55 protein-coding genes and 1 tRNA gene (1 of these 56 running past the window's edge) are annotated in these 56,033 nt (G+C 59.0%); 31 read left to right on the top strand and 25 right to left on the bottom strand.

Annotation, left to right across the window (positions count from 1 at the left end; all coding sequences use genetic code 11):
• Positions 1 to 1,054: 1,054 nt before the first annotated feature.
• The 5 genes from urtA to urtE all read left to right on the top strand — a co-directional run bounded on the left by urtA (position 1,055) and on the right by urtE (position 7,174).
• The gene (gene urtA, locus TM5383_RS13085) at positions 1,055 to 2,335 is read left to right on the top strand and encodes an urea ABC transporter substrate-binding protein (RefSeq protein WP_058319501.1); all 1,281 of its coding nucleotides are present in this window, start codon (positions 1,055 to 1,057) and stop codon (positions 2,333 to 2,335) included.
• Positions 2,336 to 2,407: 72 nt separating this feature from the next.
• Complete coding sequence (gene urtB, locus TM5383_RS13090; protein WP_058319502.1) at positions 2,408 to 4,372, top strand: urea ABC transporter permease subunit UrtB; 1,965 nt, start codon at positions 2,408 to 2,410, stop codon at positions 4,370 to 4,372.
• A 193-nt stretch (positions 4,373 to 4,565) separates the two neighbouring features.
• Positions 4,566 to 5,738, top strand: coding sequence for an urea ABC transporter permease subunit UrtC (gene urtC, locus TM5383_RS13095; protein WP_058319503.1), 1,173 nt, complete (start codon positions 4,566 to 4,568; stop codon positions 5,736 to 5,738).
• Positions 5,735 to 6,475, top strand: a complete 741-nt coding sequence (gene urtD / locus TM5383_RS13100) for an urea ABC transporter ATP-binding protein UrtD (protein ID WP_058319504.1) — start codon at positions 5,735 to 5,737, stop codon at positions 6,473 to 6,475. The genes urtC and urtD overlap by 4 nt, the downstream gene beginning before the upstream one ends.
• A gap of 3 nt (positions 6,476 to 6,478) precedes the next feature.
• Positions 6,479 to 7,174 (top strand): urea ABC transporter ATP-binding subunit UrtE, encoded by a 696-nt coding sequence (gene urtE, locus TM5383_RS13105; RefSeq protein WP_058319505.1) that lies wholly within the window; start codon positions 6,479 to 6,481, stop codon positions 7,172 to 7,174.
• Between the two features lie 6 nt (positions 7,175 to 7,180).
• Here urtE and TM5383_RS13110 read toward each other — a convergent pair whose 3' ends face one another.
• The 4 genes from TM5383_RS13110 to TM5383_RS13125 form a co-directional block, all read right to left on the bottom strand.
• Complete coding sequence (locus TM5383_RS13110; RefSeq protein ID WP_058319506.1) at positions 7,181 to 7,792, bottom strand: glutathione S-transferase family protein; 612 nt, start codon at positions 7,790 to 7,792, stop codon at positions 7,181 to 7,183.
• Between the two features lie 111 nt (positions 7,793 to 7,903).
• On the bottom strand, positions 7,904 to 8,692 hold the full coding sequence (locus tag TM5383_RS13115; protein ID WP_058319507.1) for an enoyl-CoA hydratase: 789 nt from the start codon (positions 8,690 to 8,692) through the stop codon (positions 7,904 to 7,906).
• A 204-nt stretch (positions 8,693 to 8,896) separates the two neighbouring features.
• Positions 8,897 to 9,517, bottom strand: coding sequence for a 2-hydroxychromene-2-carboxylate isomerase (locus TM5383_RS13120; protein WP_058319508.1), 621 nt, complete (start codon positions 9,515 to 9,517; stop codon positions 8,897 to 8,899).
• Positions 9,518 to 9,527: 10 nt separating this feature from the next.
• On the bottom strand, positions 9,528 to 10,265 hold the full coding sequence (locus TM5383_RS13125) for an SDR family oxidoreductase (protein WP_058319509.1): 738 nt from the start codon (positions 10,263 to 10,265) through the stop codon (positions 9,528 to 9,530).
• 169 nt (positions 10,266 to 10,434) lie between these two features.
• Here TM5383_RS13125 and TM5383_RS13130 point away from each other — a divergent pair, with 169 nt between their 5' ends.
• Positions 10,435 to 10,908 (top strand): winged helix-turn-helix transcriptional regulator, encoded by a 474-nt coding sequence (locus TM5383_RS13130; RefSeq protein WP_076400121.1) that lies wholly within the window; start codon positions 10,435 to 10,437, stop codon positions 10,906 to 10,908.
• A gap of 44 nt (positions 10,909 to 10,952) precedes the next feature.
• Here TM5383_RS13130 and TM5383_RS13135 read toward each other — a convergent pair.
• The 4 genes from TM5383_RS13135 to TM5383_RS13150 all read right to left on the bottom strand — a co-directional run bounded on the left by TM5383_RS13135 (position 10,953) and on the right by TM5383_RS13150 (position 14,686).
• Positions 10,953 to 11,028, bottom strand: a tRNA-Thr gene (locus TM5383_RS13135).
• Positions 11,029 to 11,074: 46 nt separating this feature from the next.
• Positions 11,075 to 12,613, bottom strand: coding sequence for a heme biosynthesis protein HemY (locus TM5383_RS13140; protein ID WP_058319511.1), 1,539 nt, complete (start codon positions 12,611 to 12,613; stop codon positions 11,075 to 11,077).
• 10 nt (positions 12,614 to 12,623) lie between these two features.
• On the bottom strand, positions 12,624 to 13,901 hold the full coding sequence (locus TM5383_RS13145; RefSeq protein ID WP_058319512.1) for a COG4223 family protein: 1,278 nt from the start codon (positions 13,899 to 13,901) through the stop codon (positions 12,624 to 12,626).
• 59 nt (positions 13,902 to 13,960) lie between these two features.
• Complete coding sequence (locus TM5383_RS13150) at positions 13,961 to 14,686, bottom strand: uroporphyrinogen-III synthase (RefSeq protein ID WP_058319513.1); 726 nt, start codon at positions 14,684 to 14,686, stop codon at positions 13,961 to 13,963.
• An 80-nt stretch (positions 14,687 to 14,766) separates the two neighbouring features.
• Between TM5383_RS13150 and tsaD the strand changes: the two genes are divergently transcribed.
• The 5 genes from tsaD (at position 14,767) to TM5383_RS13175 (ending at position 18,021) form a co-directional block, all read left to right on the top strand.
• Positions 14,767 to 15,864, top strand: a complete 1,098-nt coding sequence (tsaD, locus tag TM5383_RS13155) for a tRNA (adenosine(37)-N6)-threonylcarbamoyltransferase complex transferase subunit TsaD (RefSeq protein ID WP_058319514.1) — start codon at positions 14,767 to 14,769, stop codon at positions 15,862 to 15,864.
• Positions 15,861 to 16,823 (top strand): NAD(P)H-dependent glycerol-3-phosphate dehydrogenase, encoded by a 963-nt coding sequence (locus TM5383_RS13160; protein ID WP_058319515.1) that lies wholly within the window; start codon positions 15,861 to 15,863, stop codon positions 16,821 to 16,823. Before tsaD ends, TM5383_RS13160 begins: the two co-directional genes overlap by 4 nt.
• A gap of 2 nt (positions 16,824 to 16,825) precedes the next feature.
• A complete protein-coding gene (locus tag TM5383_RS13165; protein WP_058319516.1) occupies positions 16,826 to 17,098 on the top strand; it encodes a YciI family protein in 273 nt (90 codons plus the stop codon).
• Positions 17,098 to 17,526: an EVE domain-containing protein gene (locus TM5383_RS13170; RefSeq protein ID WP_058319575.1), complete on the top strand. Its 429-nt coding sequence runs from the start codon at positions 17,098 to 17,100 to the stop codon at positions 17,524 to 17,526. Before TM5383_RS13165 ends, TM5383_RS13170 begins: the two co-directional genes overlap by 1 nt.
• Positions 17,527 to 17,625: 99 nt before the next feature.
• Entirely contained in the window at positions 17,626 to 18,021 is a 396-nt protein-coding gene (locus TM5383_RS13175) for a DUF1761 domain-containing protein (protein WP_058319517.1), read from the top strand.
• Here TM5383_RS13175 and glmM read toward each other — a convergent pair.
• The 6 genes from glmM to TM5383_RS13205 form a co-directional block, all read right to left on the bottom strand.
• Complete coding sequence (gene glmM / locus TM5383_RS13180) at positions 18,018 to 19,304, bottom strand: phosphoglucosamine mutase (protein WP_058319576.1); 1,287 nt, start codon at positions 19,302 to 19,304, stop codon at positions 18,018 to 18,020. The genes TM5383_RS13175 and glmM overlap by 4 nt on opposite strands.
• Positions 19,305 to 19,535: 231 nt before the next feature.
• Positions 19,536 to 19,877 carry a DUF2853 family protein gene (locus TM5383_RS13185; RefSeq protein ID WP_058319518.1) on the bottom strand — a complete coding sequence of 114 codons (342 nt, stop codon included), beginning with the start codon at positions 19,875 to 19,877 and terminating at the stop codon, positions 19,536 to 19,538.
• 161 nt (positions 19,878 to 20,038) lie between these two features.
• Positions 20,039 to 20,539: a DUF922 domain-containing protein gene (locus tag TM5383_RS13190; protein WP_058319519.1), complete on the bottom strand. Its 501-nt coding sequence runs from the start codon at positions 20,537 to 20,539 to the stop codon at positions 20,039 to 20,041.
• A gap of 24 nt (positions 20,540 to 20,563) precedes the next feature.
• Positions 20,564 to 21,949, bottom strand: coding sequence for an adenosylhomocysteinase (gene ahcY, locus TM5383_RS13195; protein WP_058319520.1), 1,386 nt, complete (start codon positions 21,947 to 21,949; stop codon positions 20,564 to 20,566).
• Positions 21,950 to 22,041: 92 nt separating this feature from the next.
• The gene (locus TM5383_RS13200; protein ID WP_058319521.1) at positions 22,042 to 22,386 is read right to left on the bottom strand and encodes a hypothetical protein; all 345 of its coding nucleotides are present in this window, start codon (positions 22,384 to 22,386) and stop codon (positions 22,042 to 22,044) included.
• Between the two features lie 366 nt (positions 22,387 to 22,752).
• Positions 22,753 to 23,106, bottom strand: coding sequence for a hypothetical protein (locus tag TM5383_RS13205; RefSeq protein ID WP_058319522.1), 354 nt, complete (start codon positions 23,104 to 23,106; stop codon positions 22,753 to 22,755).
• 222 nt (positions 23,107 to 23,328) lie between these two features.
• On the opposite strand from TM5383_RS13205, the gene TM5383_RS13210 reads away from it, so the two are divergent.
• Positions 23,329 to 23,925 carry an HD domain-containing protein gene (locus TM5383_RS13210; protein WP_058319523.1) on the top strand — a complete coding sequence of 199 codons (597 nt, stop codon included), beginning with the start codon at positions 23,329 to 23,331 and terminating at the stop codon, positions 23,923 to 23,925.
• Positions 23,915 to 24,409 carry a GNAT family N-acetyltransferase gene (locus TM5383_RS13215; RefSeq protein WP_058319524.1) on the top strand — a complete coding sequence of 165 codons (495 nt, stop codon included), beginning with the start codon at positions 23,915 to 23,917 and terminating at the stop codon, positions 24,407 to 24,409. Before TM5383_RS13210 ends, TM5383_RS13215 begins: the two co-directional genes overlap by 11 nt.
• Positions 24,410 to 24,556: 147 nt before the next feature.
• Here TM5383_RS13215 and TM5383_RS13220 read toward each other — a convergent pair whose 3' ends face one another.
• Positions 24,557 to 25,240, bottom strand: coding sequence for a type 1 glutamine amidotransferase domain-containing protein (locus tag TM5383_RS13220; protein ID WP_058319525.1), 684 nt, complete (start codon positions 25,238 to 25,240; stop codon positions 24,557 to 24,559).
• 131 nt (positions 25,241 to 25,371) lie between these two features.
• Between TM5383_RS13220 and TM5383_RS13225 the strand changes: the two genes are divergently transcribed.
• Positions 25,372 to 26,247 carry a LysR family transcriptional regulator gene (locus TM5383_RS13225; RefSeq protein ID WP_058319526.1) on the top strand — a complete coding sequence of 292 codons (876 nt, stop codon included), beginning with the start codon at positions 25,372 to 25,374 and terminating at the stop codon, positions 26,245 to 26,247.
• Here TM5383_RS13225 and TM5383_RS13230 read toward each other — a convergent pair.
• Together TM5383_RS13230 and TM5383_RS13235 are read right to left on the bottom strand one after the other, a co-directional pair.
• Positions 26,244 to 26,795, bottom strand: a complete 552-nt coding sequence (locus TM5383_RS13230) for an ActR/PrrA/RegA family redox response regulator transcription factor (RefSeq protein ID WP_058319527.1) — start codon at positions 26,793 to 26,795, stop codon at positions 26,244 to 26,246. The genes TM5383_RS13225 and TM5383_RS13230 overlap by 4 nt on opposite strands.
• 84 nt (positions 26,796 to 26,879) lie before the next feature.
• Entirely contained in the window at positions 26,880 to 27,500 is a 621-nt protein-coding gene (locus tag TM5383_RS13235; RefSeq protein ID WP_058319528.1) for an SCO family protein, read from the bottom strand.
• Between the two features lie 97 nt (positions 27,501 to 27,597).
• Between TM5383_RS13235 and regB the strand changes: the two genes are divergently transcribed.
• From regB to trxA, 8 genes are all read left to right on the top strand, one after another.
• Positions 27,598 to 28,998, top strand: a complete 1,401-nt coding sequence (regB, locus tag TM5383_RS13240; protein ID WP_058319529.1) for a sensor histidine kinase RegB — start codon at positions 27,598 to 27,600, stop codon at positions 28,996 to 28,998.
• Positions 28,999 to 29,382: 384 nt separating this feature from the next.
• Entirely contained in the window at positions 29,383 to 30,738 is a 1,356-nt protein-coding gene (locus TM5383_RS13245; RefSeq protein ID WP_058319530.1) for a PAS-domain containing protein, read from the top strand.
• 22 nt (positions 30,739 to 30,760) lie between these two features.
• Positions 30,761 to 31,234, top strand: coding sequence for a tRNA (adenosine(37)-N6)-threonylcarbamoyltransferase complex ATPase subunit type 1 TsaE (gene tsaE / locus TM5383_RS13250; protein WP_058319577.1), 474 nt, complete (start codon positions 30,761 to 30,763; stop codon positions 31,232 to 31,234).
• Entirely contained in the window at positions 31,231 to 32,238 is a 1,008-nt protein-coding gene (locus TM5383_RS13255) for an aminoglycoside phosphotransferase family protein (protein WP_058319531.1), read from the top strand. Before tsaE ends, TM5383_RS13255 begins: the two co-directional genes overlap by 4 nt.
• A complete protein-coding gene (locus TM5383_RS13260) occupies positions 32,238 to 32,930 on the top strand; it encodes a nucleotidyltransferase family protein (RefSeq protein ID WP_231725160.1) in 693 nt (230 codons plus the stop codon). Before TM5383_RS13255 ends, TM5383_RS13260 begins: the two co-directional genes overlap by 1 nt.
• Positions 32,923 to 35,871 carry a double-strand break repair protein AddB gene (gene addB / locus TM5383_RS13265; RefSeq protein WP_058319532.1) on the top strand — a complete coding sequence of 983 codons (2,949 nt, stop codon included), beginning with the start codon at positions 32,923 to 32,925 and terminating at the stop codon, positions 35,869 to 35,871. The genes TM5383_RS13260 and addB overlap by 8 nt, the downstream gene beginning before the upstream one ends.
• Positions 35,868 to 39,263 (top strand): double-strand break repair helicase AddA, encoded by a 3,396-nt coding sequence (addA, locus tag TM5383_RS13270; RefSeq protein WP_058319533.1) that lies wholly within the window; start codon positions 35,868 to 35,870, stop codon positions 39,261 to 39,263. Before addB ends, addA begins: the two co-directional genes overlap by 4 nt.
• Positions 39,264 to 39,328: 65 nt before the next feature.
• Entirely contained in the window at positions 39,329 to 39,649 is a 321-nt protein-coding gene (gene trxA / locus TM5383_RS13275; RefSeq protein WP_058319534.1) for a thioredoxin, read from the top strand.
• A 176-nt stretch (positions 39,650 to 39,825) separates the two neighbouring features.
• Here trxA and TM5383_RS13280 read toward each other — a convergent pair whose 3' ends face one another.
• Positions 39,826 to 40,743: a UDP-N-acetyl glucosamine 2-epimerase gene (locus tag TM5383_RS13280; RefSeq protein WP_058319535.1), complete on the bottom strand. Its 918-nt coding sequence runs from the start codon at positions 40,741 to 40,743 to the stop codon at positions 39,826 to 39,828.
• Positions 40,744 to 40,871: 128 nt separating this feature from the next.
• On the opposite strand from TM5383_RS13280, the gene hslV reads away from it, so the two are divergent.
• The 4 genes from hslV to TM5383_RS13300 all read left to right on the top strand — a co-directional run bounded on the left by hslV (position 40,872) and on the right by TM5383_RS13300 (position 45,166).
• Positions 40,872 to 41,441, top strand: coding sequence for an ATP-dependent protease subunit HslV (hslV, locus tag TM5383_RS13285; protein WP_058319536.1), 570 nt, complete (start codon positions 40,872 to 40,874; stop codon positions 41,439 to 41,441).
• 63 nt (positions 41,442 to 41,504) lie between these two features.
• Positions 41,505 to 42,569 carry a hypothetical protein gene (locus TM5383_RS13290; RefSeq protein WP_058319579.1) on the top strand — a complete coding sequence of 355 codons (1,065 nt, stop codon included), beginning with the start codon at positions 41,505 to 41,507 and terminating at the stop codon, positions 42,567 to 42,569.
• Positions 42,570 to 42,659: 90 nt separating this feature from the next.
• Positions 42,660 to 43,967, top strand: a complete 1,308-nt coding sequence (gene hslU / locus TM5383_RS13295) for an ATP-dependent protease ATPase subunit HslU (protein ID WP_058319537.1) — start codon at positions 42,660 to 42,662, stop codon at positions 43,965 to 43,967.
• A 422-nt stretch (positions 43,968 to 44,389) separates the two neighbouring features.
• Positions 44,390 to 45,166, top strand: coding sequence for an alpha/beta hydrolase (locus TM5383_RS13300; protein WP_159438573.1), 777 nt, complete (start codon positions 44,390 to 44,392; stop codon positions 45,164 to 45,166).
• On the opposite strand, the gene TM5383_RS13305 is transcribed toward TM5383_RS13300, so the two are convergent.
• The 3 genes from TM5383_RS13305 to TM5383_RS13315 are packed head-to-tail and all read right to left on the bottom strand — an operon-like array spanning position 45,163 to position 47,440.
• The gene (locus tag TM5383_RS13305; RefSeq protein ID WP_058319539.1) at positions 45,163 to 45,759 is read right to left on the bottom strand and encodes a Smr/MutS family protein; all 597 of its coding nucleotides are present in this window, start codon (positions 45,757 to 45,759) and stop codon (positions 45,163 to 45,165) included. The genes TM5383_RS13300 and TM5383_RS13305 overlap by 4 nt on opposite strands.
• Complete coding sequence (gene mltA, locus TM5383_RS13310) at positions 45,756 to 46,790, bottom strand: murein transglycosylase A (protein WP_058319540.1); 1,035 nt, start codon at positions 46,788 to 46,790, stop codon at positions 45,756 to 45,758. The genes TM5383_RS13305 and mltA overlap by 4 nt, the downstream gene beginning before the upstream one ends.
• A complete protein-coding gene (locus TM5383_RS13315) occupies positions 46,787 to 47,440 on the bottom strand; it encodes a Tim44/TimA family putative adaptor protein (RefSeq protein WP_058319541.1) in 654 nt (217 codons plus the stop codon). Before TM5383_RS13315 ends, mltA begins: the two co-directional genes overlap by 4 nt.
• 107 nt (positions 47,441 to 47,547) lie before the next feature.
• Here TM5383_RS13315 and TM5383_RS13320 point away from each other — a divergent pair, with 107 nt between their 5' ends.
• Positions 47,548 to 48,048 (top strand): FxsA family protein, encoded by a 501-nt coding sequence (locus TM5383_RS13320; RefSeq protein ID WP_058319542.1) that lies wholly within the window; start codon positions 47,548 to 47,550, stop codon positions 48,046 to 48,048.
• 56 nt (positions 48,049 to 48,104) lie between these two features.
• Positions 48,105 to 48,596, top strand: a complete 492-nt coding sequence (gene secB, locus TM5383_RS13325; RefSeq protein WP_058319543.1) for a protein-export chaperone SecB — start codon at positions 48,105 to 48,107, stop codon at positions 48,594 to 48,596.
• A 51-nt stretch (positions 48,597 to 48,647) separates the two neighbouring features.
• Here secB and dnaQ read toward each other — a convergent pair whose 3' ends face one another.
• Genes dnaQ through TM5383_RS13345 form a run of 4 tightly spaced genes read right to left on the bottom strand, consistent with a single transcriptional unit; the run spans position 48,648 to position 51,432 of the window.
• Entirely contained in the window at positions 48,648 to 49,388 is a 741-nt protein-coding gene (gene dnaQ, locus TM5383_RS13330) for a DNA polymerase III subunit epsilon (protein ID WP_058319544.1), read from the bottom strand.
• Between the two features lie 3 nt (positions 49,389 to 49,391).
• A complete protein-coding gene (gene coaE / locus TM5383_RS13335; RefSeq protein WP_058319545.1) occupies positions 49,392 to 49,991 on the bottom strand; it encodes a dephospho-CoA kinase in 600 nt (199 codons plus the stop codon).
• A gap of 11 nt (positions 49,992 to 50,002) precedes the next feature.
• Positions 50,003 to 50,836: a shikimate dehydrogenase gene (locus TM5383_RS13340; RefSeq protein WP_058319546.1), complete on the bottom strand. Its 834-nt coding sequence runs from the start codon at positions 50,834 to 50,836 to the stop codon at positions 50,003 to 50,005.
• On the bottom strand, positions 50,833 to 51,432 hold the full coding sequence (locus tag TM5383_RS13345) for a Maf family protein (protein WP_058319547.1): 600 nt from the start codon (positions 51,430 to 51,432) through the stop codon (positions 50,833 to 50,835). The genes TM5383_RS13340 and TM5383_RS13345 overlap by 4 nt, the downstream gene beginning before the upstream one ends.
• A 601-nt stretch (positions 51,433 to 52,033) precedes the next feature.
• On the opposite strand from TM5383_RS13345, the gene rho reads away from it, so the two are divergent.
• The 3 genes in view from rho to mnmG are tightly spaced (at most 19 nt apart) and all read left to right on the top strand, a layout consistent with a single transcriptional unit that may run on beyond the window.
• Positions 52,034 to 53,305 (top strand): transcription termination factor Rho, encoded by a 1,272-nt coding sequence (gene rho, locus TM5383_RS13350; RefSeq protein WP_058319548.1) that lies wholly within the window; start codon positions 52,034 to 52,036, stop codon positions 53,303 to 53,305.
• A gap of 19 nt (positions 53,306 to 53,324) precedes the next feature.
• On the top strand, positions 53,325 to 54,611 hold the full coding sequence (mnmE, locus tag TM5383_RS13355; RefSeq protein WP_058319549.1) for a tRNA uridine-5-carboxymethylaminomethyl(34) synthesis GTPase MnmE: 1,287 nt from the start codon (positions 53,325 to 53,327) through the stop codon (positions 54,609 to 54,611).
• A 3-nt stretch (positions 54,612 to 54,614) separates the two neighbouring features.
• A protein-coding gene (mnmG, locus tag TM5383_RS13360) for a tRNA uridine-5-carboxymethylaminomethyl(34) synthesis enzyme MnmG (RefSeq protein ID WP_082645488.1) crosses the window boundary here: on the top strand, positions 54,615 to 56,033 show its 5' portion. It continues 459 nt past the right edge of the window; the window shows 1,419 of its 1,878 coding nt (coding positions 1-1,419); the start codon lies at positions 54,615 to 54,617; its stop codon lies beyond the right edge, outside the window.

Raw genomic sequence — 56,033 nt, forward strand, 5'->3', positions numbered from 1 at the left:
GACTTGGAAATGATCCAACCGGCTGGTTGGATCGTTCTCTGTTTGTGACATCAGTACCAAAAGATACCGAAAGCCGACAAACAGTGAAGCTGACTATCCATCATCGAACCGAAGTTCTAGGTAGTTGATATATGTGCAGTCATTCATTCATCGAATGAACCAAACCGCCCACATATCTCTTCAGATACCATCAATGTCAAAGAGCGTGGCAACAACTTGCGTCATCACCAGAGACAAAAACCAACCGACTGCGCTAAATCTTTCTAGCGCCGCCCGCTCATCACTGCCTCATTTTCTTCACTTCCGAACCCTCCAGAGTGTACCTCCGTAGCGCCGTCCGCTGCCCCGTTGTGCGCCTCAGCGCCGCCGGTGAAGGGGGTTCTAAGGTTATTCCAAACCACCCGCAAGCGCTTTTTACAGAAAAAACCAAAAAACATGAAAGTTTTTTGTAAACTTAATAAAACCAGATGCTTACAGAATTTGTTTTCGCAAACAAAAACAGCACTCAAGGTAAGGAGCCAAGCAAGACTGGTGGAGAACAGGGGAATCCCAGCGAGTCCAGCTATGACTCGGGGGGAGAGTCGCGAAAATGGGGGCAGAATCCGACTCGGACCGGGGTAATGATTCCGCGAATTTGGCCGACTCGATTTCGAAAACCCGGCTCCCCCCCACAATAAGGAGCGATTTTCCCACGCAGCGACGCGCGTTTTCAGGGTAATTGCTGCATTGCAGCGGCAAAAATCATGTCTTTTGTGCCAGTTTATTGGTCAAATTCGACTTCGCCGCCCAAATTTCACCCAACACAACGGTAAATCCACGGCACTCCGCCCAGACAAACTGCCCAAAACCTCAGCAAGAGGGTTGGCTGTGCCTGCCTGCGGGACAGTCAAACGGGACATCAGGGAACGCGGGTGTGTGGCGACCATACGATTTGGAACCTCGGTACAGCCGCCACACGGATCGCAACATAAGTTGCGGGGACAGGTAAGGCGAAAGGTTGACTACACGCAAGTCGAGACGCGCCACCTTTATATGAGCCCCGCAGGAGGACTGCATGAAACTCTTGAAATCCACTCTGGCCGGCTCGCTTGTCTTTGCTTCGCTCACTGGCGCGGCCCTGGCGGCCGAAGACACCATTAAAGTTGGCGTACTGCATTCGCTGTCCGGCACCATGGCCATTTCGGAAACCACCCTGAAGGACACCATGCTGATGCTGATCGACCAGCAGAACGCAAAGGGCGGCCTTTTGGGCAAACAGCTGGAAGCGGTTGTTGTTGACCCCGCATCGGATTGGCCGCTGTTTGCCGAAAAGGCGCGCGAGCTGCTGACCGTGCATGAGGTCGACGTGATCTTTGGCAACTGGACCTCGGTTTCGCGTAAATCCGTGCTGCCGGTGATCGAAGAGCTGAATGGCCTGCTGTTCTATCCGGTACAGTATGAAGGTGAGGAATCGTCGAAGAACGTCTTCTACACCGGTGCTGCCCCGAACCAGCAAGCGATCCCCGCCACCGACTACTTCCTTGAAGAGCTGGGCGTAGAGAAGTTTGCACTCTTGGGCACCGACTATGTGTACCCGCGCACCACCAACAACATTCTGGAAAGCTACCTGAAGGGTAAAGGCATCGCCGACGAAGACATCTTCGTGAACTACACCCCCTTCGGCCATTCCGACTGGTCGAAAATCGTGGCCGACGTTGTCGCCCTGGGTGCGGATGGGAAAAAGGTTGGCGTGATCTCCACCATCAACGGCGACGCCAACATCGGCTTCTATAAGGAACTGGCGGCCGCAGGCATTTCCGCAGATGACATTCCTGTTGTCGCCTTCTCCGTTGGGGAAGAAGAGCTGGCGGGTCTGGATACATCGAACCTCGTCGGCCATCTGGCGGCGTGGAACTACTTCCAGTCCGCCGATAGCGAAGTGAACGCCTCTTTCGTGGACACATGGAAAGCGAGCATGGGCGAAGAGCGCGTCACCAACGACCCGATGGAAGCGCATTACATCGGCTTTAACATGTGGGTGAACGCCGCAACCGAAGCAGGCAGCACAGACGTGGATGCTGTACGCGCGAAAATGTACGGGCAGGAATACCCGAACCTGACCGGCGGCACCGCGGTTATGCTGCCGAACCACCACCTGGCGAAACCGGTTCTGATCGGTGAGATTCAGGAAGACGGTCAGTTCGACATCATCAGCCAGACCACCGAGGTCGCCGGTGACGCATGGACCGACTATCTGCCGGAATCCGCTGTCCTGAAATCGGATTGGAAAGATCTGGGCTGCGGTATGTACAACACCGAGACCAAGACCTGCGTTCAAACCCTGTCGAACTACTAAGACACGGTTTCATCGAACCATGGGGAGGGGGCAACCGCCCCCTTCCACCCCCCAGACGGAAGTTCCCCCGACATGAGACATATATATGTGGCGATCTGGACCCTCGCGGCCCTGTTGCTTTCCTGTGTCAGCCTCAGCGCTCAAACCGCAGATAGCACGGCCATTCAGCCCCTGTTACAGCAGCATCAGGCGGTGATTTCCAAATCCTCGCGCAAGACGATCGGCCCGGCGATTGACGCCATTGCCGCCAGCGGCTTGCCGCAGGCGCAGCAGGTTCTGCAGGTCTGGGCGGCCAAGGATATGTGGATGCGTAAATCCGACGGCCACTTCTTCATCGGGGAGAAGGTCGAGGGCAAAACGTACCGTCTGACCGATTTTGACAGCGGTGATGTGGTGGGGGAGTTTCAGAAGGGGGATCTGAAACAGCTAAAACCCAACAGCGGCATCCGCGCCCTGATCGCCACCGCGCTGGTGCAGTTCCAATTGACCGACCCTGACCCTGCCGCCCGCGCCGATGCGCTGCAATCCATTGCGCGTGATCCGTCCGCCGATCAGCTGGCGCCCCTGCGTGCGTCGATCAATGGCGAAGCGGATGCAGCATTGGCCGCGCAGAAGCTGCGGCTGGAACGCCTGCTGACCATCCGCTTTGGCGCCAGTGACGCCGAACGTATCGGCGCGATTGAGGATATGGCGGGCGATCTGGGCGTTGATCTGCGCGCCACGCTTAATCCCGTTGTCGCCACTGTGCGCGAAGCGGCGCCCGCGCTGCCGGACGCAAACATCGCCAAAACGCTGACAATTGGCGAAGACATCACTTCAACTGATGCCTACGCCCTACTGGTCGCCGCCAAACTGGCCCCTGCGCCGGTCAGCGACGATGCGATCCGCACCGCCCTTGCCGACCATATGGACGGTGGCCGCGTCGGTGACGTGCCGGTTGCGCAATTGTCTGACCCCGCCCAGCGCCTAAAGGCCTACGCGGGTTTAGCCGACGCTGGCAAGGTTGCCCCGCTGGTGAGTGAGGCCGACATCGCACAGGCGCTGGCCAGCCACGTTATATATGACCGCTATCTGGACCCATCCCCTGCCGTCACCGCAGCCGCCGCCAAGTCGCTGAAGGGTATTGAGGTAAAAGTGGCCCTGAACCAAACTCTGGATCTGGGGCTGGATGCGCTATCGCTCGCCTCGATCTATTTCCTTGCCGCGATCGGTCTGGCGATTACGTTTGGTGTGATGGGCGTCATTAATATGGCCCATGGCGAATTTATCATGATGGGCGCCTACACCGGCTATGTGGTGCAACAGATCGTGCCCGATCACACCCTTTCGATCCTGATCGCCATTCCCACCGCCTTTGCCGTTACCTTCGCCGCCGGTGTGGCGATGGAACGACTGGTGATCCGTCATCTCTATGCACGCCCGCTGGAAACGCTGCTGGCAACCTTCGGGATTTCCATCGCGCTGCAACAGCTGGCCAAGAACATCTTTGGCACGCAGGCCCGCCCGCTGACCGCGCCCGGCTGGCTGGATGGCGCGTGGGTGATGAATGATGTGGTATCGATCAGCTATATCCGCATCGCCATCTTTGTGCTGGCGCTGATCTTCCTCGCCGTATTCCTGTTCATCATGAAACGCACGCGCCTTGGCCTCGACACCCGCGCGGTGACGCAGAACCCGGCGATGGCCGCGCAAATGGGGATCAACCCCGGTCGGGTCAACATGCTGACCTTCGGCCTTGGCTCCGGCATTGCTGGCGTCGCAGGCGTGGCCATTGGGCTGTTTGCCAAAGTCACATCGGAACTGGGCAGCGATTATATCGTGCAAAGCTTCATGACCGTGGTAGTCGGCGGTGTCGGCAACATCTGGGGCACACTGGCAGGCGCCGCGCTGATCGGGTTCCTGCAAAAAGGGATCGAATGGCTGAACCCGTCGAACACGCTGGCGGCACAGACCTACATGATCATCTTTATCATCATCTTCATCCAATTCCGGCCACGGGGCATCATCGCCCTCAAAGGCCGCGCGGCGGGGGATTGAGCGATGTACCTGCTAACTAAGGACAGCCCCCGAACCGCACGGGGCGCACATGCCACACAGACCGCCAAGGGTACCCCGCAAAACATCCCCCAAGCGCAACACGAAACGAACGAAGCCCCCGCCCCGTTGGGGGGCGGTTCGGGGACTGGCCGACCTATCGGCCGGCATGACACGACATTCGGAGGAACCGCACATGCAGCGTAGTTTCATTGCACGGAACCCTTCGGTTCTGATCTTCCTCGCCCTATTGGCGCTGTTCACCCTTGTGGTCACGGTGCTGAGCGAAGGGGCTGGTGCCGGCTTTATCTCCACCTCTTTCATCAAGACGCTGGGCAAAACGCTCTGCCTCTGCCTTATCGCTGTGGCGATGGACCTGATCTGGGGCTTTGCTGGCATCCTCAGCCTTGGCCATTTCGCTTTCTTCGGGCTGGGCGGCTATATGATCGGCATGTGGTTGATGTACGAACGCACCCGCCTGATTGTGGTGGAGTCGCTCAGCCAGACCGAGCTCCCCCCGACAGACGCAGAAGTAATCGACGCCATCGGCACGCAGATCTTCGGCGTTGTAGGATCGTCCGACTTCCCGCTGATCTGGGCCTTTGCTGACAGTCTGGTGTTGCAACTGGCGCTGGTGGTGCTGGTGCCCGGCGTACTGGCGCTGATCTTTGGCTGGTTGGCGTTTCGCAGCCGCGTCACCGGCGTGTACCTGTCGATCCTGACACAGGCGATGACGCTGGCCCTTGCGCTCTACCTGTTCCAGAACGACAGCGGCTTGCGCGGCAACAACGGGCTGTCCGGCCTGCAAAACCTGCCGGGCGTCACCGCGTCACAGGACATCGTATCGCTCTGGTTCCTTTGGGCTTCGGCCTTTGCCCTTGGCGCGGGCTACTTCCTCGCCGCTTGGGTGGTGTCGGGCAAGTTTGGATCGGTCATTCGCGGCATTCGCGACAATGAGGCGCGCGTGCGCTTCCTTGGCTATTCGGTTGAGGCGTACAAACTCGCCCTGTTCACCCTGACCGCCTGCCTCGCCGCCATTGCGGGGGCGCTTTACTACCCGCAGGCGGGCATCATCAATCCGGCAGAAATTGCACCGATCGCCTCCATCTACCTGGCAGTCTGGGTCGCCATCGGCGGGCGCGGGCGGCTTTATGGGGCTGTCATTGGCGCGGCCTTCGTCAGCCTGCTGAGCACATGGTTCACCGGCGGGCAGGCACCAGATCTGCCGCTGGGCTCATACACGGTGAAGTGGGTGGATTGGTGGCTGGTCCTGTTGGGCGTGTCCTTCGTCCTTGTGACACTCTTTGCACCCAAAGGCATCGGCGGGCTGTTTGACCTGATCCCAACCAAGAAGGGAGCAGAGGAATGAGCATGCTTCTGGAGGTGTCCGGCGTGTCGGTCAGCTTTGACGGGTTCAAGGCGATCAACAACCTCAGCTTCAACATCGGATCTAGCGAACTGCGGGCAATCATCGGCCCCAACGGTGCGGGCAAAACCACGTTTATGGATATCGTCACCGGCAAAACCCGCCCGGATGAAGGTCGGGTGATCTGGGGCGAAAAATCAGTGTCGCTGCTGAAAATGTCCGAAGCGCAGATCGCGCAATCCGGTGTGGGGCGCAAGTTTCAAAAACCCACCGTGTTTGAGGATCAGACCGTGCAGGAAAACCTGCTGGTGTCACTGAAAAACCCGCGCGGCTGGCTGTCGGTGCTGACCTATCGCCCGACGGCCGAGGATCTGGGCCGCGTCGATGCACTGGCGGAGGAGATCGGCCTAAACGATCAACTGACCCGTCTGGCGGGGGAGCTGAGCCATGGCCAAAAACAGTGGCTGGAAATCGGGATGCTGCTGGCGCAGGAACCGCGTCTGTTGCTGGTGGATGAACCGGCGGCGGGCATGACCGTCACCGAACGCCAGCACACCACCGACATTCTGGTCGAGGCCGCGAAAACCCGCGCCGTTGTGGTGGTGGAACACGATATGGAATTTGTCCGCCGCCTGAACTGCAAGGTCACCGTGCTGCACGAAGGCAGCGTTCTGGCCGAAGGATCACTGGACCACGTAACCGCAAATCAGGACGTGATCGACGTCTATCTGGGGCGCTAAGCGATGCTGACACTTGATAATCTGACGCTGCACTACGGCCATTCACAAATCCTGCACGGCGTGTCGATGCAGGCCGCGCAGGGCGAGGTCACCTGCCTGATGGGCACCAACGGTGTGGGCAAAACCAGCCTGATCAAGGCGATCGCTGGCACCCATGCGCGATCCGGTGGCGATATGACACTGGATGGTGAAGCGCTGCCGGTGCTGCCGCCACACGCGCTGGCCCGCAAAGGCATCGCCACCGTGCCACAGGGCCGCGATGTGTTTCCGCTGCTGACGGTGACGGAAAACCTGCAAACGGGGTTTGCCTGCCTGCCCCGCGATCAGCATTTTATCCCGGATGAGATCTATGAGCTGTTTCCGGTTCTGAAAAAGATGCAGAACCGCCGTGGCGGCGACCTGTCGGGCGGACAGCAGCAGCAGTTGGCCATCGCCCGCGCACTGATCACCAAACCCAAGCTTTTGTTGCTGGATGAACCAACAGAGGGCATTCAGCCCAACATCATCCAGCAAATCGGTGAAGTGATCCGCCACCTGCGCAGCCAAGGCACCATGGCGATTGTGCTGGTCGAACAGTATTTCGATTTCGCCTACGATCTTGCCGACCGTTTCACCGTGCTACGCCGTGGCGAGGTGATCCTGCAGGGTGACAAAAACACCGTCACCCGTGACACGGTGCTGGCAGGCGTGTCGGTCTAAGCAGGATTAATTCCCGCCACCTGCCGCCACAGCCCGCTGATAGGCGGGGCGGGCCATCATCGCATGGGCAAATGCGGTGAGGCGGGGAAACTCCTCCTCCCGGCCCATGCGCAGCACGCTCATCGCGGGGAAGCTCAGCATAATGTCCACCGCCGACAGCTGATCCAGCACGAAGTGGCCAGAGGGGCGCAGGCTGTCCTCCATGAACTGTAGGTGGTTTGTCACCTCTGACTGGATGCGTGGCTGCAACGGCGCGCCCGCATCGCCCAAAGTGCCGACGTAGATCTGCAACAATAGTGGGATCATCGCCGATCCTTCGGCGAAGTGCATCATCTCCAGATGCTCCAAGTAAGCGGCGGTTCCCTGCGCAGGCACCATCTGGGGACCGTGCAGCGCACAAAGATATTCGACAATGGCACCGGATTCCGCCAACCGCTGACCGTCAATTTCTACCACCGGCGATTTACCAAGGGGATGAAACTGCAACAACTCCGGCGGGGCCAGACGGGTCACCGCGTCACGTTCATAGCGCTGCACCTGATAGGGCAGGCCCAACTCTTCCAGCAGCCATAGGATCCGCAGGGAACGAGACTGCGACAGATGGTGAACCTTGATCATGATGGGCCTGCTTTCTGAAAAGACGTCGGATGAAACGACAAAGCGCCCCCAATTTGGGGACGCTTTTCATATGGTTGCCCGCGCTAGGTCGGGCAAGGTTGACGTTGCAGATCACGCAACCGGAATGTTCGAAAAATCCGGTTCGCGTTTTTCCATAAAGGCGCGGGCGGCTTCGGCAAATTCGGGACCTTTCAGACCTTCAAAGAACTGTTTGAATTCCAGTTCGATCCGTTCATCCAGCGCCTCACCGGACACATCCCGCAGCAAGGCCCGCGATTTCATCATCGCGCCCAACGGCTGTTTGACCAGTGCTGCAACTGCCTTTTCCGCTGCGGCGGCAACCTCCGCCTGCGGCATCGAATTGGATACCATGCCCAGCGCCTCTGCCTCGGCGGCGCTGAACAGACGCCCCAGCAGAACCAGCTCTGCCGCTTTGGCCGCGCCCATCAGGCGGGGCAGCAGGTAGGACGATCCCGCCTCTGGCACCACGCCAAGGTTCACGAAAGGCATGCGGAACTTGGTATCATCCGCCGCATAGATGATGTCGCAATGCAGCAGCATGGTGACCCCGATGCCCACGGCCAGACCTTCGACCTGTGCGACGATGGGCTTGGGGAATTTCACCAGCGACCGCACGAATTGCACCGGCGCGGGCAGTTCACCCTTGGGCGCGTTGAAGCCGTTGACATCATTGCCGGACGAAAACACGCCGCCGGTGCCACGCAACAGAACCGCACGAATGCTATGATCCGTGGCAGCCGCATCCAGCGCCTCTTTCATTTGCAGGTACATTTCGCAGGTGATGGCGTTTTTCTTGGTCAGGTTATCCATCGTCAGACGCAGGACACCGTCCTCACGTTCCACAATAACCTGAGCCTGAGGTGCGCTGGCGTTTGTCATATTGAATACTCCAATGTCGATCCAAAGCGCCGCGTTTCCCAAGGCGCAGGTCGGACCGTTTCCTCCGATGATGTGTCGGTGATAACCGGATAACGGCCAGATTGCTTCTGGTTCGTTGCGTCAATCGTCCACGGCACACCAAAACGGGCGCCGGTTCATGCCCCGCGCCCGCCTATTTCATGCATTGAGGGTAACGCCTGCGCGTTAACCGGCTACCGTCAGCTGCGCGACGATCTCTTCCTCGACCTGGGTCAACCGTTCCTTGCCAAAGTACATTTCGTCCCCGACGAAGAAACAGGGCATGCCGAAGGCGCCGCGTTCAACCGCCGCAGTGGTGTTGGCCTTCAGCCCTTCCTTCACCTCTGGCGCCTGGGCCAGTTCCAACAGCTGCGCCCCATCCAAACCAGCGTCATCCATCACCTGAACAAACACCTGCGGGTCGTCCATTTTCAGGCTTTTTTCCCACATCGCCGCCCATCCGGCGTCCATATACTGTTCATGCACCCCCAACTGCTGCGCCGCGACAGCTGCCCGCATCATCAACAGAGTGTTTACAGGGAAGTGCGTGTTGAGTTGATACTCCGTCAGATTGTGACGTTTCACAAAACGCGCGATTTCCAGACGCTCATATTCCATCTTGCCCTTCACTTTGCCAAAGGCAAAGGCAGGTGCCATGTTCCCCGTCGCATTAAAAATCCCGCCCAACAGACAGGGAATATAGTTGATCGACACACCTGTGCGCGCCTCAATATCGGGGATGACCTTATGGCAGAAATAGGAATTCGGGCTGCCGAAGTCATAGAGATAGTCAACAGTTACAGTCATGTGTCAGTCCTCACCATTTCTCTGACCAGGGGCGCAGGTCCAGTTCATGGGTCCAAGCGCTGCGCGGCTGGTGGTACAGCATTACGTAGTTCTGGGCGATGTGATCGGGGTTCAGGATGCCGTCCTGATCGCGCATAGCATCCACGTCAGCGAAATTGTCCCGAATGAACGAACTGTCGATTTTCCCATCAATGATCGTATGCGCCACATGCACATTCTTCGGCCCCATTTCCCGCGCCAATGATTGCGCAAAGGCGCGCAGCCCATGTTTCGCACTGGCAAATGCCGAAAAGCCCGCGCCGCCGCGCACACTGGCAGTCGCACCGGTAAAGATGATGGTGCCGCGGCCACGATCCTGCATCCGCTTGGCTGCTTCGCGTCCCATAAGGAAACCCGCGAAACAGGCCATTTCCCACACCTTGCTGAACACCCGCGACGTGGTGTCGGTCACGTTAAATATGACATTGGCGCCAATGTTGAAGACCGCAACCTCGATCGGGCCAACCTCTGCCTCGATCTGGTCGAACAGATCAATCATCACATCCTCTTTGCGCGCATCCGCTGGATAGGCACGGGCATCATACCCCTCATCACGGATAGACTGCGCCAATGCTTCCAGCGCATCCGCATGACGGTCACGGCGCACCAAACAGGACACCAGACCATCACGCGCAAACGCCCGCGCGATACCGGCCCCGGTGTCGTCCCCTGCCCCAATAATGAGGCAAACGCCCCTCTTTTCTGACATGACGTCCTCCTCCAGTTCGCTGGCCCCCAAAGCTCCCCCTTCAAAGGCCCGCACAAACAAATGCTTGAATACAGCACCTGCAATTTTAGTATCATTTTTAAACCTAAGTGGGTTTGACGCACCGGATCAACGGTCTTACTTATCAATTAGGGTATGACGTTAGGGAAAAATGGCTGGTCGACACACACAAACCTGCGCACTTGCAGGGTTCCTGAATGTCTTCGGGGACGCATGGTCGCTTATGGTCGTGCGCGAGGCCCTATATGGCACAACCCGCTTTTCAGACTTTCAGCGCAACACCGGCGCCGCGCGCAACCTGTTGTCAGAACGCCTAAACACGCTGGTGGAACACGGCATTCTGGAAAAGGTGAACATCGCCAGCAAAGGCGAACGCTACGCCTATCAGCTGACCACCAAAGGCCACAGCCTGAAACCCTTGCTGGCCGCTGTCATCACCTGGAGCAACGAACACCTCTACCCCGAAGGCAGCGCCCCAAACAGGGTGGTCGACAGCGCGACTGGAACAGACTTGCATGGGTTTACCCTGACGCCCACACAAACGCAGCAGTGTGAAACCATCAAGGTCATCGCCGGCCCCGGCGCCAGTGACGCCGCGCGCAAACGTCTGGGCAAGCTGACCTGACAGCAAGTCCAGCCAGCAGAAATTCATCTAAATATCTGGAAAAATGGTGCCTCAAGAGGGACTCGAACCCCCGACCTTGTCCTTACGAAGGACCTGCTCTACCAGCTGAGCTATTGAGGCACTGTGGTGGCGGGGCTATAGCACCCCGCCGGGTCTGGGAAAAGACCTATTTTGATCCCTCATTGGCGGCCATTTTCTGTGGCGCCTCATCGGGGACGGCTTCGTCAGAAACCTCTGCTTCCACCACTTCTGCATCATCGGTGGTCAGGGGGATGATCTCTGCCTCGGGCAGCTCTTCGGACACGTCCGACTGATCCTCAACCGCACCGACGATCAGGGGCAGCATGTCCACACCGGTCACGCTGTCACCGGCCCCCTCAGTACCCGCGGGCGGAACCTGCCAGCTAAGGGTATCAAAGGCCTGACAGTTGCCGCACACCGGCGCCCAGTCGCTGTGGATGTTGTGGCAGTTGCCACAGACCCACTGCGGACCACGCGGGGCAGACAGGGCTTGGGTCAAACGCGCCTTAACCACGGTGTCAGACGCGCCTTCGCCACGTTCAACAGCGGCCATCACGGTCAGCACACGGCTGTCGGGGTCGCTGTCCACCAGATCGCCCAGCGCCTTGCGGGCGGCGGGGAAATCCTCGGCAGCGATGTTCAGTTCCGCCAGCACCAGACGGCTTTCGCGGTGATCGGGCATCAGACGCAGTAGCGGCTGGAACCGTTTCAAGCGTGCTGCCGGATCCTCCTCCGGGGCAATCGCGGCAAAGGCCGCGGCCAAATCAGGATGAGGCTGTGCGGCCCAAGTTTTCTTGATCAGCTTGGCGGCTTTGCGGGCCTGCCCCTTTTCGATCATGTTGCGCGCGGCCAATGCAGCGGCGGGCACCAGATCGGGGGACTGACGGTTTGCCTCCACCGCGGCCTCCAGCGCTGTCGCGTCCTGCCCCTCGGCCAAGATCGCCTTCGCCTCTGACAGGGCCAGAACGGCATCGCGGCGTTTGTGCACATCACGCGGCAGGGTGCCCTGTTTCAGCTTCAGCGTCAGGGTGTTGCGCGCACCGGACCAATCCTGCGCACGGGTTTGCAGATCCAACAGCGTGTCCTGCACACCCACATGTTTCGGGCGTAGCGCAATGGCCTTTTCGGCCAATTGGCGCGCCACCTCTTCCTCACCCGCGGCGAGTTTCTGGTTCATGATACCACGCACACCGACAAAACGGGTGCTGTCATCCTTCAGCAGGCGTTTATAGACCTCTTCGGCCTTTTTACTGTCACCCGCCATCTCTGCCGCCTGCGCAGTCAGAAGGTTGGTCAGCTCAGGACGGCGCAGGAATTTCTCAGCCTTGCTGGCCTGACGCATCGCAGCGCGCGGTTCACCAGAGGCCAGCGCCATCATCCCATCGGTCAGCGCCTGATAGCCTTTGCGTTCGCGGTTGCGATCGAAATAACGGCTCAGCGCGGTTTCATCGCCGTTGATGAACTTCAACACCGCAACCGTCAGCGAAGCGAGTTTCAGCAGAACCCACAGCGCGGTGACCAGAACCACCAGACCAATCGCCGTACCCAGTGGGGTCAGCGTCATTTCGACCCCGGCAAAGGCGATGCGCACACCGCCGTCGATTTGCATCAGGTAATCCGCGCCCAGCGTGACAGCAGCAACGAAGAGGACAAAAACAACAATTTTAGTAAGCGACCACAGCATCGGATCCTCCTCAGTTAGTCTTCAGGGACTGGCGCAATTCAGCCAGTGCCGTTTCAGCGGCCAAGGTCTGGGCAACCGACGCCACCCACGGGCCCATCACAGCCGCCGCTGCCTCTGGCAATGCCTCTGCCTCGGCCAAAGTGGCGGGCAGATCGCCAGATTTCAGCGCCGCCTCAACACGGGACAGAACCGCATCGGCGCTATCCCCCTCTTGTGGTGTCAACGACCGCACGCCCAACTGTTCCTTTAGGAAGTTCACAGCCCCCGCGCCGCCGCCAGACGCACGATCCGCTGCCAGCGCCTGACGCGCCAGATCGGGAAATGCCTCTTGCAGGCCTGCAACACTGGGCACACCCGCGCGCACTGCCTTCAGGGCATCAGGCACCGGCTGGCCAGCCGCCGCCAGCGCATCCAGACCGGGCGCCAGCGCAGTACCTTCGACAAACGCCTGATCCAGCAGGATCAGCGCATCGCGCGATGCTGCCGATTGTGCCTGCGCCGCAGAGACGGCCAGTTTTTCCTCAACCTCAGCACGTTGCAGCGCCATCGCCTCTTGCAGGGCGGTCAGCTCTCGCTGATAAGCGGCAATGGCTTCGGGAGCGAGTGCATTGGCGATCGGGCGTTTTTCCAGATCCCCCACCAACTGGGACAACATTTCAATGCGGGTCTGCTGTGCGGCCTGTTGGGCGGTTTGCTCAGACAGTATATCGTTCAATGCTGCAATCTCAGCGCTTTCTTCAGCATCCGCCAGTTGCGCAGCCAGCTGATCTTGCAAAGCAGCAACCACCTGTTTCTGGGCCGCCAGATCAGCGAGGATCTGATCGCGTACCGGATCTTCACCGTTGCTCAACCCGTTGGGGAACAATGTCAGCGCAGCGCCTGCACCGATCGCGGCCGCAATAACACCGCCCAGAACCATCGGCACAAAGCCACCACGTTTTGCTGGGGCCGGCGAAGGTGCGGCAACAGGTGTAGGTTCCGCCTCAGGTGTTTCGGATACGGGTTCAGCGGTTTCCTCAACCTCAGCGGTATCTTCAACTTCGACCGCCTCAGCATCCGCAGGGTCCGCTTCATCAAGCGCAGCCTCTTCGTCTGTGGCCTGGACTTCTTCGCCTGCAGGCGATGCCTCCGTGTCTTGCGATAGCTCTACGGAGCCATCGTCCTCTTCAGTACCATCCTCGACAGCGTCAGTCACATCTGCCGTATCTTGATCAGATGTTTCTTGATCGTGGGTTGTCTCTTCGGTTTCAACAACTTGGCCGTCGTCGGAGGTCTTGGGATCGGACACCTGGGCCTTCCTTTCGATTCTCAAATATTTAACTGTCTACAGATGTAAGGCTAAACGCCTTAGATTTCACCCTCAAGACCCCGTAGTTCACGCAACTGTCGCCTTATACTATCGATCATTAAGGGTGCCTCAGGACTAGGCACAACGTCGCATTGCGCCAACTTTATCGGCCGCAGCGCATCCGCCACCGCATTGCTAAACACCGAAACATACAACGGTGCACGTAATTGCACCCGCGCACAGGCCTTGGCAAACAATGCCGCACTGCGCGGAGAGAACAGTGCAACCATCAGTTTTTCCGGCATTTCCAAGCGTTTTTCCATCGCAGTATCAAAGTGTTGAGCGACCTGTTCATATGAAACGGTTTCACCCGTAGGCACCCCCGCAGCGGTCAGACGTGCCGCCAGATCACCGCGCGCATGGCGACCACGGATATGATGCAAACCGCCCTGAAACGTGCCCGCAGCATGATCGGCCATAATCCGCCGGAACAACGCCTCTGCATCGCCATCAGCCGCGCGGGTCACATATCCGGCCCGTTGTGCCGCTGCGTCAGTTGCCGCTCCCACCACGTAGGCCAACCGCCCTGCCCCATCCGGCAGCGCCCATACGCCATTGCGGGATGTGAAAATAACCGCCTGATCCTGTGCCAGTACAGGGACCGGTAAAACCTCAATCCGCATCAAGGGCGCGATCAACGGCTCCACCTCCACCCCCGCTGCCTGCAGCTGGGCGGCAAAGCGGACGCTGTCTGCCTCTGGCCGGGTCAACAAGAGCTGTACCATTTTGCCTGCCGGGATTGTTTGAGCCTGCCTGCGGTGTTACCTGCCTATCGGTAGTCTTGCAACGATTGGGACAATGCGCCGTGACGGATACACTGACAGTTCTGGGTCTGGAGAGCAGCTGTGACGACACAGCCGCCGCCGTGGTGCGCCATACTTTGGGTGAGATGCCAGAGGTCCTAGCCTCCACCGTATACGGTCAGACCGATCTGCACGCCGCCTTTGGCGGTGTGGTGCCTGAAATCGCCGCCCGCGCCCATGCAGAGAAGATCGACGTTTGTGTGCGTCAGGCGATGGATCAGGCCAACGTGGGGTTTGACCAGATCGACGCCATCGCCGTCACCGCTGGCCCGGGCCTGATCGGCGGCGTGTTGTCCGGCGTGATGTGCGCCAAGGGGCTGTCTGCCGCGACGGGCAAGCCGCTGGTGGGGGTGAACCATCTGGCCGGTCACGCGCTGACACCTCGACTGACGGATCAGACCGCTTTTCCCTACCTGATGCTGTTGGTATCCGGCGGGCATTGCCAATTCCTGATCGCCCACGGGCCTGAACAGTTCACCCGTCTGGGCGGCACCATTGACGATGCCCCGGGCGAGGCGTTTGATAAAACCGCACGCCTGTTGGGCCTGCCGCAACCGGGCGGCCCGTCGGTGGAACACGCGGCGAAATCTGGCGATCCCAAACGTTGGCGTATGCCGCGCCCACTGTTGGATCGGGCGGGGTGTGACATGTCATTTTCTGGCCTGAAAACCGCAATCCTGCGCGCACGGGACGAGGTTGTGGCAGCCAAAGGCGGGCTGACCGAACAGGACCGCTGCGATCTGGCGGCCAGCTTTCAGGCGGCTGTGACGGACGTTCTGGCAGAGAAAACCCGCCGCGCATTGGAGCTCTATTTGGCGGAAAACCCGACCACACCGACCATTGCCGTCGCCGGTGGTGTTGCCGCCAACCAAACCATACGCACCCGTCTGGAACAGGTCTGCGCCGAACATGGCACTGCCTTCACCGCGCCGCCCTTGGCGCTGTGCACAGACAACGCCGCAATGATCGCCTATGCGGGGATGGAACGGTTTCGTCTGGGCCACACGGACGACATGACACTGGTGGCCCGCCCGCGCTGGCCGCTGGATAAAACGGCACCCGCGCTGCTGGGATCCGGCAAGAAAGGGGCGAAGGCATGATTGCGGTTTGCGGATCCGGCGCCTTTGGCACCGCACTGGCCATTTCCATCGCGGCGAAGGGGACCGAGGTGCTGCTCTGGGCGCGGGATGCGGGCCATGTGGCGGAAATGGCAACGGCGGGTGAAAACAGCCGCCGCCTGCCCGGCCTGCCCTTCCCCGCCACCCTGCGCGTGACCGCTGACATCACCGATATACCTGCCGACGTGCCGGTGCTGCTGTCGATCCCGATGCAGAAACTGCGCGCAATGATGCAGGAACACGCCGCAACGCTAGCACATCGCCCGCTGGTCGCCTGCTGCAAGGGAGTGGAACTGTCCACCGGCCTTGGCCCCACCGCGTTGATCGCCGAACTGATCCCCAGCGCCACGCCTGCGGTGCTAACCGGCCCCAGTTTCGCCGCCGACATCGCCCGTGGCCTGCCCACCGCGATTACGCTGGCCTGCGCCGATGCCGACCTTGGCGCAACCTTGCAGGAACAGATCAGCACCCCCACCCTGCGCCTTTATCGCACCACCGATACCACCGGCGCGGAACTGGGCGGGGCACTGAAAAACGTCATCGCCATCGCGGCAGGCACTGTGATGGGTGCAGGCCTTGGCGACAGTGCGCGCGCGGCAATCATGACACGCGGCTATGCGGAAATGCAGCGGATGGCATTGGCATTGGGCGCGCAGGCGGAAACGTTGGCGGGGCTGTCTGGGTTCGGTGATCTGACGCTGACATGCACATCGGACCTGTCACGCAACTACCGCTTTGGCCTGTCACTTGGCCGCGGCGATGGGTTTGATCCCGCCATCACCGTCGAAGGCGCCGCCACCGCCCGCGCTGTGCTAGAACGCGCCGAAGCGATGCAAATCGATATGCCTATCACTGCGGCTGTGGTCGCGCTACTGTCAGGCAAATACGACCTTGGCGACCTGATCAACGGGTTGCTTTCACGTCCCTTGAAGGAGGAATAACCATGTTCATCGCCCTGATCGGTAAAGACAAACCCGGCGCGCTGGAAATCCGCAAAGCCAACCGCGACGACCATGTCGCCTACCTGAAAAGCACGGGCGTTGTGGCGCAGGCCGGACCGCTTCTGGATGATGCAGGCGAAATGTGCGGGTCGCTGGTTATTCTGGACGTCGAAGACATGGCCGCCGCCGAAGCATGGGCCGCAGCAGATCCTTATTCGCAGGCAGGTCTGTTTGCCGACGTGCAGCTGATCGCATGGAACCGGGTGATCGGCTGATGCGCTACTGGCTGTTCAAATCCGAACCCGACACATGGGGCTGGTCCCAGCAGGTTGCCAAGGGCGACGCGGGCGAGGAATGGGATGGCGTGCGCAACTACCAAGCGCGCAATTTCATGCGCGAGATGCAGATCGGCGACCGTGGTTTTTTCTATCATTCCCAGAAAGAGAAAGCGGTCGTCGGCATCATTGAGGTCTGCGCCGAGGCGCACCCTGACAGCTCCACCGATGATCCGCGCTGGGAATGCGTCGATATCCGCGCCCTTGCGCCAGTAACGCGTCCCGTCACACTGGAAGAGATCAAGGCAGAGGCGCGGCTGGCCAACATGCCCCTGGTCAAAAGCCCGCGCCTGTCAGTGCAACCCGTCGCGCCCGAGGAATGGGCGCTGATCTGTCAAATGGCAGGCGTGCCAGAGTGGGCCGAGTGATCTGAAACGCCCCATAGGACACGATTAGTATCTGTACCTTGCCTATACACCGCTCTCGGACTTACGTTAAGTCAACCAGAAGAGAGGGAGTGAAGCGCGATGGAATTGTTATCTGTACTCGCCGCAGCGGCGGCCAGTTATGTGTTCGGGGCCATCTGGTATATGAGCCTGTCACGGCCTTGGGTCGCTGCCTCCGGCGTTGCAACCGATGCCGAGGGCCAGCCCGCCAACCGCAGCAACCCCCTGCCCTATATCATATCGCTACTATGTGCGGTGATTGTCGCTGGCATGATGCGCCATATCTTCGGCCTCTCAGGGATTGAGGGCATCGGGGAAAGCGCGCTGGCAGGATTGGGCGCAGGTCTGTTTCTGGCCTGCCCCTGGATTGTCACCAACTACACATTCGCTGGTCGCCCCGCCGCCCTGATGGTGATCGACGGCGGTTATGCCGCCATCGGATGCACGATCATGGGTACAGTGCTGGCGATGGTTTAAGATGCTGCAGACTGCACAGCCAGGCAGATGCTGGTGATGACCTCATCCAGCTTGGCCTGGTCGTTTGCCTCACCCATAACGCGGATTAGCGGTTCAGTACCGGATTTGCGGATCAGCAAACGGCCATCGCCCTCTAGCGCCTTTTCACCGGCGGCAATCGCAGCCTGCACCTGATCGCTGTCCAGTGGCGCCTTGCCCGCAGTGTAGCGCACATTGCGCAAGATCTGCGGCACGGGGGTAAAGACCTGCGCCAGTTCGCTGGCCTTTTTACCGGTTTCGACCATTTCCTTCATGAACTGCAGACCGGCCAGCAGGCCATCGCCGGTGGTGGCGTAATCGGTCATCACGATGTGACCCGATTGCTCCCCACCAAGGTTGAAGCCGTTTTTACGCATGCTTTCAACAACGTAGCGGTCGCCAACGGCGGTGCGTTCCAGATGAATACCATTGTCGCGCAGGTGGTTTTCCATACCTAGGTTCGACATCACCGTGGCGACCAGCGTGTCGCCGTTCAAACGGCCATCCCGTTTCCAACTTTTGGCCATCAGCGCCATGATCTGATCACCATCGGCCACATTCCCGTTTTCATCCAGAATGATGATCCGGTCCGCGTCCCCATCCAGACAGATGCCCAGATTGGCGCGCACTTCGCGCACCTTAGCGGCGGCAAGCGCGGTGCTGGTGGAACCACAGTTGTCGTTGATGTTGTGACCGTTCGGGGTCACGCCCACAGGGATCACCTCGGCGCCCAATTCCCACAGGATGGCAGGCGCGGCCTTGTAGGCGGCACCGTTGGCGCAATCCAGCACAACGCGCATGCCATCAAGACGCAACGCATTCGGGAAGGTGGTCTTGGCGTATTCCACATAACGACCCAGTGCGTCGTCGATCCGCTTGGCCCGACCAATGTTTTGCGGCGCGCACAGCTCAACCCCTTCGTTCAACAGGCGCTCAATCTCTACCTCGGCATCATCGGACAGTTTGAACCCATCAGGGCCGAAAAACTTGATGCCGTTGTCATAGGCTGGGTTGTGGCTGGCAGAAATCATCACCCCCACATCAGCACGCATCGAATGAGTCAGAAACCCAACGGCAGGCGTTGGCATCGGTCCCAACAGCAGCACGTTCATGCCCGTCGAGGTAAAACCAGCGGTCAGCGCATTTTCCAGCATGTAGCCTGACAGGCGGGTGTCCTTGCCGATCACCACGCGGTGTTCCTGCTGATCGCGGCGGAAATAGCGACCCGCGGCAGCGCCCAAGCGCATCGCCAACTCGGCCGTCATCGGCGGCGTGTTGGTGAGGCCGCGCACCCCATCGGTGCCAAAGAAAGAACGTTTATTCGCTGGATTAGCCGCCGCTGTTTTGGTCACTGTGGGGTCTTTCTGTATTGTGCTAGTGCCGCCTTCCTAGGCGGGGCGGTGCAAGCTGTCCAGCACCTCGGCAGGAATGCGCCGCTAAGCAGCGGCGCATTGTTTCAGTGCGTTACAGATTGCGTCTGTGCGACACACTCAGGATCAAACGTACTGCGCTTCTTTACCGAAATGCTTGACCAGCATGTAGTAGACCACGGCGCGGTACTTGTTCCGCTCAGACCGGCCATAGGTTTCGATCACGCTGTTAATCGCCTCCATCAACGCGGGGCCATCATCCAACGCCAGCTTCTTGATGAGGAAGTTGTTTTTGACCGTCTCAAGTTCCTCAGGCTGGCTGGCAGCCACGGTGGAGGCATCGGCGTTGTAAATCGCCGGACCACAGCCGATGGTCACTTTGGTCAGCAGGTCCATATCCGGTTCCATGCCGCATTTCTGGCGCAGGTCCTCAGCGTATTGCGCAATCAAATCGTCTCGTTTTCCCATCATCTTCTCCTAAAATTGGCTGGGGACTTGCCGTTTTTACCGCGCCCTGCCCCGCACCCGTTGAAAATCCCGCCCAAAGGCAAGGCAACGGTAGCCGAGGCAACCGCAACGCCAAAAGGAAAATTTGCGCCAAATTTTCCCCCCACCACATCAAGGGAAGGTTAAGGCAGGTAAACACCATCCGTGCGGCCATGGTTCGTGCGTCGGTCCAACGCGACGTCCTCAGCGGCCCAGCGGTCAATGATGGCGTATGGCGTTCTGCAATTGTCAGCGGCAATCTCTGCCGCCGCCTGACGCCCATGATCCAGGTGCATCCGTTCGTGATCCAGCAACGCATCGGTCATCCGCAACCATTCGCGGCGCAGATCCGGGGACATATCGTCCAGCCGTGTGTGGCGCGGCATGTCGATGGTCAGGGTCAACGTGACCTCGCACCGCGCAGACCATGACACCCACCACTGCGCATAGGCCCAATATCCTCGCGGCCCTTTGCGGGCCAATTCGCGGCGGATGTTGTGCAGTTTCAGCGAAGAGATGTCGTAATACCGGATCTCTTCCACCCCGCCCTTAACGCGCGCGGAATCAGCGGCGACAGAAACGCCAGCGGCGGCCCAAAGGACCGCCGACAGCAAAACATATAGGGGCAGCAGGCGATGTTTCATCAAATCCCCCTGCCCTTGCGCCGCTTAGTAGCGGTAGTGTTCCGGCTTGAACGGACCTTCGGGGGTGACGCCGATGTAGGCCGCCTGTTCCGAGGACAGCTTGGTCAGCTTGGCGCCCACTTTGGCGAGGTGCAGCGCCGCCACTTTTTCATCCAGATGCTTGGGCAGGATGTAAACCTCGTTGTCGTAGTTGTCACCCTTGGTGAACAGTTCGATCTGCGCCAGCACCTGGTTGGTGAAGGACGCCGACATCACAAACGACGGGTGACCTGTGGCGTTGCCAAGGTTCAGCAGACGACCTTCGGACAGCAGAATGATGCGCGAGCCCGAGGGCATCTCGATCATGTCAACCTGATCCTTGATGTTGGTCCACTTGTGGTTTTTCAGCGCGGCAACCTGAATTTCATTGTCGAAGTGGCCGATGTTGCCAACGATCGCCATATCCTTCATCTCGCGCATATGCTCGATGCGGATGATGTCTTTGTTGCCGGTGGTGGTGATGAACACATCTGCGTCCAGCGCCTCTTCCAGCAGGACAACCTCAAACCCGTCCATGGCAGCCTGCAGGGCGCAGATCGGGTCGGCTTCGGTCACTTTCACACGGGCACCGGCGCCTTGCAGCGATGCGGCAGAGCCTTTGCCAACGTCGCCATAGCCACAAACCACAGCAACCTTACCGGCCAGCATGGTGTCGGTGGCGCGGCGGATGCCGTCGACCAGCGATTCCTTACAGCCGTATTTGTTGTCGAACTTCGACTTGGTCACGCTGTCGTTCACGTTGATCGCAGGGAACGGCAGCTGGCCGTTTTTCTGCAGTTCGTATAGACGGTGCACGCCGGTGGTGGTTTCCTCGGATACACCCATGATCGCGTCGCGGGTTTTGGTGAACCAGCCGGGGCTTGCCGCCATACGCTTGGCGATCTGTGCTTTGATCACCGCTTCTTCTTCGGACTGCGGCACGGGGATGATGTCTTCGCCCGCTTCGGCACGGGCGCCCAGCAGAACGTACAGCGTTGCATCGCCACCATCGTCAAGGATCATGTTCGGGCCTTCGGCAAACATGAAGGATTTGTCGAGGTAATCCCAATGCTCTTCCAAGGACTGACCTTTGATCGCAAAGACCGGAATGTCTGCCGCCGCGATCGCCGCTGCAGCGTGATCCTGGGTCGAGAAGATGTTGCAGGATGCCCAACGCACATCCGCACCTAGCGCCACCAGCGTTTCGATCAGGCAGGCGGTCTGGATGGTCATGTGCAGAGAGCCAACGATGCGCGCGCCTTTCAGCGGCTTCTCTTCGCCATACTCTTCCCGCAGCGCCATCAGGCCCGGCATTTCGGTTTCAGCAATGTCCAGCTCTTTGCGGCCAAAGTCGGCAAGGCTGATGTCCTTAACAATATAGTCGTTCGCCATCTGCGAGGTTCCTCATACGAAGTTTGGCAAGGCAGATAGCACCCGACCCCCTACCCGGCAACGTGTCTTTAGGCAGAAAGGCCTATTCTTTGTTAGCTTTTTACACCTTTAGCAGTGGTTGCTGCACTCGAGGACCAATTTTGACCAGTTGCCATGATACAGGCCAGCCCATCAGCGCGGGTGATGAAAACGGTGAAACTGCCGGTTTGCGGCGATGTCCAGACCTCTAGCAGCTGTTGCGCGCTCTGCAATCCGCCGCCAGACAGTTGTTCATTATAGCGACTTTCCAGCCTTTCGACCAAAATACTGCGCTGCAGGCACTTTGGTGCAGAACTCGCTGACGGGGCAGATTGCGACAGTGCGGGCAGGGGCCCGATGGCCGTCGCCGCAGCAATCAGAGCGGGAATAAAGAAGGAACGGGGGGCCTTTGTACTCATAACACAAACTCCTTGGTTTGAACCCGATGCGATCCGGCACAACGCTTTGGGAGGGGTCGCGGTGCCGACGGGGAGGAGGACGTCGGATCAGCATCGGGTTCACATAAATAGTACGTCAAATCTGGCGTTTTTTCGCGCTCTCTTATGGGCGCATGGCGATTAAATGACGCCTTTTTTGACATGCGACGGGGAATTGACGCCGACTTTATCCCTGAAATGCAGGGCTAAGGTTTTGGAAAGACGGGGGCTTTTTTAAACCCAAACTTTATGATGTCTTCCCCTCAAAAAGAGAGTGTTCGTGCGTTAAAAAACGCTGATTTTAACAGTTTGGCGGGCAAAATAAGGCGCGCAGGTGCCTAATCGGCGTCAACTGGACACACCTTTCAGCGGCAAATCATAGCCAATCCAGTTTTCTCCGGTGGCAACAATGCAGGCCTGACCGCTGGGATTTGTCACAAAAATGGTAAAGCTGCCGGTGCTGTCCGAACTCCAGATTTCCAGCAGAGTTTCAGGGGTTTGCAATCCACGCCCCAACAGATCTTCGCCATAGCGTTGGGTCAGGCTGTGAACCAATCGATCGCGGCTCATGCAGCTGACATCGGATGCAGCCTGTGATTGCACCTCTGGTGCAGCAGATGGGGTAGGGGTCTGCGATACCGCAGGCGGGGCAAGTGCAGCGGTCCCAAAGACCACCGCGGTTGACAAAAGACGTTTGAACATCGGGCTTCCTTTCTGGTCATGCTGGTTCAGCCGACCGGACCACCTGCCCGGCCGTCTACACTAAATATAGGAAATAGGGGGTCCAATTACGATATCTGGGGCCCACACGGGCCAACACATCGCCGTGGCGGTGTTGAAACATTCATGACAAACAGCCCACAGCGTTGCGCGGTGCAGGGCAGGGCGCTACTGCTAGGGTCCACACCAAAGGACACCGCCGAAATGCCCCCGAAAACACCCCGCGCATGGCAACGCATGCTGTCTGGCCGCCGCCTTGACCTGCTGGACCCCACCCCCGTGGATGTCGAGATTGAGGATATCGCACACGGTCTGGCCTTTGTTGCGCGCTGGAACGGGCAGACGGCGGGCGATTTCGCCTATTCGGTCGCCGAACACTCGCTACTGGTGGAGGAGTTGTTTGGCCGCATGTACCCCGGTCAGCCGACCAAATGGCATCTGGCCGCCCTGCTGCACGACGCGCCGGAATATGTCATCGGGGACATGATTTCACCGGTAAAGGCCGCTGTCGGCCCCGGTTACGACGATCTGGACAAACGCCTGACCGCCGCAATCCACATCCGTTTCGGCCTGCCTGCCGCAATTCCGGTGAAGGTGAAACGCCAGATTAAACGCGCCGACAAGGTCAGCGCCTGGATGGAAGCCACCCAAATCGCCGGTTTCACCGAGGCAGAGGCAAACAAGTTCTTTGGCAAGGTCGATCCCGCATTGATCGACGGGCTGACCATACGCCTGCGTCCCCCTGTTGAGGTGCGCGGGGATTTCACCGCTCGTCACCAAACGCTGCTGAATGCGCTCTGATCCCGCTATCCGTCCCCCCGTCGCCTTTGACATCGGCCCGATGGCACGGGTGTTGTCGGATATCATCAGGGCAGGGGGTACCACCGCGATGACCACGCCGGTCGACGCGCAGGATATGGCGGCGATGATGGCGCGGGACGCAGATCGTTCCGCATGGTTCGTGGCAGAGGTGGCGGGGGAGATTGCCGGTTTTCAGCACATCAACCCCTATGCAGGCCTACCGCCAGAGGCCTGTGATATCGCCACATTTGTCGGGCAGGGGCGTCAGCAACTGGGTGTGGGGTCGGCGTTGTTCACCGCCACCGCGCAGGCGGCGCGGGATCTGGGGTATAGTTGGATCTGCGCCTGCATTCGCACCGACAACGCAGGCGGGCGCGCCTACTATCAAAGCCGCGGATTTCGTGACTATCAGTTGCTAGAAGGTGTGACGCTGGCCAATGGGCAGCGGGTCAACCAGATGCTGACCCGCTTTGATCTAGATTGATCCAATTGTTCAGCCGCCAAGGGGCGATGTACTAGCGCCGTTCCGAGGGGTGGCGTGAACGCGCCGCCCCGTGGGGCGGAACGGCGCGGCCCAACAGTACCTGTTGGGCGGGACATCTAAATAGAGACTCGCAGGATCAACGCCGCCTTAGGACAGCGCCTTCACGATCAGATCGGCAACCGCAACGGAGGAGTTGGGGTTCTGACCGGTGATCAGGTTCGCGTCCTGAACTGCATAAGGCATCCAATCGTCACCTTTGGAATAGTCGCCACCGCGTTCAATCAACAGATCTTCCAACAGGTTCGGCACCACGTTGGTCAGGCCCACCGCCTCTTCCTCAGTGTTGGAGAAACCGGTCACTTTGCGGCCTTTGACGATATAGTCGCCATTCCCCTCTTTGGTGTTCGCAAACACGATCGGGCCGTGGCAGACCGCACCGACAGGTTTACCGGCGGCAAAGAAACCTTCGATCAGTGCAATCGACTGCGCATCGTCCACCAGATCCCACATCGGGCCGTGACCACCGGGGTAGAAGATGGCGTCAAAGTCATCCGCAGCCACATCCGCCAGTTTCACGGTGGTGTTCAGCGCGGTCGTCGCCTTGGCATCTGCCTCAAAGCGGTGGGTGTGTTCGGTTTGGAAATCAGGCTCATTGCTCTTGGGGTCCAGCGGCGGCAGCCCCCCTTTGGGCGACGCCAGCGTCAGCTCAAACCCCGCATCGACAAAGGCGTAGTAGGGCGCGGCCAGCTCTTCCAGCCAGAAACCGGTTTTCTCACCAGTGGTGCCCAGTTGATCGTGCGAGGTCAGCACAACAAGGATTTTCTTCGACATCAGACAGGTTCCTTTCACAGACAGCCACATCACTGGCCGTTTCGCAAAAGACCTAATTATCGTTGCCCATGTGAAACAAGACGCCTATTCTGCAACACTCTTTTGCAGACAAACAACAGTTGAGGGCGTCCATGGCAATCTGGGACGGGGTAGAAGAATTTTCCGTGGTCGCCCAAACCGGCAGCTTCACCGCGGCGGCACAGCGGCTGCATGTATCCACCTCTCATGTGTCGCGCCAGATCAGCGCGTTGGAACAGCGGTTGGGGGTGAAACTGCTGGCGCGCACCACCCGCAGCGTGCGCCTGACAGAGGTGGGCGCCGATTATCTGGCGCAGGTGGATCACCTGATCACCGCCTTGCAGGACGCCAATCAAAGCGTCGGCGGGCAGAACGCGGCGCTTAGCGGCAATATCCGTGTGTCCGCCGCTGGTCCGTTTGCCGAACATACGCTGGCACCACTGCTGTTGGACTTTGCCGCCGCACACCCGCAGATCACGCTGGATCTGGATTTCAACAATCGCACCATTGATCTGGTGGCAGAAGGCTATGATTTTGCCCTGCGCTACGGCGTGTTGCGCAACAGTTCCCTGATCGCGCGCAAGCTGGTGGATCACCGTTTGGCCTGCGTCGCCTCTGCCGACTATCTGCGCGACCACGGCACGCCGCAAACGCCGAAGGATCTGGCAGGCCATTCCTGTCTGGTGGCGAACAATGACGTCTGGCGGTTTCAGGATCCGGAAACAGACAAGCCACTGGACGTGCGCGTCAGCGGGCGGATGCGCACCAACAACGTGCCCTTGATGCTAGAGGGGGTGCGCCGTGGCTTTGGCATCGCCTATTCGCCGATCACCAATGTGCAGCCGCTGATTGATCGCGGCGAGGCGCAGGCGATCCTAACACCGTTCGAGGATCGCAGTCGGTCGCATTGGATCGTCTATCCCGACCGGCATCTGATGCCGCGCCATGTGCGCGCGGCAATTGATCACCTCATCTCGGCTTTCAATTAGCGCGGGCTGCGTTTGGCCAGAATGCGCTGTAGGGTACGGCGGTGCATGTTCAGCCGGCGGGCAGTTTCCGACACGTTGCGATCGCACAGCTCATAGACACGCTGGATATGCTCCCAACGCACACGATCCGCACTCATCGGGTTTTCCGGCGGCGGCGGCAGTTCGTCACCGTTCGCCAGTAGCGCATTGGTGATGTCGGTGGCATCCGCAGGTTTTGACAGATAGTCCGTCGCGCCGATTTTCACCGCCGCCACAGCCGTGGCAATCGCACCATAGCCGGTCAGAACCACGATCCTGCAATTGGGACGCTTTTCGCGCAGCACCTCTACCACATCCAGACCATTGCCATCCTCTAGACGCAGGTCACACACCGCATAAGCCGGGGGGCGTGCGGTGGCGATGGCTTTGCCTGCGGCGACAGAACCGGCGGTTTCCACCTCAAAACCGCGTTTTTCCATCGCCTTGGCCAATCGTTTCAGAAACGGCTCATCGTCATCAAGCAACAACAGCGTCTTATCTTCGCCAACGTCCTGCAGCGGATCTGCCATGATTAATCTACCTTCGCGCGTCCTGTTTCATTTGGTTCTATAGGCGCCATACAGCCCCGTCAAACCTCTGCCCTGAACCGTGGGTCACATATTCTCGATAAAACACTCAACAGAATCGGCGATCTGTTCAGACGTCGCTTCGCGGCGATAGAACTCTGCAAATCCTGTCTCTGGGAACATGAGATAGGTGAAGGTAGAGTGGTCGACCAGATAATATTCGTTGTCCCCATCCTCAGGCAGTTGTTTTTTATAGTAAGTTTTATAGGCCTTTGAGGCCACTTTCACCTGTTCAGGACTGCCGGTCAGGCCCACCATACGCGGGTGCATGTAGCTGGCATAATCGCTTACTGTTTCGGGGGTATCCCGTTCAGGATCCACCGAGATGAAGACCGAATTGATCGTGTGACCACGCTCTTCCAGCATGGTGACGGCCTCACCGTTGCGCGCCGCGTCAAAGGGGCACACATCAGGGCAGAAGGTGTAGCCGAAATAAACCAGCGTCGGCGCGGTGATCACGTCCTTATCGGTCACAGTTTGCCCATCAGCATTCACCAATTCAAATGGCCCGCCAATCGCCCCGCCTGCAACAGAGGAGGTGCGGCACTCTGCCAAGGCGTCGCCTGTGCGCATCGTGGCATAATATGTGCCGCCCAACAGGGCGAGTGCAGCAACAGCAGCGGTCGAAGCAATCAAGGCGCGGTTCATTTGGTTTTCCTTTATGGGTACTGCAACTTATGTTTGATCTTAGGTGCATATTTAACAGCTGCTGACAAAGATCAACGGGACGAAGGCGCGCAGGTACATGACAGACGGCGGATTTGACATCCTCAAGGATCACAATCGCGGCAACTGGATCAAGTTGCGCACAATCACATTGCTGCGTTGGGGCGCGATTTGCGGTCAGTTGATCGCCATTCTGGTGGCGCAACAGGTTCTGAATCTGGATCTGGAAATCGGCCTTTGTCTGTTGGTGATATCCGTATCGGTGATTGGCAACCTTGTTGCGATGTCTATCTTCCCAGAGGCTAAGCGACTGACAGAAAACGAAAACCTGCTTATGGTTCTCTTTGATCTGGTCCAGCTTTTACTGCTTCTTTATCTAACCGGCGGTTTGCACAATCCGTTTTCTATCCTGATCCTTGGGCCTGTTGTGGTGTCGGCATCAGCATTTTCAACAAAGGCCACGATTTTTCTAGGCGTCACCACGTTGCTGGCGGTGACACTGCTGACCGAGTTTCACCTGCCGCTTCGCTTACAAAGTGGTGAGGTGTTGCAGGTGCCGGATATCTTTGTTTTTGGAAACTGGATGGCGATTGTCATCGCTGTTGTGTTTCTGGGCGTCTATGCACGGCGCGTCACGGCTGAAATGCACGCGATGTCCGACGCTTTGCAGGCCACCTATATGGCACTGAGTCGGGAACAAAAACTAACCGATATCGGCGGTGTCGTTGCTGCGGCCGCACATGAGTTGGGCACGCCTCTGGCCACCATCAAACTGACCAGCGCCGAGTTGATCGAAGACCTAGACGATCGACCCGACCTACAAGAAGATGCCCGCCTGATCCGCGAACAGGCCGATCGCTGCCGCGACATCATGCGGTCTATGGGGCGCGCCGGCAAAGATGACCTGCATCTGAAACGCGCCCCGCTAGAAGCCGTCCTGCGCGAAGCAGCTGAACCACATATGGGCCGTGGCAAAACAGTACATTTCGAAATCAATTCGGACACAGACGCGCCCCAAAGTCAGCCCATCGTTCTGCGCCGCCCCGAAGTGATCCACGGTTTGCGAAACCTGATCCAGAACGGCGTCGACTTTGCCGCCAGTCAGGTTTGGGTCGAGGCCGAATGGTCCGCAAAACACATTTCTGTGCGTATTATGGATGACGGCAACGGCTATCCACCGCACTTGATCGGTCGGATCGGCGACCCGCTGATGCGGCGACGCAGACAGACCGACAGCACCCAACAACGTCCTGAATACGAAGGTATGGGCTTGGGGCTGTTCATCGCCAAAACCTTGCTTGAACGATCCGGCGCCGAACTAATTTTTGCGAACGCAAGTGACCCCGCCGCCCCGCCGCACCCTGCCATACAAAAACGCGGTGCAGTGGTAGAGGTCCTGTGGCCGCGTGCCAAGATCGATGGAACCCCAGACAAAGGTGAAGATGGCTATTTGGGCCCCAACCAACCGCTAGAAATCTGAGGGTATCAGGTAATCCGGTCCACAATACGCGCGGCATTGGAAAGTTAACCTTTTGTTAACCTTCAAGACACAACCCTAGTACGGGCCTGTTGCAGGCCTAGCTTGGGCAATCTTGGAGGCACCGCAGTGATTACACTTGCCGATATCGTAATTATCGGAACCACTTCGTTGGCAACCTCTGCTCTGGCGTATTTAGCGATGCGGCGGGCACCTTCTGCGACGACTGCGGCTGTAAATTCTACTGAAACTTGCGCGGTATTTCTGTTCGACGGCGAGGTCCTGATCGACACCAATCAAGAGGGAGAGGTTTTTTTAACCTCATTCGGTGTGGCAAACCGAAACTGGACCACAGTGTACCAAGTGCTTTCTCTTCGCTTTCCGACCATGCCCATTCATCAGCCAGACACGCCGGTTCTGTTGCCGATGATCCTAGAGTCACAGGATGCAGGCAGCACATCGCGCCTCTACATTGAGCAGGCAGGAGAACGCATTCGCCTGCGCCTGAAAGAAACCCCCATCGCCCCGCGCAGTGTGACCGATCTATACCGCCAGCGCGGTTGGGAAGGGCAACTTAGCCGGCTGCGCAACGCGGTAAACAACGCCCCCTATCCGATTTGGCAAACCACCACCAATGGCCGCATTCTTTGGGCAAATACCGCTTATCAAAACCTGATGGAGGCCTGCGATCAAAACATCACGCAAGATGCGCAGGGGGTACACTATCCAAATTTGTTCCAATTGCCGGGACGCGGCTGTTTGCAACGCGACCGTTACCGCGCCTGTGTCGCGCTGGCACCCGGTCAGGAAACCCTATGGTACGAAATCAACGCGGTGCGCAGTGAACTGCATACAATGCACTACGCCACTGACATCAATGCCATCGTCCAAAGTGAAAAGACGCAGCGCGAATTTGTGCAGACACTGACCAAAACCTTTGCGCAGCTATCCATTGGGTTGGCGGTGTTTGATCGCAAACGAGAACTGACACTGTTCAATCCAGCCCTCACCGATCTGACAGGTCTGGCACCAGCCTTTCTTGCTTCAAAACCCAGCTTGCGCAGCCTGTTTGACGCCCTGAGGGACGCCCAGATGATGCCTGAACCACGCGACTACCAAAGCTGGCACGAGAACCTTGATGCCCTGACGGACGCGGCACTGGATGGGCGGTATACGGAAACCTGGAACCTCCCAACGGGCCAGATGTATCGGATTTCCGGCCGCCCGCATCCTGACGGGGCGATCGTATTTCTCTTCGAAGACATCAGCGCAGAAATGTCGCTAAACCGGCGGTTCCGCGCAGATATGCAGCTGAACCAATCCGTACTTGATCAATACACACATCCAATCGCCGTGTTTTCTGCAAATGGTACGCTACACCTTAAAAATGCCGCCTATGACGCCCAGTGGCCCATGCCAGATGACATCCGTGATGGGGCCATTCAAATTGATCAACGACCAGAGCAGATCACCGATCTGATGCACAATATATCCCGCTGGCAGAAACATGATGCGAATGGGATCGATTGGCACGCATTGACCGCACAGGTTGCAGAAATCGGGCCAGAGGTACTATCCGGGTGTCACGTCACGCTGGACGATGGCACACCACGCTCAATCTGGGTGCGCAAATTGCCGGACGGGGCAACACTGATCTGTTTCGGGATCAACGGATCACATGCTCAATTGGTGAAATCCGCCCAGCGCCAAGCCATTGGTGAAACGGCCTCTTGCAGCGACTGACGCAACCGATATTGTTGTGACCATGCTGTCCCTACACCTCCCTTCGGCTGAGGCCACCGCCGATCTGGCGCGCCACCTCGCCCCCCGTCTGCGCCCCGGCGATACCCTCTTGCTGGAGGGTGGGATCGGCGCCGGAAAAACCCATTTTGCCCGCAGCTTGATTCAATCCCTGATGGCAGACGTAGAGGATATCCCATCCCCCACCTTTACGCTGGTACAGGTCTATGACGGGCCTGAATTTGACGGGCAGGGATGCGAAATTTGGCACAGCGACCTCTACCGATTGTCCGATCCAGATGAGGCGGTCGAATTAGGGCTGGAAGAGGCCTTTGAAACCGCGATCTGTCTGGTGGAATGGCCCGACCGATTGGCGGAACTGGCGCCCGAAAATGCCCTGCACATGGCGTTTTCTGTGGCCGACGAAGAGGCGCGCGATCTGGTGCTGACGTGGCAGGATGCCCGTTGGGATGCACGGCTGGACGGGATCAAACCATGACCCGCAGCATCCCCGCGTTTCTGGCCACAACCGACTGGGCAGATGCCACACGCCGCCCACTGGCAGGCGATGCCTCAAACCGGCGCTACGAACGTCTGCATATGGGCGACAGCTCCGCCGTCCTGATGGACGCCCCGCCAGATCGTGGCGAAGACGTGCGTCCCTTTGTGCAAATCGCCGGCCACCTCAACGCGCTTGGCCTGTCGGCGCCTGCAATCCTCGCTGCAGATCCCGAAAACGGCTTCCTCCTGCTGGAGGATTTCGGCGACGCCCTGCTGGCACGTTTAGTGGCTGATGATCCGGCGGTGCAGATCCCGCTCTACACCGCTGCAACGGATGTGTTGATCACCCTGCACCGCTCACCAGCGCCCGCGGGGGTGGAGGCATTTACCCCCACCGTCATGTCCGATCTGATCGCGCCCCTATGGGATTGGTATCTGGGCCAAGGCACAGTGCAGCCCCAGCTGCAGAAGCAGTTTTCGACCCTATTCCTGCCTATATTGCAGCAATACGCCAACAACACCTCGGTCATGATCCTGCGCGATTATCATGCGGAAAACTTGATCCACCTGCCGGATCGTGCAGGCGCGGCGCAGATGGGCCTGCTGGATTTTCAGGACGCCAAAGCCGGGCATGTGGCCTATGATCTCGTCTCCCTCCTCCAGGATGCGCGCCGCGATGTGGCGCCGGAGGTCGAGGCACAGATGATCGACCATTACCTGTCCGAAACGGGCATCGAGCGCGACAGTTTCACCGCCGCCTACGCCACGCTGGGCCTACAACGCAACCTGCGCATCCTTGGTGTGTTGACCCGACTGTGTCTGCATGGCGGCAAGGCACATTACGTCGATTTTCTGCCCCGCGTCTGGGGCTATGTCCTGCGCGATCTGGACCACCCTGCGCTCGCCCCATTGGCGCCGTTTCTGATCCAAAACCTGCCCGCGGCGACCCCTGAGTATTGCGCCACATTGAAAGCGAAGGCCGGAACATGTCCAACGCCCTGATGTCTGATCGAATGCCCGATACCGTCATGCTCTTCGCCGCCGGATTTGGCACCCGCATGGGCGCGCTGACCGCTGATCGCCCGAAGCCGTTGGTGCCGGTGAACGGCCGCGCGCTGATTGATCATGCGCTGGATCTGGTGGACAGCGCTGGCGTGCCCAACACCGTGGTCAACCTGCACTATCGCGGGCAAATGATCCGCGATCATCTGGTAGGGCGAGAGATCACCTTTGCCGAAGAGCCAGAGATCCTTGAAACCGGCGGTGGACTGAAGGCCGCGCTGTCGCTTATCGGAGCCGGGCCGGTATTAACCCTCAACTCTGACGCGATATGGCAGGGGCCGAATCCGATTGAGATGCTGCGCGCCGCATGGGACCCCGAAACGATGGACGCGCTGATGGTGCTGATCCCGCCCGCGCAGGCGCGTGGCTATCAAGGGCAGGGCGATTTTCACCGCGCTGACAATGGCCAGCTGACCCGTGGTGCACGCGCGATTTACGGCGGCGTACAAATCCTGAAAACCGATGGTCTGGCGTTGATCGATCAGACGGCGTTTTCGCTGAACCTGCTGTGGGATCAGATGCTGGGGGCAGGGCGCCTCTACGGCATCACCTACCCCGGCACATGGTGCGATGTCGGCAATCCCGCCGGCCTGAAATTGGCCGAGCAGATGTTGGAGGATACCGATGTTTAAGCCCAGCGATCGCCCCCGCGTCTATGGCGTGCCCTCTGGCGCGGACTTCCCCAAAACGCTGGTGCAAGGATTGATGACCCGCACCGATCCCGCGCAGCCAGAGGCATTGGCCAGCGCCCATGTGCTGGTGAACTCCACCCGTATGGCGCGGCGGGTGCGGCAGGTCTTTGACGCTGGCCCCGCGCTACTGCTGCCACGTCTGGGTTTGGTAACCGATCCTGCCCGCACACTTGATAGCGCCCGCGCATTGCCTGACCTGCCCGACGCCGTATCGCCCCTGCGTCGCCGTTTGGAACTGACACAGCTGGTGTCGCAACTACTGGACAGTCAGCCAGATCTGGCGCCGCGTGCCTCTCTCTATGATCTGTCGGACAGTCTGGCCGCCCTGCTGGATGAAATGCACGGCGAAGGCGTTGAACCCGACGCGCTGCGCCAGCTGGATGTCAGCGATGAAAGCGGCCACTGGCAGCGCGCGCTCAGCTTTCTGGATATTGTGCAGCACTATTTCAGCGACACGTTAGAGGCACCGGATAAGGGAACCCGCGCCCGGATGATGGTAAACGCGCTGGCCGATCACTGGACCGTCGCGCCGCCAGAGCATCCGCTGATCATCGCGGGATCGACAGGGTCGCGCGGCACCACCATGTTGCTGATGAAGGCGGTGGCGAAACTGCCGCAAGGGGCCATCGTGTTGCCCGGATTTGATTTCGACATGTCACCGCAGGGCTGGGCGGACCTAAAGGACGCGCTAACTAGCGAGGATCACCCACAATACCGCTACGCCAAACTGCTGGATGAGCTGGACCTGACCCCGCAAGAGGTGGAGCCATGGCACGGCCACCACGCCCCCAGCGTGGCCCGCAACAAGCTGGTGTCACTGGCCCTACGCCCCGCCCCCGTGACCGATCAATGGTTGGAAGAGGGGCCAAAGCTGGAGCATCTGGCTGACGCATTTGCCAATGTCACATTGGTCGAGGCGCAATCGCAACGCGACGAAGCGCTGGCCATTGCCCTGCGCCTGCGACAAGCGGCGGAGGAGGGCACAACCGCCGCGCTCATCACCCCTGATCGGATGCTGACCCGTCAGGTCAGCGCCGCGCTCAGTCGTTGGAATATCACACCGGACGACAGTGCAGGTATCCCACTGCAACTGACCGCGCCGGGGCGGTTCCTGCGCCATGTTTCGGCTCTATTCCACCGTAAATTGACGTCCGAGGCCTTGCTGGTCCTATTGATGCACCCGCTGTGTCACACCGGCGGCGCTCGCGGTCAGCACCTGCTATTAACGCGTGAGCTGGAACTGATGATCCGTCGCCGCGGCATGCCGTTTCCTGATGCCGAGGTACTGCGCACTTGGGCCATCGCACGCGATGAAGAGATGGCGGAGCCTTGGGTCAACTGGATCATCGAGTGTTTCCTCAACCGTGATGAAGGCGGCAAGCAGATGCTGGCGCAGCATCTGGATGCGCACCTGACGCTGGCCGAACAAATCGCCGCCGGCTGCGCCCCTGAACGCGATAGCGAGTTGTGGCAGGAACAACCGGGCCGCGCCGCGCGTGCCACCGTTGATCGCTTGCTAGAGGATGCCGATGCGGGCGGCGAACTGTCGCCGCTGGATTACGCCGATCTGTTCGGCGCGGTGCTGTCGCAGGGCGAATTGCGCAACCCTGATGAACCGCATCCGAACATCCTGATCTGGGGCACGCTGGAGGCCCGCGTTCAGGGCGCTGATCTGGTCATTCTGGGTGGTTTGAATGAGGCCGCTTGGCCGGAAGTGCCCAGTCCCGATCCGTGGCTCAACCGCAAAATGCGCCATGATGCGGGCCTGTTGCTGCCGGAACGGCGAATTGGCCTGTCGGCGCATGATTTCCAACAGGCGATTGGCGCGCCAGAGGTGTGGCTGACACGTTCGGTCCGATCCGATGATGCGGAAACCGTACCATCACGATGGCTGAACCGGATGGTGAACCTGATGACCGGCCTGCCGAAACAGGGCGGCGTTGACGCGCTAGATGACGCCCGTTCACGCGGCCAAGACTGGCTGGCCATGGCGCGCAAACTGGAGGAGCCGGGCAAAACCGCCCCCGCCCCGCGCCCCTCGCCCCGTCCGCCTGTTGCCGCACGTCCGCGCAAACTGTCAGTGACCGAAATTCAGCGCCTGATCCGCGACCCTTATGCGATCTACGCCAAACATGTGCTGCGCCTGCGTCCGCTGGACCCGCTGATGCGCGCGCCGGATGCGCTGCTGCGCGGGATCGTTACCCACACGGTGCTGGAACAATTCATCGACGACACACAGGCCGACCCTGCCCATATGACCGCCGACCATCTGCGCAGCCTGACGGGTGCGATCCTTGCCGAAAACGTGCCATGGCCTGATACCCGCACCCTGTGGGAGGCGCGCATTCACCGCATCGCCGATTGGTTCGTCGCAACCGAGGTCGAACGCCGCAAACGTGCCACGCCGACGTATTTTGAGGAGAAGGGCGAGCTGCGCCTGAAGGATCAGGATTTCACCCTGACCGCCCGCGCCGACCGGATTGATATCGACGATATGGGCCGCGCCCACATCTATGACTACAAAACCGGCACGCCCCCCACGGCCAAGGCGCAGATCGCCTTTAACAAACAGTTGCTGCTAGAGGCAGCGATGGTCAGTCAGGGCGCCTTTGAAAAGCTGGGCTTTGCCGATGTGTCCCGCGCGCTGTTCATCGGTCTGGGTGCCAAACCGGCCGAGGTCTACGCGCCCCTAGACGATGAACCGGTCGAGCGTGTCTGGGAGAAGTTTGAAAAGCTGATCACCCGCTATTTCGACCCCACACAGGGCTACACCGCGCGGCGTGCGCTGTTCAAAGATGATGATTTTGCCGAATATGACCAGCTGTCGCGCTTTGGCGAATGGGATGTGACCAGCACATCAGAGGCGGAGGATCTGTCATGAATAGTCCTGTCATTCAGCGCAATGAAGCCACCGAAAAACAGGTGCAGGCGGCGCGCCCCAACCATTCCACTTGGCTATCCGCCAACGCGGGATCGGGCAAAACCCGCGTGTTGACCGACCGTGTTGCGCGACTGCTGCTAGAGGATGTGCAACCCCAACACATCCTGTGTCTGACCTACACCAAGGCCGCCGCGTCCGAGATGCAGAACCGGCTGTTCAAACGCCTTGGCGAATGGGCGATGCTGGGCGACGACGCGTTGCGCAACCAGCTGAGCGATCTGGGTGTTGCCGGTAACGTCAGTGATGAGGATCTGCGCGGTGCCCGCACCCTCTTTGCCCGCGCGATTGAAACGCCGGGTGGGTTGAAAATTCAGACCATCCACTCTTTCTGCTCCTCCCTGCTGCGGCGTTTCCCGCTAGAGGCCCGCGTCAGCCCCCAATTTGCCGAAATGGAAGACCGCGCTGCCGCCCTACTGCGGGCCGAGATTGTGCAAGAGCTGGCAGAGGGCGACCATGCCCCCGTGGTGCAACGTCTGGCGCAGTATTTTTCCGGCGAGGACTTTGAAGGCCTAACGGCGGCCATCGTCCACAAACGCGCCGCCTTGGCCGAACCGTTGGATCATCCGGGCGTCATGTCCCTGTTCGATCTGCCGCCCGATTTCGACACTGTTTCACTGGAAAAGAACGTTTTTCTGGGGGATGAGGACGACCTGATCGCCGCCCTTTTGCCCTATCTAGATGCGGGCAGCAGCACCGATCAAAAGGCCGCAACAACCCTGCGGCTGATCCCTGAACTGTCGCTGAAAACCCTGCCGATGCTGGAAAAGCTGTTCCTGTTTGGCGGCACCGCAGCCTCCCCCTATGGGGCGAAAATCGGCAAGTTCCCGACCAAGAAAACCCAAACCGCGCTGGGAACGCTGCAGCCGAAACTCGACGATTTCATGCGCCGGGTCGAAGATGCCCGCGCCCGCCGTCTGGCGCTGGCTGCGGCGCAGAAAACGCTCATCTTGCACGAATTTGCCGCGCTGTTCCTGCCCGCCTATGAGCGACGCAAACAGCTTATGGGCTGGCTCGACTTCGACGATCTGATCCTCAAGGCACGCGATCTGCTGACCGATCCGGCGGTGGCCGCGTGGGTTCTCTACCGTTTGGATGGCGGCATTGATCACATTCTGGTGGATGAGGCGCAGGATACCAGCCCCGCCCAGTGGAAGGTGATCGAACTCTTGGCGCAGGAGTTTACCTCGGGCGAGGGCGCGCGCACGGACAAGGAACGCACGATCTTTGTGGTCGGCGATAAAAAACAGTCGATCTATTCGTTCCAAGGCGCCGATCCGCGTGAATTTGACCGGATGCAGGCGGAATTTGCCGATCGTCTGGACGCCACGGACAAGCCGCTGAACGCGATGGAATTGCAGTTTTCCTTCCGCTCCTCTGCTGCGATCCTGTCGCTGGTGGATGAGGTGTTTCAGGGGCGCGATGCCTCTGGCTTCCCTGCCGGATCTGAACATCGCGCGTTCAAGGATCAGATGCCCGGCCGTGTGGACCTTTGGCCCGTGGTCGATCCCAGTCAGGAAGATGAGGACACCGAATGGGAAACCCCCGTCGACCGTCTGGGCGCGAAACACCACACCGTGCAACTGGCCGACCGCATTGCCCGCGAAATCCGCCGCATGGTGGATGAGAAAGTCACTATTCCAGCTGAAATTGGCCACTCCGGCACCTATCAGATGCGTCCTGTGAGCGAAGGCGATTTCCTCATCCTCGTGCAACGTCGATCCGCGCTGTTTGCTGAGGTAATCCGCGCCTGCAAGGAACAGAAACTGGCCATCGCGGGTGCCGACCGGCTGAAGGTGGGCGCCGAGCTGGCAGTGCGTGATCTGGCGGCGCTGATGTCCTTCCTCGCCACGCCAGAGGACGGCTATTCCCTTGCCGTGGCGCTGAAATCACCGCTCTTTGGCTGGGGGGAACAGCAATTGTTTGACCTCTCACATCGGCGCAAGGAACGTCACCTGTGGCAGGCGCTGCGGGGCAGGCGGGCGGAGTTTCCGGCGGAACTGGCCGTACTGGACGATCTGCGCAGCAAGGCCGATTTCCTGCGGCCCTATGACCTGATCGAACGCATCCTGACCCGCCACGACGGGCGCCGCAAACTGCTGGCGCGGCTGGGGGACGAGGCCGAAGATGGCATCAACGCCTTCCTCGCCCAAGCGTTGAGTTATGAGCGTAACGCCGTTCCGTCGCTGATCGGGTTCCTGCAATGGATGGAAACCGACGAGCTGGAGATCAAGCGTCAGATGGATGCCGCATCCGACCGCATTCGGGTGATGACGGTGCATGGCTCCAAGGGGTTGGAGGCGCCGATTGTCATCATGCCCGACACCGCCCAACGCCGCGTGCAACTGCGCGATGATCTGTTGGAACAGGACGGTCAGGTTATGTGGCGCATGGGGTCAGACCAGATGCCCGCCGCGATGCAAGAAGCCCGCGATGCACGGCTGGCCGCAGAAGAGGCAGAGCGCGACCGCCTGCTGTATGTGGCGATGACACGGGCAGAAAAATGGCTGATCGTCGCCGCAGCGGGCGATTTGGGCAAGGATGGCCGGTCGTGGTACGATCAGGTCAGCGGCGCGATGGATCGGTTGGGGGCTGCGGAACAGCCCTATGCCTTCGGCACCGGTAAACGGTTGAGCCATGGGGATTGGAACGCAGACCTTGCGCCCACTATCGCGAAACCTGCGCAAACCGCAGTGATATTGCCCGACTGGACACAGGCAGAGGCCGCAGCGCCAGTGGCGACGCATCACACGCTCAGCCCCTCCGACCTTGGCGGGGCCAAGGCATTGGCGGGGGATGCGGGCCTTGATGAAGAGGCGGCGAAGAAACGCGGGCGACAGATCCACCTGTTGCTGGAACACCTGCCCGCAACACCGCCCGCAGACTGGGCGGCGCGCACCGCACGTCTGCTGAGCAGTGGCGAGGATGCAGCCGATCCCGCCGATCATCCCGCCCTATTGGCAGAGGCGGCGCAGGTTCTAACAGCTGAAACGCTGAAACCATTGTTTGATCCCTCTGCGCTGGCAGAGGTGTCGGTCACCGCAAATCTGGACGCGCTGAACGGTCAGCGTATTCACGGCACCATCGACCGGCTGGTGATCACCCCGGATCGCGTGCTGGCCGTTGATTTCAAAACAAACGCCACCGTACCCGCCAAAGCGCAAGACTGCCCGCTGGGCCTATTGCGGCAGATGGGGGCCTATGCCCATGCGTTGAAACAGATTTACCCGGATCGACAGGTACAAACCGCCCTCTTGTGGACGCGCAACGCCACGCTGATGGAACTGCCTGACACATTGATCACAGAGGCGTTGGTGGGGGTGACGGCGTCTTGACCTCCTGAAACCGGATACCTACGTTCTGCCCAACGACACATTCAACTTTCTCTAGGAGAACCACCATGGCCACCGTCGCTGCCACCGATGCAACCTTTGAAGCCGAAGTCAAAAATTCCGATGTTCCCGTTGTCGTAGACTTCTGGGCGGAATGGTGCGGCCCCTGTAAACAGATCGGCCCAGCCCTCGAAGAGCTGTCGGCAGAGATGGAAGGCAAAGTAAAGATCGTCAAAGTAGACGTAGACAGCAACCCGCAGTCCGCCGCCGCAATGGGCGTGCGTGGCATTCCGGCGCTGTTCATCTTCAAAGACGGTCAGGTAATCTCCAACCGTGCCGGCGCCGCGCCCAAAGCAGCGCTGCAAAGCTGGATCAACGACTCGATCTGATCCCTGTTTCGGGACATCGAAAATGACATGGAAACCCCGGCCTGATGGCTGGGGTTTTCGTTTATCGCCTGAAAGCCCGTGTAAAACACCCGCCCCGGACCTGATCCGGGGCCTCGCCTGCCCTCATCACACCAATGACCAAGAGGTCCCGGATCAAGTCCGGGACAGGGATCGCGTCACAAAGGCCAGCCCGCCCGTCGGATAGCCTGACGGATCTTGCGATCGGCGCCATCACGGCCCGCGTTGATCGACATTTCCTGCCAGAACCACCAGATATAGCCTGCGTAATCCGGTGCATCGCCTGACAGCACCGTGTCAAACGCCGCATCACGGCCGTTGCGGAACACATCCCCCGCGATGTGGTGGAAATCGACACGCGCGAACAGCACGCAGGGCTTGCCAAAGAAATAGCCGTTAAATGCCACCGACGAATTCTGCGTCACCACATAATCACACCGCGCCAGCGCCTGTTCCATCGGGATTTTCTGCACGCTCAGACGCGGGAAGCGCTGTGTCAGCGTCTTCAGCTGCGCGTGTTCTGCGGGGGTAATCACCTCATTCGGATGCAGGGTCGCGATCACCTTGCGGCCGGGATCGCGTTGCAGCACCGCCACCAGCATCTCTATCGGGGAACAGGTCTGAAACGACCGCCGTTCCAACAATCGCCCCTGTAGCGGCACATAGACAAACCCGTCACGGCAAATGTCCTGCACCGCCTCGCCAAACAGGCGTTTTCGCCAGAAATTGTAAAACTTTCGGGCCTCGGCTGGTTCTACTTTTTCAGTCTTGAACCGCGCTTTGGCGACCCGCCAATCCCAGCGTTCGGTGGACGGTTCGATCTGCCAAAATGGGTAATGATAGACACGCCGCATGGTCAATCCGCGATCATTCAGCGGCTGATCCATGTGAAACATTGCATAGCTGTCGCGCCGCCTGCTTTCGGCGCGTTCTGCGGCGCTGTTACCATGAATGGCGGTGGTGAAGCCGCCCTTTTCCAGAACTTCAATCACCTTGCAGATGAAATTGTGCTGCCCCGCGAGGGTCGACGATCTCAGCCCCGGCTCAAGATAAAAATCAACGTGTTTATCAACCATAATAGGGCAAAACTACGGGGGTTTATACCATAGGGCAAGACACCTGTCGGTTGCCCAAGAACCTTGTGCAACCGCGCCCCAGCTTCCATATAGAAACGCAACACACAGCCAGACAAGCGGAGGCACAGATGGCAGAGACGCATTCCTCGGGACAATTTCCCGGCTGGCACGGCACCACCATCATCGGGGTGAAGAAAGACGGCGAAGTGGTGATTGCAGGCGACGGTCAGGTGTCGCTGGGCCAAACGGTGATCAAGGGATCCGCGCGCAAGGTGCGCCGCCTGAGCCCTGGGGGCCATGACGTGATCTGCGGCTTTGCTGGATCGACTGCGGATGCCTTTACCCTTTTGGAGCGGCTGGAGGCCAAGTTGGAGGCCACGCCGGGTCAGCTGGCCCGCGCCAGTGTGGAACTGGCCAAGGACTGGCGCACCGATAAATATCTGAAAAACCTAGAGGCAATGCTGATCGTCACCGATGGGCGTGATATGTTTGTGATCACCGGCGCAGGCGATGTGCTGGAGCCAGAGCATGACGTGACCGCCATCGGATCGGGCGGCAACTTTGCCCTCGCTGCGGCGCGCGGCATGATGGATAGCGACCGCAGCGCCGAACAGGTGGCGCGTGATGCCATGGCGATTGCCGCCGACATCTGCGTTTACACCAACGGTCGCCTGACTGTGGAAACGATCAAGGGCTAAGCCCCATTAGGCTGGCCCATGGGCCAGCCTATCTATTTGAAAACAGATATTCAGGACACCGCCATGATTGACCGCGACGATATTCGCGCCGCTGTGGGCGCAGGGCTACTAAGCGAGGCGCAGGCCGCATCATTGGCCGCATTGGCCGACAGCCGCCGTGGCGCGCGCGAGAATCTGGAGCCAGGTGATGAACCGTTCGAGCTGTTCAAAGGCTTTAACGAGATCTTCATCGTCATCGGTCTGCTGATCCTGACCAGCGGTTGGGTGGCGGTGAACTCGCTCTCGGCCATATCAGAGATTACCAACATCCAGGTGAAGGTTGGCACAACCGCCGCTGTCGGCGCGGTGATCCTCTGGGCGCTGTCTGAATACTTCATCCGTCGTCGCCGCATGGTGGCGCCCGCGATTGCGCTGTCCCTCCTCTGGGCGGGGAACGCCGCAACCGGGCTGACAACCTACTTTGCGCAACCCTTTATGCTGGGTCAGCAGGATTTTTCATCGCTGCAACTGCCACTGGCGCTGTCTGTGGTCGCCATCGGCGTGCATTGGCTGTGGTTCCGCGTGCCATTTGCCATGGCATTGATTGCCGTCGGGGTCTTCGCATGGGCGCTGATGGTCGCGGCCAATCAATCCGGCACGCCGCGGGACTTCAGCGATCTGTTCCTACTGTCCGCCGATGGCCCCTTTGCGCTGATCACGCTGGCCGTGGGCGGACTGACCTTTGCCATAGCGATGATGTTTGACATGTCCGACCCGCACCGCGTCACCCGCCGGTCTGCCCAAGGGTTCTGGCTGCATGTGGTGGCTGCACCGGCGCTGGTGAACACCGTGGCGCTGTCGCTGCTAGAGGGGGACAGCGACGCCGCCTATACGCTGCTGCTGGCGGGGCTGATCGGCTTTGCCGTGGTGGCGATTGTGATTGACCGCCGATCCTTCCTGATTGCCGCGATTGGCTACACCGTGACGCTGGCCGCGATTGTGTTTGACGGCGAGGGCGCGGCGATGAGTGTGCTGCTGCTTGGCGTGTTCCTCGTCTTCCTCGGGGCGTTCTGGGCCCGTATCCGCGCGGCGTTGCTGCGTCCCTTGGGCGCGATCCTACCGCTACACAAACTGCCGCCGTCGCATTAACCGCGACGGCCCCTCCGAAACCCAAGCCGCCTTGTCGTTTGCCCGTCGCGTGCTTAGGTTTCCCACAACACTGACAAGAGCCAGAGACACATGACCGATCTGACACCGCGCGAAATCGTATCCGAGCTGGACCGTTTTATCATTGGCCAGAACGACGCCAAACGCGCCGTTGCCGTTGCCCTGCGCAACCGCTGGCGCCGCAAACAGCTGTCTGATGACCTGCGCGATGAGGTTTATCCGAAAAACATCCTGATGATCGGCCCCACCGGTGTGGGCAAAACCGAAATCTCGCGCCGGTTGGCCAAACTGGCCCGCGCGCCGTTTATCAAGGTCGAGGCGACCAAGTTCACCGAGGTGGGCTATGTCGGGCGTGACGTGGAACAGATCGTGCGCGATCTGGTGGATGCCGCCATCGCCATGACCCGCGACCACATGCGCGAGGATGTGAAAGCCAAAGCGCGCGAAGCAGCAGAGGATCGCGTCATCACCGCCATCGCCGGTGAGGATGCCCGCGAAGGCACCCGCGACATGTTCCGCCGCAAACTGGTGGCGGGTGAACTGGACGACACGGTGATCGAACTGGATCTGGCCGACACCTCTAACCCGATGTCGATGTTTGACATTCCCGGCCAGCCCAGCGGGCAGATGGGGATGATGAACCTTGGTGATCTGTTTGGCAAAGCGATGGGCGGACGCACCACGCGCCGCAAAATGACCGTTGCCGAAAGCTATGACATCCTGATCGGCGAAGAGGCGGATAAGCTCTTGGATGATGAAACCGTGACCAAATCCGCACTGGAAGCGGTGGAACAGAACGGCATCGTCTTCCTTGATGAGATCGACAAGGTCTGCGCCCGCCAAGAGGCCCGTGGCGGTGACGTAAGCCGCGAAGGGGTGCAGCGCGACCTACTGCCCTTGATCGAGGGCACGACCGTTAGCACCAAACATGGGCCAGTGAAAACCGACCACATCCTGTTCATCGCCTCTGGCGCGTTCCACATCGCAAAGCCCAGCGATCTGTTGCCTGAATTGCAGGGCCGCCTGCCGATCCGCGTCGAACTGCGCCCCCTGACCGAAGGTGATTTCGTTCGCATCCTGACCGAAACCGACAACGCCCTGACCCGCCAGTACACCGCACTGATGGGAACGGAGGAGGTCACCGTCACCTTTACCGACGACGGGATCGCAGCACTGGCCAAAATCGCGGCAGAGGTGAACCAGACGGTGGAAAACATCGGCGCGCGCCGTCTCTACACCGTGATGGAGCGGGTGTTCGAGGAGCTGAGCTTTACCGCGCCGAACAAATCCGGCCAGTCGGTGACAGTGGACGCCGCATTTGTTGACGAAAACCTGGGCGAGCTGACCAAATCCGCCGACGTCAGCCGCTACGTTCTGTAATCTGTGCAGTGATGACATAAACACGTCACTGGATAGGAACTTTAAAACGCGCTAGCTCTGGTAGGACACCCTACCGGAGCTTTCTTTTGCGCGCGTTTCTTGTTTTCACCCTGTTGTCCCTGACTGCTGCTTGTACAGACCGCAGTGCATTGCCCTATGCACCAGACCCAACTGGAATTGGGGAACAGAAAACTGTTTTTGTCGCCACACAGCGCGAACCTGCTGAAAAGGGCTGGTTTGGTGGCGAACGTGCCGAAAAGCTATCCTTTCTTGATGTCGATGTCTCAATTCCACCGGATCGAAAAAAGGGGAAGCTGCCCCGCCGCTATGGACCAAATCCCGATCTAAATCGGCACTTCGCGGTCACGGGCCGGCAGGACCATGCAAATGTACAGGCTTTCACCCGTGCATTGCGGCAGGATTTGAACAACTTACCCGCCATAGAACGCGACGTTCTGATCTATGTGCACGGGTATAACAACACTTTCACCGATGGTTTGTTCCGGGTCGCCCAGATGCAGAAAGACTTCGACCTAAAGGGGCTGTCTGTTCACTATTCCTGGCCGTCAGCGGCGAACCCGCTGGGTTATACCTATGACCGTGACTCGGTCCTTTATACCCGCGACGGGCTGGAACAAATGCTGCGCGCCGTCAGCGCTGCCAAGCCGCGCAAGATCGTGCTGGTGGGCCATTCGTTGGGCACCATGCTGGTGATGGAAACCCTACGCCAAATTGAAATCTCCAGCCCCGGCTGGACGAAACGCCATCTGGGTGGCGTTGTACTGGTCGCGCCTGATTTGGATGTCGACGTGTTTCGGGCACAGGCAGCGCGGTTTGCCAAACTGCCCTATCCTTTTGTGATTTTCTCATCCTCGCGCGACCGCGCGCTGCAACTCAGCCGTCGGATCAATGGCAGCCATGCCCGATTGGGGGGGCTGCAAGACGCAACAGAATTGTCCGACTTGCCAGTCACCCTGATTGATGTCAGCCAATTTGCAACGGGTCTGGGGGCAGATCATTTCACGCCTGGAACCTCACCACTGTTGATTCAGCTGCTCAGCAAGGGCGAAGAGTTACAGCAAGCCTTTGAAAGCGATATGGCCGGTCGGTCAGGTTTGGTGCCCGGCACCGTGATCACCGCGCAGCAGGCAACGCATGTGATCCTATCGCCACTGATGCTGGCACAGTCGTTGCGCTAGCGACTTTTGCGCAGATAGACGTAGTACGCGCCACTGCCGCCGTGGCTGATATGCGCCTCTTGCACCTGCATGACGATATGGCTCAGCGGGGCCATGCGCAGCCATTGCGGCACGTTATGTTTCAACACGCCATAACGCACCGGAATAGGGCCCCCGTCGTCTCGGTGTTTGCCCTTGCCGGTGATAACCAACACCAACCGTTTGCCTTGGGCATGGGCGCGGCTGACAAACCCGATCAGCGCTGGATGCGCCTTGTCCATCGTCATGCCGTGCAGGTCGATGCGACCTTCGGGCACCAGCTTGCCGCGTTTCATTTTGCCAAACTGTTTGCTGTCCATCTGCACCGGTGCTTTGCGCAGGGCATCACCAACGGACGGCGCCAGATTATGCGGCGCACCTGTGCCCTTGGCCTTCGCCCCGATACGGAAGGCCTGCAGATCCTCCGGCCCCTGATGGGCGCGGGGTTTCTTCACCGGCTTGGGTTTTGGTTTCGGCAGCTCCGCACGGGTCAGTTCGGGGTGCATCTTTTCAGTCGTTTCAACAACCCGTTTCCACAGGGCCACCTCTTCGTCGTTCAACCGGCGGCGGGTCATAGCGCGTCCTCCTCCGGTAGGGCGGCATAGGCCCGTTGGATCGGCATCAAGACATACATCCGCCCCGGATCACGCAAACGGCCAGCCGCCTTGCCCGCCACATCACCGGTTCCGAAAAAGATATCAGCCCGCTGCGCACCTTTGATGGCTGATCCAGTATCCTGCGCGATCATCAGACGGCGCATCGGCCCTTCGCCGTCCTTTTCCACCCAAACCGGCGCCCCCAGCGGGGTGTAGCGCGGATCAACAGCGATGGAGCGCAGCGCAGTGATCGAGCGGTTCATCGCCCCCAGCGGCCCCTGTTCCGGCGACACGCGCGTCACCTTGCGAAAGAACACATAGGACGGGTTGGTCCGCAATAGTGCCGCGCCATCCACCGGATTACGCCGCACCCAGTTTTGGATGACCTGTGCCGACACCTGATGCGGCTGATACACCCCACGGCGGATCAATTCCTGCCCGACAGAACGGTAGTTGTGCCCGTTATTGCCGCCATACCCCACACGGATATGCGCACCAGAAGGCAGGCGGATACGACCGGACCCCTGGATTTGCAGAAAAAACAGCTCGACCGGATCATCGACCCAGGCGATTTCCAAACCGCGCCCCTTCATCGTTGGGCCAGTTTCGATCTGTTCGCGGGTCAGCCACTGTCCCTGCGCCTCGCGCGGTTTGGCGTAAACCGGATAGCGGTAACGGGATGTCTGTGTAAGCGATCCGTCCAACTCCGGCTCAAAATAACCGGTGAACATCGCATCTTTGCCCGCCTCTTCGATCAGGACGGGACGAAAGAACAGTTCAAAAAAGGCGCGGGGGTTTTCGATGGTATCAGCCAGCGCGCACAGGGCGGCATAATCCGGCTGATCCATATCCATACAGGTGTTGCGAAATGTCGCCAAAGCGCTGGCGTGGTCATCTTTGGCCCAGCCATCAAGATCCTGAAAATTCAGGATTTTATAAGATAGCTCCGCCTGCGCCGAACTGGCCGCAAGCAGTCCTGCCAAAGACGCTGCCGCCAGTCGTTTGATCATTCGCCCGTGGCCACCAGTTGCCAGTTCGGGTTGTCGCTGCCCATCTGACGGGCAAAGGTCCAGACGTCCTTCTGACGCTTGATCACATCGGCTTTGCCTTCGACGATTTCGCCGCTGGCGTCTTTGACCACAGAGGTCAGTTCACCCACGAAACGCACGGTGATTTCGCCCAGACCATCGTTCAGCTCTGCCTCAACCAGCTGCGTTTCACGCACGCCGAAGAATTCTGCATCAACGCTCAAACCAGCGGCGTGACGTGCCTCAATCACCTCGGCGAAGCTTTCATAAACGTCGGAACCCAGGAACGGCTTCAGCTCTTCCAGATCACCACGTTCAAAGCCCATCAAGATCCATTCATAGGCAGAGCGCGCACCGCCAATGAATTCGCCAACGTTAAACGACGGTTCCAGCCGCTTCATTTCTGCCAGAGCAGTTGCCGTGGCGCTGCCTTCTTCGGCGTGGTCGATGATGTCACGATCAGGGCCACCTTCGATAACCTCAAAGGTGTTCTGACGGTGTGCCGGTTGCGGTGCATCACGTTCCACCGGTTTTTCAAAACCTTCCCGCGTGCCCAGCACATTTTTCAATCGCATGACCAGAAATACAGCGATCCCCAGCAGTACCAGTGTTTGCAACATCGCAGAGTCCATTCCATCCCTTTCGACGCAAAGGCGTTTAAACGTCCTGTTAGGAACCTTATGTAGGTGACGCAGGTGGCCAAGTCCACCGCAGCCGACATAAAGAAAGGGTCAAAACAATGTGGCTTCTCCTGGCATTCATCGGAGTTCCAGTAATCGAGATTGCACTGTTCATTCAGGTGGGCGGCGCGATTGGAACATGGTCCACACTGTTGATCGTTGTGCTGACCGCAATGTTAGGCACCTATATGGTGCGGGCACAGGGCCGTTTGGCGATTGGCAATCTCCAACGCTCTTTCTCGCAGCTGGATGATCCGACAGAACCATTGGCCCATGGCGCGATGGTGCTGATTTCAGGTGTTTTGCTGCTGACGCCCGGCTTTTTCACCGATGGCGTCGGCTTTGCCTTGCTGATCCCAGCCGTACGGTCGGCGGTCTTTCGCTACATTCGCGCCCGGGTCACGGTTCAAAGTTTCAGCATGGGCGCCGAAATGCACAGCACTGCGCAACCACACCGCCCCAACCATCCCGTTGATGAAACCATCATCGAAGGCGAGTTTACAGAGGTTGATCCAAACAAACGCCCAACACATGAACCCTCTGGTTGGACCAAGCATTGAGGCAGTCCTTGCTAGCTGATAAGGAAGGGCGGAAAGTCTATTCTTGGAGATAAATAATGGCTGACAATGGTGCCGCCCAACCGCAGGCCCCCGCCGTCAAGATGAACGTCCTGAACCAGTTCATCCGTGACATGTCCTTTGAAAACATCCTGGCGCAAAAAGGTGCCTCGGGTGAGGTCCAACCGGACGTAAACGTACAGGTAAACCTCGACGCGAAAAAGCGCGCGACGGAAAACCAGTACGAAGTGGCGATCAAACTGCAGGTCACCTCGACCAACAAAGAAGGCGGCGAAAACCTGTTCCTGCTGGAAGTGGACTATGTTGGCCTGTTCCACATCGAAAACGTACCAGAGGATCAGCTGCACCCGTTCCTGCTGATCGAATGCCCGCGTCTGCTGTTCCCGTTCCTGCGTCGCATCGTATCCGACGTGACCCGCGACGGTGGCTTCCCGCCGCTGAACCTGGAAAACATCGACTTCATGGCGCTCTACCGCAACGAACTGGCACGTCGCGCACAGTCCGAAGCAGCGGCAGCACCTGCTAACTAAGATCAGGCGGGGCGGTCAAACCGCCCCTCGCCATTGATCTGCTGCCCCCAACTACTGTTCGGACAGTTTTTTCCAAAGCGCATCGTCGCCCATTTTATCAACGAATGTTGCATGGGCGGCGGTTTCTTCCTCGGTAATCCGCGGTGGCAGTTTTGCCGGTCGCGGGAACGGACGCCAGTCATCCCCGACTGTCCCCTCAGTTGCACCAGTTCCAGCAACCGCTGACAGACCAAAATCCGGCTGCCGCCCCCCGATCATTTCCAGATACACATCCGCCAGAATTTCCGAGTCAAGCAACGCCCCGTGCAGCACACGGTTGGAGTTGTCGATGCCATAACGGCGGCACAGCGCATCCAGCGTCGCGGGCGAACCAGGGAACTTCTTGCGCGCCATCGCCAGTGTATCCAGCGACTGTTCCATAGGTAGGGTACGGAAACCGTTGCGCTTCAACTCGGCATTCAGGAACCGCATATCGAATTTGGCGTTATGGATAACCATTTGGGAATCCTGCACAAAATCTAGGAATCCCTGTGCCACCTCTTTGAACAGCGGCTTATCGCGCAATGTCACCTGACCGGGCTTAGGATCTTGCGGTGGTTCCAGCAGGTCAGGGCCGATACCATGCACACCAAACGCTTCATCTGGCATCATCCGTTCGGGGTTGGTGTAGACGTGAAACGTCTTGCCCGTCGGCATGTGGTTGAACAGCTCAAGACAGCCGATTTCGACAATCCGGTCGCTGCCCTCCGCCTCAAAGCCGGTGGTTTCCGTATCCAGAACGATCTGACGCATCGGTTAATCCCCTGTCTCAGCCATACGGCTGCGAATGCTGTCCAGCAACGCCTCGACCTGCGAACGGGCGTGATCTGGCGTGTCTGTCTCAATCTCATAGTCGGCGCGGGCGCGTTTTTCTGCGATCGGCATCTGTTTTGCACGGATCGCTTCGAACTGAGCCTCGCTCATCGTGCCACGGGCCATCACGCGGGCGCGCTGCGTATCTTCGTCGACATAGACCGTGACGCTGGCGTCCATACCCTTATCACCGCCAGTTTCAAACAGCAGCGGGATGTCGAACACCAATATGTCTGCGGTCGCATCGTCAATGAATGCCGCCCGATCCGCGGCCACCAGCGGATGCACAATCGCCTCGATCTGTTTTAACACTGACGGATCCGCCATAATGTGCTGTTTCAACACATCCCGCGACACCGCCCCCTCAATCACCGCATCCGGCAACAGCGCCGCCATAGCAGGCACAGCGGCACCACCAACCCCGTAGATCCGGTGCACCGCCGCATCCGCATCCCAGACCGCACAGCCCAGATCGGCAAAGATCTGTGCGGTGGTCGATTTGCCCATCCCGATGGAGCCAGTGAGGCCCAGTTTAAACGCCATACCCAGCCCCCTCAGCGCAGCAGAATGGCGCGAATGTCCGCCGCTACCTCTGGGCGCTGACCAAACCAGCGTTCAAACCCCGGTACGGCCTGATGGATCAACATACCCAAACCGTCCACGGTGACACAGCCCATGTCCTCTGCCTCGCGCAGCAGGCGTGTTTGCAGCGGGTTATAAACCAGATCGGTGACCAAAGCGCCCTTTTGCAGCCCATCCAGCGGCACGCGCAATTCAGGATGGCCCATCATGCCCAGACTGGTGGTGTTCACCACTGTTGCAGCATCTTCCAGCATATTGCCGGCCTGCACCCAATCGACCACTTTGACCTTGTTGCCAAAATCCGCCCGCAAAGCCTCTGCCCGCGGGCGGGTGCGATTGCTAAGGTATATTTCAGGCACCCCCGCATCCAACAGCGATGACAACACCGCTCGCGCCGCACCACCAGCGCCCAGAACAGCGGCGGGTCCAGATGCAGGATCCCACTCCGGCGCGGATTGTTGCAGGTTAGCAATAAAGCCATACCCATCTGTATTGTCCGCGTGAATGCGCCCATCCGCAGTGAAGGTCAGCGTGTTCGCCGCCCCGATCAGCGCGGCGCGATCCGTGACATCATCGGCAATACGCAACGCCGCCTCTTTATGCGGGACGGTGACGTTCACACCAACATATCCCGCCTTGGGCAGGGCGCGCAGCACCTCTTCGAAATCCTGCGGCGCCACGTCCATCGGCACATAATGCCCCGCCAGCCCCAACTTGCGCAGCCAATGACCATGCAGACGCGGCGATTTGCTATGGGCAATCGGATGACCGATCACACCGGCCAAGGGAATCTTCGCTGCACTCATTGTTGCAGATCTCCTCTCAGGGTCAGGTAGTTGAGCATTTCCATCAATGGCAAACCTAAGACAGTGAAATAGTCCCCGTCTATACGCGAAAACAGGCGCACGCCCTCGGCCTCCAACTGATAACCGCCAACACTGTGCGATACCTCAGGCCAATTGCGATCCAGATAGCCATCAAGGAAGTCGTCCGAAAAATCGCGCATCCGCAGACGCACCTGCCCAATATGACGCCAGATCGGTTTTCCCGCCTCACAGATCACCGCAGCCGAGAGCAGCATGTGCCGTTCGCCGCGCATGTCGATCAGCTGAGCGCGGGCCTCTTCACGGGTTTCGGGTTTCGACAGCATCCGACCACCCAAATCCAAAACCTGATCACAACCGATGACCAAGGCATCCGGTTCCTTCTCGCTGACCTTCAACGCCTTCATCTCAGCCAAGGTGTCCGCAATGTCCCGCGGCGGCGCCCCCTCGGCCAAGAGCGAATCCTTAACCATGTCTTCATCGACTCGTGGTTTGATGATTCGCACCTCGACACCGGCATTTTTCAGCATTTCGGCCCGAATGGCGGAGCCCGACGCCAGGATCAGATTTTTTTTCATTTTTCTTTTGCACCCCCATGCTCTTCACTCATGTGGATAACCCAGTGGGAAACCGATTGAACAGACCTGTGGATCGGAAATGAATGATCTGGATACTTTTCCGGCCTGTGCAAAACCCACCCAACTTTCACGCGAATACCCTTTTCTTACCCTCTTGGGACAAGGATAAGCGCGCCCGTGTGGATAATTGCCCTTACCCCGTCAGATTCCAAAGTTTTCCAACAAGGCTATAAACAGGGTAATTCGGACGCTAAGTGGTTGATAATATAGTTATAAAATACGACTCATCTGGCTATGAAAATTTCACTTTTCCCACCAGTTTTCAACAATCCAATTTTCATGTGAAAACACCACCGGATAAGGCGCTAATCCACAGAAATTCTTCCCCCTAAAATCAAATACAAAAAATCTTTTTTCTTATATTTTTTTAAGAGGGGCCTTCAGGGCGTTCTCAGATCGAGCTGAGCAGGGTTCATGCCGTTTCTGAGAATTGACTCAAAATCTCGACGCCCCTAAGAAGGGTTCACGCCTCGTCCGAGGCAAAAGTTTCCATGTCATCACAGTAAGTGCAGCGCCGCGTGGCGTTGACGCAGGATTTTCTATGAGCGTACAGCGTCTGAACCTTGCCGATCTCAAAGCCAAAAGCCCGAAGGACCTGGTGTCCCAGGCCGAAGAGCTGGAGATCGAAAACGCCTCCACCATGCGGAAGGGCGAGATGATGTTCCAGATTCTCCGCGAAATGGCGGATGAGGGTTGGGACATCGGCGGTGACGGTGTGCTTGAGGTTCTGCAGGACGGTTTCGGTTTCCTGCGTTCGCCAGAGGCAAACTACCTCTCTGGTCCAGATGACATCTACGTATCGCCCGACATGATCCGCAAATTTTCGCTGCGTACCGGCGACACCGTGTCCGGCGTGATCAAAGCACCGGAAGAGAACGAGCGTTACTTTGCCCTGACCGAAGTTGAATCCATCAACTTCGAAGATCCGGAAAAAGCGCGCCACAAGATCGCGTTCGACAACCTGACGCCGCTCTACCCTGATGAGCGCCTGCAGATGGAGATCGAAGATCCCACCATCAAAGATCGTTCCGCCCGCATCATCGACCTGGTTGCGCCGATCGGTAAAGGCCAGCGTTCGCTGATTGTGGCGCCGCCGCGCACCGGTAAAACCGTTCTGCTTCAAAACATTGCGCATAGTATCGAACAAAACCACCCCGAATGTTACCTGATCGTGCTGCTGATCGACGAACGCCCCGAAGAGGTGACCGATATGCAGCGTTCGGTGAAGGGGGAAGTCATTTCTTCGACCTTTGATGAACCTGCGACGCGCCACGTTGCCGTGTCCGAAATGGTGATGGAAAAGGCCAAACGTCTGGTCGAACACAAACGCGATGTTGTGATCCTGCTCGACTCGATCACCCGTCTGGGCCGTGCGTTCAACACTGTTGTACCGTCGTCGGGCAAGGTTCTGACCGGTGGTGTCGACGCCAACGCGCTGCAACGTCCGAAACGTTTCTTCGGTGCCGCACGTAACGTCGAAGAGGGCGGGTCGCTGACCATCATCGCCACCGCGCTGATCGACACCGGTTCGCGTATGGATGAGGTGATCTTTGAAGAATTCAAAGGCACCGGTAACTCGGAAATTGTTCTGGATCGTAAGGTTGCGGATAAACGCGTCTTCCCGGCGATGGACATCCTCAAATCCGGTACCCGGAAAGAGGATCTGCTGGTCGACGCAAAGAACCTGCAGAAAACCTTCGTTCTGCGCCGCATCCTGAACCCGATGGGCACCACGGACGCGATCGAATTCCTGATTTCCAAGCTGAAACAGACCAAAACCAACGGCGAATTCTTCGATTCAATGAACGGTTAACACTGTCAGGGGCCCCGTGATGGACACGATCTTCGCCCTTGCCACCGCACACGGCAAGGCCGGGGTGGCAGTGGTTCGCATTTCAGGACCGCAGGCGTTTACCGCTGGTGAACGTCTGGCCGGAACTTTGCCCGAACCGCGTCGGGCAGGGCTGCGCCTGTTGCGTGATGCGGATGGTGTTCGGCTGGATGAGGCTCTGATCCTGACGTTTGAGGACCGCGCCAGCTTCACCGGCGAGCCGGTGGTCGAGCTGCAATTGCACGGATCTGTCGCCGTTGTCGGCGCAGTTTTGCGTGAATTAGGCTCGATTTCCGATCTGCGTCAGGCAGAACCGGGGGAGTTCACCCGCCGTGCATTGGAAAATGGCCGTCTGGATTTGGCCCAGGTCGAAGGACTGGCCGATCTGATCGAGGCCGAGACAGAGGCGCAACGCCGTCAGGCCCTGCGCGTGTTGTCCGGTGATCTGGGCGGCAAGGCCGAAGGATGGCGCCGCGATCTGATCCGCGCCGCCGCCTTGATCGAGGCAACGATTGATTTCGCCGACGAAGATGTGCCGGTTGATGTGTCACCCGAGGTGACGGAGCTGCTGACGGGTGTGATGTCGTCACTCGACGCAGAAATCGCTGGTGTTTCTGCCGCCGAAAGGGTGCGCAGCGGATTTGAGGTGGCTATCGTAGGCGCGCCAAATGTTGGAAAATCTACGCTTCTCAATGCTTTAGCGGGTCGGGACGCGGCGATTACTTCGGAGTTCGCAGGCACGACGCGCGATGTGATCGAGGTGCGGATGGACATCGCCGGCCTGCCCGTCACGCTGCTGGATACAGCCGGATTGCGCGAAACGCAGGACAAGATCGAAGAGATCGGCATTCAGCGCGCCCGCGAACGCGCAGCCTTGGCGGATCTCCGCGTGTTTCTGGTTGAGGGTGATCAGCGCCCGGACTTCACACCGGAATCCGACGACATCGTGTTGAAGGCCAAGGCCGATCTACTAGATGATAAATCAGGCGCAGTATCTGGTGTCAGCGGTGATGGCGTGGCCGCCTTGATCGACGCGGTGTCCGAAAAACTGTCGCAGCGCACCGCAAATATCGGCATCGCAACGCGCGAACGTCATCGGATCGCAATGGAGCGCGCGGTGGATGCACTGACCAGCGCCAAGATGTTCGCCTCAATGGGCGAAGATATGACCGAACTGGCAGCTGAGGAAATGCGCACTGCGATCCGTGCCCTCGACGCACTGGTCGGCCGTATTGATGTTGAAAACCTGCTGGACGAAATCTTCGCCAGCTTCTGTCTTGGGAAGTGAGGAGTGTTTCACGTGAAACAATTCGACTTCGATGTTGTGGTGATCGGTGCCGGTCACGCTGGTTGTGATGCTGCTGCCGCCGCTGCGCGGAAGGGTGCAAAAACGGCTTTGGTGACGCTGAAACGCGAAGGCATTGGCGTGATGTCCTGCAATCCGGCCATCGGCGGGCTAGGGAAGGGGCATCTGGTCCGCGAAGTGGATGCACTAGATGGCGTGATGGGCCGTGTTGCGGATGTGTCTGGCATCCAATTCCGCCTGCTGAACCGTCGCAAAGGCCCCGCTGTGCAGGGGCCGCGCTGTCAGTCCGACCGCAAACTCTATCGCGAAGCGATGCTGGCCGAGATGGAGGCGCAAGACGGCCTGGACATTATCGAAGGCGAAGCGACTGATTTCATTATGAAAGACGGTGCCGTATGCGGCGCAATGCTGGATGATGGGACCGCGCTGAATGCCAAGCAAGTGGTGCTGACCACAGGCACGTTCCTGCGTGGCATCATCCACATTGGTGACGAACAACGACCGGGTGGTCGTATAGGCGACAAACCGTCGGTCAAACTGGCAGAGCGGATTGATAGCTTCAACCTGCCACTGGGGCGCCTGAAGACGGGTACGCCGCCGCGTCTGGATGGGCGCACGATCAAGTGGGATCTGCTCGACAGCCAGCCTGGTGATGATGACCCCGTTGTATTTTCCTTTATGTCCGAAGGTGTTACCGCGCCTCAGGTGGTGTGTGGTATCACTCACACCAATGAACGCACGCACCAGATTATCCGCGAAAATCTCGACCGTTCCGCGATGTACGGTGGGCATATTGACGGCGTTGGTCCGCGGTATTGCCCGTCGATCGAGGATAAAATCGTCCGTTTTGCCGATAAAACATCGCACCAAGTGTTTTTGGAGCCAGAGGGAGCGGACGATCATACGGTTTATCCAAACGGCATTTCGACGTCATTGCCCGAGGATGTTCAGCTGGACTACATTCGATCAATCTACGGGTTGGAGGATGCAGTGATCCTGCAACCGGGCTACGCGATTGAATACGACTATGTTGATCCGCGTGCCTTGGACGATGTTTTGTCTGTGAAAACGGTTCCAGGGCTGTTCCTTGCCGGCCAAATCAACGGAACCACGGGGTATGAAGAGGCGGCTGCGCAGGGCCTCGTCGCTGGCGTAAACGCTGCGGCGCGCGCGCTGGGGCAGGCGCCGGTGACTTTTAGTCGCTCGGACAGCTATATCGGTGTAATGATCGATGATCTGACCACGCGTGGGGTAACGGAACCTTATCGTATGTTCACATCGCGCGCAGAATTCCGATTGTCTTTGCGGGCGGACAATGCTGACCAGCGTTTGACACCTAAGGCGATTGAACACGGTTTTGCATCTGATGCGCGCCGCGTTGCGTTTGAAGACAAGATGCAGCAG

Source organism: Thalassovita mediterranea (genome assembly GCF_001458435.1).
GTDB lineage: Bacteria > Pseudomonadota > Alphaproteobacteria > Rhodobacterales > Rhodobacteraceae > Thalassobius > Thalassobius mediterraneus.

What these genes read in the sequence shown, in the direction of transcription:
- urtA (WP_058319501.1), top strand. Translation starts at nt 1,055, where the DNA reads ATGAAACTCTTGAAATCCACTCTGGCCGGCTCGCTTGTCTTTGCTTCG.
- urtB (WP_058319502.1), top strand. Translation starts at nt 2,408, where the DNA reads ATGAGACATATATATGTGGCGATCTGGACCCTCGCGGCCCTGTTGCTT.
- urtC (WP_058319503.1), top strand. Translation starts at nt 4,566, where the DNA reads ATGCAGCGTAGTTTCATTGCACGGAACCCTTCGGTTCTGATCTTCCTC.
- urtD (WP_058319504.1), top strand. Translation starts at nt 5,735, where the DNA reads ATGAGCATGCTTCTGGAGGTGTCCGGCGTGTCGGTCAGCTTTGACGGG.
- urtE (WP_058319505.1), top strand. Translation starts at nt 6,479, where the DNA reads ATGCTGACACTTGATAATCTGACGCTGCACTACGGCCATTCACAAATC.
- TM5383_RS13110 (WP_058319506.1), bottom strand. Translation starts at nt 7,792, where the DNA reads ATGATCAAGGTTCACCATCTGTCGCAGTCTCGTTCCCTGCGGATCCTA.
- TM5383_RS13115 (WP_058319507.1), bottom strand. Translation starts at nt 8,692, where the DNA reads ATGACAAACGCCAGCGCACCTCAGGCTCAGGTTATTGTGGAACGTGAG.
- TM5383_RS13120 (WP_058319508.1), bottom strand. Translation starts at nt 9,517, where the DNA reads ATGACTGTAACTGTTGACTATCTCTATGACTTCGGCAGCCCGAATTCC.
- TM5383_RS13125 (WP_058319509.1), bottom strand. Translation starts at nt 10,265, where the DNA reads ATGTCAGAAAAGAGGGGCGTTTGCCTCATTATTGGGGCAGGGGACGAC.
- TM5383_RS13130 (WP_076400121.1), top strand. Translation starts at nt 10,435, where the DNA reads ATGGCTGGTCGACACACACAAACCTGCGCACTTGCAGGGTTCCTGAAT.
- TM5383_RS13140 (WP_058319511.1), bottom strand. Translation starts at nt 12,613, where the DNA reads ATGCTGTGGTCGCTTACTAAAATTGTTGTTTTTGTCCTCTTCGTTGCT.
- TM5383_RS13150 (WP_058319513.1), bottom strand. Translation starts at nt 14,686, where the DNA reads ATGGTACAGCTCTTGTTGACCCGGCCAGAGGCAGACAGCGTCCGCTTT.
- TM5383_RS13160 (WP_058319515.1), top strand. Translation starts at nt 15,861, where the DNA reads ATGATTGCGGTTTGCGGATCCGGCGCCTTTGGCACCGCACTGGCCATT.
- TM5383_RS13165 (WP_058319516.1), top strand. Translation starts at nt 16,826, where the DNA reads ATGTTCATCGCCCTGATCGGTAAAGACAAACCCGGCGCGCTGGAAATC.
- TM5383_RS13170 (WP_058319575.1), top strand. Translation starts at nt 17,098, where the DNA reads ATGCGCTACTGGCTGTTCAAATCCGAACCCGACACATGGGGCTGGTCC.
- TM5383_RS13175 (WP_058319517.1), top strand. Translation starts at nt 17,626, where the DNA reads ATGGAATTGTTATCTGTACTCGCCGCAGCGGCGGCCAGTTATGTGTTC.
- glmM (WP_058319576.1), bottom strand. Translation starts at nt 19,304, where the DNA reads ATGACGGCCGAGTTGGCGATGCGCTTGGGCGCTGCCGCGGGTCGCTAT.
- TM5383_RS13185 (WP_058319518.1), bottom strand. Translation starts at nt 19,877, where the DNA reads ATGGGAAAACGAGACGATTTGATTGCGCAATACGCTGAGGACCTGCGC.
- TM5383_RS13190 (WP_058319519.1), bottom strand. Translation starts at nt 20,539, where the DNA reads ATGAAACATCGCCTGCTGCCCCTATATGTTTTGCTGTCGGCGGTCCTT.
- ahcY (WP_058319520.1), bottom strand. Translation starts at nt 21,949, where the DNA reads ATGGCGAACGACTATATTGTTAAGGACATCAGCCTTGCCGACTTTGGC.
- TM5383_RS13200 (WP_058319521.1), bottom strand. Translation starts at nt 22,386, where the DNA reads ATGAGTACAAAGGCCCCCCGTTCCTTCTTTATTCCCGCTCTGATTGCT.
- TM5383_RS13205 (WP_058319522.1), bottom strand. Translation starts at nt 23,106, where the DNA reads ATGTTCAAACGTCTTTTGTCAACCGCGGTGGTCTTTGGGACCGCTGCA.
- TM5383_RS13210 (WP_058319523.1), top strand. Translation starts at nt 23,329, where the DNA reads ATGCCCCCGAAAACACCCCGCGCATGGCAACGCATGCTGTCTGGCCGC.
- TM5383_RS13215 (WP_058319524.1), top strand. Translation starts at nt 23,915, where the DNA reads ATGCGCTCTGATCCCGCTATCCGTCCCCCCGTCGCCTTTGACATCGGC.
- TM5383_RS13220 (WP_058319525.1), bottom strand. Translation starts at nt 25,240, where the DNA reads ATGTCGAAGAAAATCCTTGTTGTGCTGACCTCGCACGATCAACTGGGC.
- TM5383_RS13225 (WP_058319526.1), top strand. Translation starts at nt 25,372, where the DNA reads ATGGCAATCTGGGACGGGGTAGAAGAATTTTCCGTGGTCGCCCAAACC.
- TM5383_RS13230 (WP_058319527.1), bottom strand. Translation starts at nt 26,795, where the DNA reads ATGGCAGATCCGCTGCAGGACGTTGGCGAAGATAAGACGCTGTTGTTG.
- TM5383_RS13235 (WP_058319528.1), bottom strand. Translation starts at nt 27,500, where the DNA reads ATGAACCGCGCCTTGATTGCTTCGACCGCTGCTGTTGCTGCACTCGCC.
- regB (WP_058319529.1), top strand. Translation starts at nt 27,598, where the DNA reads ATGACAGACGGCGGATTTGACATCCTCAAGGATCACAATCGCGGCAAC.
- TM5383_RS13245 (WP_058319530.1), top strand. Translation starts at nt 29,383, where the DNA reads ATGCCCATTCATCAGCCAGACACGCCGGTTCTGTTGCCGATGATCCTA.
- tsaE (WP_058319577.1), top strand. Translation starts at nt 30,761, where the DNA reads ATGCTGTCCCTACACCTCCCTTCGGCTGAGGCCACCGCCGATCTGGCG.
- TM5383_RS13255 (WP_058319531.1), top strand. Translation starts at nt 31,231, where the DNA reads ATGACCCGCAGCATCCCCGCGTTTCTGGCCACAACCGACTGGGCAGAT.
- TM5383_RS13260 (WP_231725160.1), top strand. Translation starts at nt 32,238, where the DNA reads ATGTCTGATCGAATGCCCGATACCGTCATGCTCTTCGCCGCCGGATTT.
- addB (WP_058319532.1), top strand. Translation starts at nt 32,923, where the DNA reads ATGTTTAAGCCCAGCGATCGCCCCCGCGTCTATGGCGTGCCCTCTGGC.
- addA (WP_058319533.1), top strand. Translation starts at nt 35,868, where the DNA reads ATGAATAGTCCTGTCATTCAGCGCAATGAAGCCACCGAAAAACAGGTG.
- trxA (WP_058319534.1), top strand. Translation starts at nt 39,329, where the DNA reads ATGGCCACCGTCGCTGCCACCGATGCAACCTTTGAAGCCGAAGTCAAA.
- TM5383_RS13280 (WP_058319535.1), bottom strand. Translation starts at nt 40,743, where the DNA reads ATGGTTGATAAACACGTTGATTTTTATCTTGAGCCGGGGCTGAGATCG.
- hslV (WP_058319536.1), top strand. Translation starts at nt 40,872, where the DNA reads ATGGCAGAGACGCATTCCTCGGGACAATTTCCCGGCTGGCACGGCACC.
- TM5383_RS13290 (WP_058319579.1), top strand. Translation starts at nt 41,505, where the DNA reads ATGATTGACCGCGACGATATTCGCGCCGCTGTGGGCGCAGGGCTACTA.
- hslU (WP_058319537.1), top strand. Translation starts at nt 42,660, where the DNA reads ATGACCGATCTGACACCGCGCGAAATCGTATCCGAGCTGGACCGTTTT.
- TM5383_RS13305 (WP_058319539.1), bottom strand. Translation starts at nt 45,759, where the DNA reads ATGACCCGCCGCCGGTTGAACGACGAAGAGGTGGCCCTGTGGAAACGG.
- mltA (WP_058319540.1), bottom strand. Translation starts at nt 46,790, where the DNA reads ATGATCAAACGACTGGCGGCAGCGTCTTTGGCAGGACTGCTTGCGGCC.
- TM5383_RS13315 (WP_058319541.1), bottom strand. Translation starts at nt 47,440, where the DNA reads ATGGACTCTGCGATGTTGCAAACACTGGTACTGCTGGGGATCGCTGTA.
- TM5383_RS13320 (WP_058319542.1), top strand. Translation starts at nt 47,548, where the DNA reads ATGTGGCTTCTCCTGGCATTCATCGGAGTTCCAGTAATCGAGATTGCA.
- secB (WP_058319543.1), top strand. Translation starts at nt 48,105, where the DNA reads ATGGCTGACAATGGTGCCGCCCAACCGCAGGCCCCCGCCGTCAAGATG.
- dnaQ (WP_058319544.1), bottom strand. Translation starts at nt 49,388, where the DNA reads ATGCGTCAGATCGTTCTGGATACGGAAACCACCGGCTTTGAGGCGGAG.
- coaE (WP_058319545.1), bottom strand. Translation starts at nt 49,991, where the DNA reads ATGGCGTTTAAACTGGGCCTCACTGGCTCCATCGGGATGGGCAAATCG.
- TM5383_RS13340 (WP_058319546.1), bottom strand. Translation starts at nt 50,836, where the DNA reads ATGAGTGCAGCGAAGATTCCCTTGGCCGGTGTGATCGGTCATCCGATT.
- TM5383_RS13345 (WP_058319547.1), bottom strand. Translation starts at nt 51,432, where the DNA reads ATGAAAAAAAATCTGATCCTGGCGTCGGGCTCCGCCATTCGGGCCGAA.
- rho (WP_058319548.1), top strand. Translation starts at nt 52,034, where the DNA reads ATGAGCGTACAGCGTCTGAACCTTGCCGATCTCAAAGCCAAAAGCCCG.
- mnmE (WP_058319549.1), top strand. Translation starts at nt 53,325, where the DNA reads ATGGACACGATCTTCGCCCTTGCCACCGCACACGGCAAGGCCGGGGTG.